Annotated in this window: 41 protein-coding genes, 1 tRNA gene and 3 pseudogenes (1 of these 45 running past the window's edge); 16 read left to right on the forward strand and 29 right to left on the reverse strand. The window is 66.4% G+C overall.

Translation table 11 applies throughout. The features are described 5' to 3' along the window. Nucleotides 1–31 carry the beginning of a polysaccharide deacetylase family protein gene (locus tag FVQ98_RS10200; RefSeq protein ID WP_147913329.1) on the reverse strand. It extends 776 nt beyond the left edge of the window, so only the first 31 of its 807 coding nucleotides appear in the window; its start codon is at nt 29–31; the stop codon falls past the left edge of the window. Between the two features lie 22 nt (nt 32–53). Continuing rightward, nucleotides 54–1,004: a YVTN family beta-propeller repeat protein gene (locus tag FVQ98_RS10205; RefSeq protein WP_255507735.1), complete on the reverse strand. Its 951-nt coding sequence runs from the start codon at nt 1,002–1,004 to the stop codon at nt 54–56. 232 nt (nt 1,005–1,236) lie between these two features. Here FVQ98_RS10205 and FVQ98_RS10210 point away from each other — a divergent pair, with 232 nt between their 5' ends. Beyond that, the gene (locus FVQ98_RS10210; protein WP_147913330.1) at nt 1,237–2,058 is read left to right on the forward strand and encodes an alpha/beta fold hydrolase; all 822 of its coding nucleotides are present in this window, start codon (nt 1,237–1,239) and stop codon (nt 2,056–2,058) included. Nucleotides 2,059–2,134: 76 nt separating this feature from the next. Here FVQ98_RS10210 and FVQ98_RS10215 read toward each other — a convergent pair whose 3' ends face one another. The 3 genes from FVQ98_RS10215 to FVQ98_RS10225 form a co-directional block, all read right to left on the reverse strand. After that, entirely contained in the window at nt 2,135–2,752 is a 618-nt protein-coding gene (locus FVQ98_RS10215) for a ParA family protein (RefSeq protein WP_147913331.1), read from the reverse strand. A 172-nt stretch (nt 2,753–2,924) separates the two neighbouring features. Continuing rightward, complete coding sequence (locus FVQ98_RS10220; protein ID WP_147913332.1) at nt 2,925–3,686, reverse strand: sulfite exporter TauE/SafE family protein; 762 nt, start codon at nt 3,684–3,686, stop codon at nt 2,925–2,927. An 88-nt stretch (nt 3,687–3,774) separates the two neighbouring features. Beyond that, nucleotides 3,775–4,362, reverse strand: coding sequence for a malonic semialdehyde reductase (locus FVQ98_RS10225; RefSeq protein ID WP_147913376.1), 588 nt, complete (start codon nt 4,360–4,362; stop codon nt 3,775–3,777). Between the two features lie 88 nt (nt 4,363–4,450). On the opposite strand from FVQ98_RS10225, the gene FVQ98_RS10230 reads away from it, so the two are divergent. Next, on the forward strand, nt 4,451–5,101 hold the full coding sequence (locus tag FVQ98_RS10230) for a trimeric intracellular cation channel family protein (protein ID WP_147913333.1): 651 nt from the start codon (nt 4,451–4,453) through the stop codon (nt 5,099–5,101). Between the two features lie 34 nt (nt 5,102–5,135). Here FVQ98_RS10230 and FVQ98_RS10235 read toward each other — a convergent pair whose 3' ends face one another. Further along, nucleotides 5,136–6,089, reverse strand: a complete 954-nt coding sequence (locus tag FVQ98_RS10235; protein WP_222707594.1) for a LysR family transcriptional regulator — start codon at nt 6,087–6,089, stop codon at nt 5,136–5,138. A 103-nt stretch (nt 6,090–6,192) separates the two neighbouring features. On the opposite strand from FVQ98_RS10235, the gene FVQ98_RS10240 reads away from it, so the two are divergent. Next, entirely contained in the window at nt 6,193–6,837 is a 645-nt protein-coding gene (locus tag FVQ98_RS10240; RefSeq protein WP_147913334.1) for an FMN-dependent NADH-azoreductase, read from the forward strand. Between the two features lie 51 nt (nt 6,838–6,888). Here FVQ98_RS10240 and pcaF read toward each other — a convergent pair whose 3' ends face one another. Genes pcaF through FVQ98_RS10255 form a run of 3 tightly spaced genes read right to left on the reverse strand, consistent with a single transcriptional unit; the run spans nt 6,889 to nt 9,513 of the window. Continuing rightward, entirely contained in the window at nt 6,889–8,091 is a 1,203-nt protein-coding gene (gene pcaF, locus FVQ98_RS10245; RefSeq protein WP_147913335.1) for a 3-oxoadipyl-CoA thiolase, read from the reverse strand. Nucleotides 8,092–8,120: 29 nt separating this feature from the next. Further along, nucleotides 8,121–8,768 (reverse strand): 3-oxoacid CoA-transferase subunit B, encoded by a 648-nt coding sequence (locus FVQ98_RS10250; protein ID WP_147913336.1) that lies wholly within the window; start codon nt 8,766–8,768, stop codon nt 8,121–8,123. A gap of 28 nt (nt 8,769–8,796) precedes the next feature. Continuing rightward, entirely contained in the window at nt 8,797–9,513 is a 717-nt protein-coding gene (locus FVQ98_RS10255) for a 3-oxoacid CoA-transferase subunit A (RefSeq protein ID WP_147913337.1), read from the reverse strand. Between the two features lie 245 nt (nt 9,514–9,758). Here FVQ98_RS10255 and FVQ98_RS10260 point away from each other — a divergent pair, with 245 nt between their 5' ends. Further along, on the forward strand, nt 9,759–10,589 hold the full coding sequence (locus tag FVQ98_RS10260) for an IclR family transcriptional regulator domain-containing protein (protein WP_147913338.1): 831 nt from the start codon (nt 9,759–9,761) through the stop codon (nt 10,587–10,589). Nucleotides 10,590–10,682: 93 nt separating this feature from the next. Then, entirely contained in the window at nt 10,683–11,117 is a 435-nt protein-coding gene (locus FVQ98_RS10265; protein WP_147913339.1) for a DUF1841 family protein, read from the forward strand. A gap of 185 nt (nt 11,118–11,302) precedes the next feature. On the opposite strand, the gene FVQ98_RS10270 is transcribed toward FVQ98_RS10265, so the two are convergent. Then, nucleotides 11,303–11,971: a c-type cytochrome gene (locus FVQ98_RS10270; protein WP_147913340.1), complete on the reverse strand. Its 669-nt coding sequence runs from the start codon at nt 11,969–11,971 to the stop codon at nt 11,303–11,305. 107 nt (nt 11,972–12,078) lie between these two features. Between FVQ98_RS10270 and FVQ98_RS10275 the strand changes: the two genes are divergently transcribed. From FVQ98_RS10275 to FVQ98_RS10285, 3 genes are read left to right on the forward strand one after another with little or no spacing between them, the layout of a single operon-like run. Further along, entirely contained in the window at nt 12,079–12,921 is an 843-nt protein-coding gene (locus FVQ98_RS10275; protein WP_147913341.1) for an AAA family ATPase, read from the forward strand. A gap of 7 nt (nt 12,922–12,928) precedes the next feature. Further along, nucleotides 12,929–13,156, forward strand: a complete 228-nt coding sequence (locus FVQ98_RS10280) for a hypothetical protein (protein WP_147913342.1) — start codon at nt 12,929–12,931, stop codon at nt 13,154–13,156. A gap of 14 nt (nt 13,157–13,170) precedes the next feature. Beyond that, nucleotides 13,171–13,764, forward strand: a complete 594-nt coding sequence (locus FVQ98_RS10285) for a GNAT family N-acetyltransferase (RefSeq protein WP_147913343.1) — start codon at nt 13,171–13,173, stop codon at nt 13,762–13,764. Nucleotides 13,765–13,882: 118 nt separating this feature from the next. On the opposite strand, the gene cls is transcribed toward FVQ98_RS10285, so the two are convergent. Then, complete coding sequence (gene cls, locus FVQ98_RS10290; RefSeq protein ID WP_147913344.1) at nt 13,883–15,367, reverse strand: cardiolipin synthase; 1,485 nt, start codon at nt 15,365–15,367, stop codon at nt 13,883–13,885. A gap of 158 nt (nt 15,368–15,525) precedes the next feature. Here cls and FVQ98_RS10295 point away from each other — a divergent pair, with 158 nt between their 5' ends. From FVQ98_RS10295 to FVQ98_RS10305, 3 genes are all read left to right on the forward strand, one after another. Beyond that, the gene (locus FVQ98_RS10295) at nt 15,526–16,713 is read left to right on the forward strand and encodes a vWA domain-containing protein (RefSeq protein ID WP_147913345.1); all 1,188 of its coding nucleotides are present in this window, start codon (nt 15,526–15,528) and stop codon (nt 16,711–16,713) included. 212 nt (nt 16,714–16,925) lie between these two features. Beyond that, nucleotides 16,926–18,203 carry an HNH endonuclease signature motif containing protein gene (locus FVQ98_RS10300; RefSeq protein WP_147913346.1) on the forward strand — a complete coding sequence of 426 codons (1,278 nt, stop codon included), beginning with the start codon at nt 16,926–16,928 and terminating at the stop codon, nt 18,201–18,203. 27 nt (nt 18,204–18,230) lie between these two features. Beyond that, nucleotides 18,231–18,710 carry an SMI1/KNR4 family protein gene (locus FVQ98_RS10305; RefSeq protein WP_147913347.1) on the forward strand — a complete coding sequence of 160 codons (480 nt, stop codon included), beginning with the start codon at nt 18,231–18,233 and terminating at the stop codon, nt 18,708–18,710. 146 nt (nt 18,711–18,856) lie between these two features. Here FVQ98_RS10305 and FVQ98_RS10310 read toward each other — a convergent pair whose 3' ends face one another. Beyond that, on the reverse strand, nt 18,857–19,405 hold the full coding sequence (locus FVQ98_RS10310) for a hemerythrin domain-containing protein (protein ID WP_147913348.1): 549 nt from the start codon (nt 19,403–19,405) through the stop codon (nt 18,857–18,859). Nucleotides 19,406–19,555: 150 nt separating this feature from the next. Here FVQ98_RS10310 and FVQ98_RS10315 point away from each other — a divergent pair, with 150 nt between their 5' ends. Continuing rightward, a complete protein-coding gene (locus FVQ98_RS10315; RefSeq protein ID WP_147913349.1) occupies nt 19,556–21,472 on the forward strand; it encodes an autotransporter assembly complex protein TamA in 1,917 nt (638 codons plus the stop codon). Then, nucleotides 21,472–25,758, forward strand: coding sequence for a translocation/assembly module TamB domain-containing protein (locus tag FVQ98_RS10320; RefSeq protein WP_147913350.1), 4,287 nt, complete (start codon nt 21,472–21,474; stop codon nt 25,756–25,758). The genes FVQ98_RS10315 and FVQ98_RS10320 overlap by 1 nt, the downstream gene beginning before the upstream one ends. 81 nt (nt 25,759–25,839) lie before the next feature. Here FVQ98_RS10320 and FVQ98_RS10325 read toward each other — a convergent pair. From FVQ98_RS10325 to aceA, 14 genes and pseudogenes are all read right to left on the reverse strand, one after another. After that, a pseudogene (locus FVQ98_RS10325) lies at nt 25,840–26,905 on the reverse strand (IS3 family transposase); the annotation flags it as partial. After that, nucleotides 26,899–27,080, reverse strand: a pseudogene (locus FVQ98_RS20405) (IS3 family transposase); the annotation flags it as partial. The pseudogenes FVQ98_RS20405 and FVQ98_RS10325, both read right to left, overlap by 7 nt. A 53-nt stretch (nt 27,081–27,133) precedes the next feature. Further along, nucleotides 27,134–27,277 (reverse strand): annotated as a pseudogene (locus FVQ98_RS10330) (Arm DNA-binding domain-containing protein); the annotation flags it as partial. Nucleotides 27,278–27,440: 163 nt separating this feature from the next. Then, a tRNA-Pro gene (locus tag FVQ98_RS10335) sits at nt 27,441–27,517 on the reverse strand. 12 nt (nt 27,518–27,529) lie between these two features. Beyond that, nucleotides 27,530–28,006: a MerR family transcriptional regulator gene (locus FVQ98_RS10340; RefSeq protein WP_147913351.1), complete on the reverse strand. Its 477-nt coding sequence runs from the start codon at nt 28,004–28,006 to the stop codon at nt 27,530–27,532. 127 nt (nt 28,007–28,133) lie between these two features. Then, nucleotides 28,134–28,478 (reverse strand): integration host factor subunit alpha, encoded by a 345-nt coding sequence (locus tag FVQ98_RS10345; RefSeq protein ID WP_255507729.1) that lies wholly within the window; start codon nt 28,476–28,478, stop codon nt 28,134–28,136. Nucleotides 28,479–28,504: 26 nt separating this feature from the next. After that, nucleotides 28,505–30,952: a phenylalanine--tRNA ligase subunit beta gene (pheT, locus tag FVQ98_RS10350; protein WP_147913352.1), complete on the reverse strand. Its 2,448-nt coding sequence runs from the start codon at nt 30,950–30,952 to the stop codon at nt 28,505–28,507. A 135-nt stretch (nt 30,953–31,087) separates the two neighbouring features. Continuing rightward, entirely contained in the window at nt 31,088–32,161 is a 1,074-nt protein-coding gene (pheS, locus tag FVQ98_RS10355) for a phenylalanine--tRNA ligase subunit alpha (RefSeq protein ID WP_147913353.1), read from the reverse strand. Nucleotides 32,162–32,282: 121 nt separating this feature from the next. Further along, on the reverse strand, nt 32,283–32,639 hold the full coding sequence (gene rplT, locus FVQ98_RS10360) for a 50S ribosomal protein L20 (RefSeq protein ID WP_147913354.1): 357 nt from the start codon (nt 32,637–32,639) through the stop codon (nt 32,283–32,285). Nucleotides 32,640–32,665: 26 nt separating this feature from the next. Beyond that, entirely contained in the window at nt 32,666–32,869 is a 204-nt protein-coding gene (gene rpmI, locus FVQ98_RS10365; RefSeq protein WP_144734192.1) for a 50S ribosomal protein L35, read from the reverse strand. Between the two features lie 157 nt (nt 32,870–33,026). Further along, nucleotides 33,027–33,644, reverse strand: coding sequence for a translation initiation factor IF-3 (infC, locus tag FVQ98_RS10370; RefSeq protein WP_147913355.1), 618 nt, complete (start codon nt 33,642–33,644; stop codon nt 33,027–33,029). A 78-nt stretch (nt 33,645–33,722) separates the two neighbouring features. Next, nucleotides 33,723–35,630 carry a threonine--tRNA ligase gene (gene thrS, locus FVQ98_RS10375; RefSeq protein WP_147913356.1) on the reverse strand — a complete coding sequence of 636 codons (1,908 nt, stop codon included), beginning with the start codon at nt 35,628–35,630 and terminating at the stop codon, nt 33,723–33,725. 347 nt (nt 35,631–35,977) lie between these two features. Continuing rightward, the gene (locus FVQ98_RS10380) at nt 35,978–36,292 is read right to left on the reverse strand and encodes a YdhR family protein (RefSeq protein ID WP_147913357.1); all 315 of its coding nucleotides are present in this window, start codon (nt 36,290–36,292) and stop codon (nt 35,978–35,980) included. 274 nt (nt 36,293–36,566) lie between these two features. Continuing rightward, nucleotides 36,567–37,895 (reverse strand): isocitrate lyase, encoded by a 1,329-nt coding sequence (gene aceA, locus FVQ98_RS10385; protein WP_147913358.1) that lies wholly within the window; start codon nt 37,893–37,895, stop codon nt 36,567–36,569. Between the two features lie 536 nt (nt 37,896–38,431). On the opposite strand from aceA, the gene FVQ98_RS10390 reads away from it, so the two are divergent. After that, the gene (locus FVQ98_RS10390) at nt 38,432–39,379 is read left to right on the forward strand and encodes a DMT family transporter (protein ID WP_147913359.1); all 948 of its coding nucleotides are present in this window, start codon (nt 38,432–38,434) and stop codon (nt 39,377–39,379) included. Between the two features lie 166 nt (nt 39,380–39,545). Here FVQ98_RS10390 and rraA read toward each other — a convergent pair whose 3' ends face one another. Continuing rightward, nucleotides 39,546–40,046 (reverse strand): ribonuclease E activity regulator RraA, encoded by a 501-nt coding sequence (gene rraA / locus FVQ98_RS10395; RefSeq protein ID WP_255507730.1) that lies wholly within the window; start codon nt 40,044–40,046, stop codon nt 39,546–39,548. Nucleotides 40,047–40,395: 349 nt separating this feature from the next. Here rraA and FVQ98_RS10400 point away from each other — a divergent pair, with 349 nt between their 5' ends. Continuing rightward, complete coding sequence (locus FVQ98_RS10400) at nt 40,396–40,692, forward strand: SWIB/MDM2 domain-containing protein (protein ID WP_147913361.1); 297 nt, start codon at nt 40,396–40,398, stop codon at nt 40,690–40,692. Between the two features lie 113 nt (nt 40,693–40,805). Here FVQ98_RS10400 and FVQ98_RS10405 read toward each other — a convergent pair whose 3' ends face one another. Together FVQ98_RS10405 and FVQ98_RS10410 are read right to left on the reverse strand one after the other, a co-directional pair. Continuing rightward, the gene (locus FVQ98_RS10405) at nt 40,806–42,503 is read right to left on the reverse strand and encodes a thiamine pyrophosphate-binding protein (protein WP_147913362.1); all 1,698 of its coding nucleotides are present in this window, start codon (nt 42,501–42,503) and stop codon (nt 40,806–40,808) included. Between the two features lie 36 nt (nt 42,504–42,539). After that, complete coding sequence (locus FVQ98_RS10410) at nt 42,540–43,817, reverse strand: MFS transporter (RefSeq protein ID WP_147913363.1); 1,278 nt, start codon at nt 43,815–43,817, stop codon at nt 42,540–42,542. 181 nt (nt 43,818–43,998) lie between these two features. On the opposite strand from FVQ98_RS10410, the gene FVQ98_RS10415 reads away from it, so the two are divergent. Further along, nucleotides 43,999–44,823, forward strand: a complete 825-nt coding sequence (locus FVQ98_RS10415; protein WP_147913364.1) for an AraC family transcriptional regulator — start codon at nt 43,999–44,001, stop codon at nt 44,821–44,823. The last annotated feature ends 136 nt before the right edge of the window (nt 44,824–44,959 follow it).

Genomic DNA, 44,959 nt, shown 5'->3' on the forward strand with positions numbered 1-44,959 from the left:
CTATCAACAAAATAGCAATCAGCGGTCGCATGGCAACGCGGCGCGGTGGGCGCTCAGAACCGCCCGGCGTGGTCCAGCGTCCACACGCCGTGCGGCGACTTGCCGACCTTGACCTGGTGCACCACCTGGCGCTTGGCCACGTCGATCAGCGTCAGCTTGCCGGCCCAGCGCGAGCCGACCATGATCAGCGTGCCGTCGGCCGACACATCCATGCAGTCCGGGCCCGACGGGGCAGGCATGTTGGCCACCACCTGCATCTGCGTGTAGTCGATCTTGCTGATGGTGTTGGCCACGCGGTTGCTGACGTACACGTGGCGCCGGTCGCCCGCCGCGCGGAAGGCATGTGCGCCCTTGCCCGTGGGGATCTTGCCGACCAGCTCGGGCGCCTTGCCGCCGGCCACGTCGTACACCTCGACCCCGGTGCCGCCGGTCAGGCCCAGCAGCAGACGCTGCCCGTCGGGCGTGCCGAACACGTCGGCCGGCAGCGAGCCGGTCTTGACGCGGTGCGTCAGCGTCTGGCTGGCCAGGTCGACGGCCACCAGTTCGTCGCTGTCCTGCATGCTGGCCCACACCGTGGTGCTGTGCGGATCGATCCACAAATGGCTGGGCGTGCGGCCGGTGGCGATGCGCTTGACGAGCGTGGGGTCGCTGCCGTCCCAGCGGTAGATGTCGATGTGGTTCAGCCGGTTGGCGGCGGTGACGAACCACTTCATGTCCGGCGAAAAACGCAGGTGGTAGGGGTCCAGGATGCCGCGCACCACGCGCTGCACTTCGGCGGTGCGCGGGTCGATGAAGGTCAGTGAATCGCTGCCCGCGTTGGCCACGATGACCGAGCGCTCGTCCGGCGTGAGGTACAGGTGGTGCGGCTCCTTACCGGTGGGAATGCGCTTGATCTCGACCCAGCGCTGCGAATCGATCACGCTGACGTTGCCATCGAGGGAATTGAGCACGAACACCGGCGCGCCGTGGCGCGGCGCGGGCGGCGTGATGGCGCCGGGGGCGATGGGGGTACGCGCGGGCACCGGAGCCTGCGCGACAGCGTGCTGCGTGAGCGCCCCCACGCCCGCCCCCAGACCGACCGAACCGGCCCATCCCAGCAAGCCACGGCGCGAAGGGTTGCCGGCGTCAGGTCGCGCCGAAGCGATTCGAGGGGTCACAAGAGCACCGCAGAAGCTGGATCAACGAGAAAGTGTAGCCGTGGGCAGCGCCGCCGGGCTCTGTCTTAACATCCATCGCATGGAAATGGTGGACATCGACGGCGTTTTTCTCGAAGTGCAACCCATCGCCGCCCCGCCCGGCAGCGATCCGGCGCTGGCGCCGCTGGTGTTCCTGCACGAAGGCCTGGGCTCGGTCGCCATGTGGCGCGACTGGCCGGCCAGCCTCTGCGCAGCCACTGGGCGCGCGGGTTGGCTGTATTCGCGGCGCGGCTACGGCCAGTCCAGCCCGGTGCCGGACGTGCGTGGGCCATCGCGCGAAGGCGCGGACGGCCGCCGCAGCGGGCGGCTCTTGCCCGACTACATGCACCGCGAGGCGCTGAACGTGCTGCCCCAGTTGCTGGCGCACCTGGGCTTGGCGCGGCCGGTGTTGATCGGCCATTCGGACGGCGCCACCATCGCCCTCATCCACGCCGCGCACCACCCCGTGGCCGCGTGTGTGGTGCAGGCACCGCACGTGATGGTGGAAGGCGTCTCGGTCCAATCCATCGCCGAAGCGCGCGACGCCTTCAGCACCACGCCGCTGCGCGAGCGCCTGGGCCGCTACCACGCCGACGTGGACGGCGCCTTCTGGCAATGGAACGACGTGTGGCTGAGCGAGGCCTTTCGCGCCTTCGACATCCGCGATGAGATCCGCGGCATCCGCGCACCGCTGCTGGCGATCCAGGGCCTGGATGACCAGTACGGCACGCTGGCGCAGATCCACGACATCGGCCGGGCTGTGCCGCAGGCCGAGCTGCTGGAAGTGCCTGACTGCGGGCATTCGCCGTTCAAGGACCAGCCTGAGGTGGTGAACGCGGCGATCGCCGACTTTCTGCGCCGCAGAGTCCCGGCCGGCGTCTGAGCCGCCGTATCCCGGCCAGCGTCTGGACCGCCAGCGGCCCTCCGGCGTCAGCGTCGGCGCCGCGCGCTGCCTCCGCCTACTGGTCCAGCCAGTCGCAGATGCCGCGCCACTGCGCCAGGTCGCGCGCCACGCGGCCGGGGGCGATGTCGAACAGGGTCAGACCGCGCGCGGCCAGGTGCACGTAGTTCTGCGTCGGGCGCAGCATGCCGAGCACCGGCAGGTGCAGGCCCTCGACGAACTGGCGCAGCTGGTCGGCCGACAGGGTGCGCTCATCCACGCGCATGCCGACGATGCCGATGTCGCGCGGCTCGCCGCTGCGCAGCTCGGCCACCTTGTCCAGGAATTCGCGCGTGGCGTAGATGTCGAAGATGCTGGGCTGCACGGGCACCAGCACCTTGTCGGCCAGGCGCATCACCTCGCGCAGGCGCGTGCCGTGCAGGCCGGCGGCGGTGTCCAGCACCACGTGCGTCGTGCCCTTGGGCGGGCGCACGATGAAGTCGCGCTGCACGTCCCACGCGGCAATCGGCTTGGCAGCTTCGGGCCGCAGGCCCAGCCACAGGCGGGATGACTGCTGCCGGTCCACGTCGCCCAGCATCACCGAATGGCCCTGGTTGGCAAAGTAGCCGGCCACGTTGGTGGCCAGGGTGGATTTGCCCACCCCACCCTTGGGGTTGGCGATCACGACGATCGGCACGGCTACTTCCTTCTGAGTTGGTGTGTGGTCGGCGCCCCAGACGCCCAGCCACGTATGTTAGCGGTTGTACAGGGCCCACCAGCCGCTGCGCGCCCACGGATGGGCCACATGGCCGCTTTTGAATGATTTGTGCCGTCAGCCCCACAACCACCAGCACTGGAAGCTCCTCGATTTATAGCAAACTGGCCGCCACCGCGTCCCACACCAGCTTCACGCCCGTCAGCAACATGCCGAGGTAGATGAAGCGGTAAAACAGCTTTTGGTCGATGCGCCGTGCGATGCGCACGCCCAGCCACACGCCCACCGGCGCCAGCGGCAGCAGCACCAGCGAGGTGCCCAGGTTGCGACCGTCCAGCAGGCCCAGCCAGGCGTAGGGCACCCATTTGGCCAGGTTGATGACGAAGAAGAAGTACGCCATCGTGCCCGTGAAGACGATCGGCGACAGCTTCAGCGGGATGACGTAAGCGTTGACCGGCGGTCCGCCCGCGTGGGCCACGAAGCTGGTGAAGCCCGACGTCGCCGTCAGCACCGCGCCCCACCAGCGCGGCGGCGGCGCACTGTCGGCGCGTGGCGGAAACAGCAGGCGCTGCGCCAGAAACGCCAGCGTGAACACGCCCACGATGCCGGCCACCCATTCCACCCGCATCAGCCGAAAAGACAGCGTGCCGATCACGATTCCGACCAGCCCCCAGGGCAGCAGGAACGTCAACAGGCGCCGGTCAAAGTCCTTGCGGAAGGCGGCGATGCCCAGCAAGTCCATCACCAGCAGCACCGGCATCAGGATCGCAGCAGCCTGCGGCACCGTCACCGACAGCGCCATCAGCGGCACCGCCAGCGAACCGAAACCTGCGCCGAAGCCGCTCTTGCTGATGCCCAGCAGAAGCACCGCCGGGATGGCGACGACGTAAAAGCCCCAATCGGTGATGACGGTCATGGTGGGGCGTCGCTGGCGTATGTTTGGGCTGGCAGCGCAAACTGATTGCTATACCAACGATAGCTGGCTGCGCTGATGGCTCTAAGGCTTAGAGCAATTCGCAGGCCTGATCGAATGGCAGACGTGGGTTGCGCGCGAACAACTTGCTGTCGTCGCCGTGGCCCAGGTTGACGAGGAAGTTGGCCTTGAAGCGGCTATCGGGGAAGAAGGCGGCGTTCACTTTCTCGATGTCGAAACCGCTCATCGGCCCGCAGTCCAGCCCCAGCGCGCGCGCGGCGATGATCAGGTAGGCGCCGCCCAGCGTGCCGTTGCGCAGTGCCGTGGCCTGCGCCAGCGCCGGGTTGCCGGCGAACATCTCGCGCGCGCCTTCGCCGTGCCAGACCTGCGGCATGTGCTCGAAGAACTGCGTGTCGGTGGCGACGATGGCGGTCACCGGCGCCGTCATCGTCTTGTCCACGTTGCCGGGCGACAGGCAGTCCTTCAGGCGCGCCTTGCCTTCGGGCGTGCGCACGAAGACGTAGCGCGCGGGCTGGGTATTCATTGAGGTGGGGCCGAGTGCCGCCAGCTCGTACACCTGGCGCAGCAGTTCGTCAGGCACGGGCTGAGGGGTGAAGCCGTTGGCGGTGCGCGCCTGGCGGAACAAGGTGTCGAGGGCAGCGGAATCGATGGCCGACATGGAAATGCTCGGGTGGGGAAGAAGAAACAAGGGCGCCACTGTAGCCCCTTGCGCAGGGCCCTGCGCCGCGCTTGCACAATAGCCGCCCATGGACCTGATCACCTCGCTGCCCGCTTCCTGGGGGCATACCTTGCGCGTGACAGTGGAAGTCATCGGCACGGTGGCGTTTGCACTGTCCGGCATTCTGGCGGGCATGCGCAAACGCATGGATGTGTTCGGCATCACCGTACTGGGGTTCCTCGCGGCGTTCGGCGGTGGCACCTTGCGCGACATCCTGCTGGATCGCCGCCCCTTTGTCTGGGTGTCCGAGACGGCCCTGCTCTGGCTGGTACTGGGCCTGTGCGCCTCGTCGATGGTGCTGCTGCGCGGCGGCAGGCGGCGCATCAGCGACCAGGCCATTCAGGTGGCCGACGCGTTGGGGCTGGGGCTGTTTGCCGCCTCTGGCGTGCAGTATGCGCTGGTGGCGCAGTTGCCCGCGCTGGTGGCCGTGCTGATGGGCGTCGTCACCGGTGTCTTTGGCGGCGTGATGCGCGACATTGCCTGCAACGAGACGCCCACCGCGTTTTCAGACCACCGTCCCTACGCCGTGTGCGCCTTCTTCGGCGGCTGGCTGTACGTCGCGGCCCAATGGCTGGGCTGGTCCGCCTGGGCCAGCTTGCTGGCCAGCGCGGTTTTCCCCACCGGCCTGCGCCTGCTTGCCGTGCGGCTGGACTGGCGCCTGCCCGGCTGGCCAGAGTAGCCCGCCGCCCCAACGCTTGACGGCGAGGCCAAACCTACGCCGTCAGACGCGCTTTGAGAAAGTCGATGACCGCTCGAACCCGGCGCGGCACGTAGGCGCGCGACGGATACAGCAGCCAGGCAGCGGTGCCGAAGTCGGGGGCGGCCAGTTGGTAGGCCGGAAACAGATTCACCAGCCGCCCGGCTGCGATGTCGGCGTCTACCAGCCAGTGCCCAAGCATCGCGACGCCCAATCCGTCCAGCGCTGCACGACGCAGGGCCATGGCCGAGGACACGACCAACCACCCGTGCACATCGACCACGTCCACGTGGCCCTCTGGGTCCTGAAAAGCCCACTGCGTCCGAAACCCCGGCTTGGGAAAGCGCAGACAGGTGTGGTCGGCCAATGCCTGCGGCGCGGCGGGCTGGCCATGCCGTTGCAGGTAGTCCGGGCTGGCGCACACCCGGTAATGCAGCGGCGCCAGTCGGGCACCGATCAACGATGTGTCCGCCGGTGGGCCCAGCCGGATCGCGAGGTCGATTCGCTCGGCCACCAGATCCACCACGTGGTCCGCCAGATGCAACTCCAGCTCCAGCGCCGGGTGCAGCGAGTGCAGTTCGCCCAACAGCGGCACGACCAGGGCCTGTCCAAATGCTACGGTGGCCGTCAATCGCACAACGCCTTGCACCTCACCACTGGCCGAGCGTGCCTGGTCGGCGGCCCGCTCCAGCGCTTCCAACACCAGCACCACCTGCTCGTAGTAGGCAGCGCCCGCGTCGCTGAGCGACACGCGATGGGTGTTGCGTTGCAGCAAGCGCGCCCCAAGCGACGCCTCCAGTGCAGCTACCGCACGCGACACCGCAGACGGCGCCATATCCAGGCGGCGGGCGGCTTCGGCAAAGCTGCCGTGGTGGGCCACTTCCACGAAGGTTTTCAGCTGCTGCACGTTCATGGCCCAGCACTGTAGGGCAGCCGACGCGACGGGCGCGCCTTGGGTGTGATCGCTCATCGGCGCTGGCCGTGCGCATTGCGCAATAGCGCATTGCGCTCGCCATGGTGGTATCCGGCGTGCGGCGCGGCGACAGTGACACATCACCCACCGAAAGGCCACCATGACCGCTTCACCTTATCGACCGATGCTGCTCCGCCTGGACAGCAGCGCACGCACCGAAGGCTCGCACAGCCGCCAGCTGGCCGACCAAATTGAAGCCCACTGGCGGGCACGGCACCCCGACGGGCGTGTGCAGCGGCGCGACCTGGCGACCGAAGCGCCGCCACACATCGACGCGCAGACCATTGCCGGCTTTTACACACCGCCCGAGCAACTCAGCCCGGCGCTGCGCGCCGCCACGGCCCGGTCGGACGCCTCGATCGCCGAGCTGAAAGTGGCCACCACCCTGCTGATCGCATCGCCGATGTACAACTTTTCGGTGCCGTCACCCCTGAAGGCCTGGATCGACCAAGTGGTCCGGGCCGGCCACACCTTCACCCTCGAAGGCGGCCGCCCGCGTGGCTTGGTCGAGCGTCCCAGCGCGGTGCTGGCGCTGACCTACGGGCTGCCAGGCTACGGCGACCAACTGGCCACGCTGGACCATTTGCGGCCTTACCTGCAGTCCGTGCTCAACTTCATTGGTATCAGGGATATTCAGGTCGTTTCGACCGAGGGCACCGCCGCTGATCCGGCCCAGCTGGCAGGTATCCCGGCGGCCGTGAAAGAGCGCATCGACAGTCTGTTCAGCGAGCCGGTGACAACGTGACGACAGCACGCTCCCCGTCGCCACCGGCAAGCCCCACCGCCTGACCTGCCATCAAACCCGCTCAAGAATCAGCGCAATGCCCTGCCCCACGCCGATGCACATGGTGCACAGCGCGTACTTGCCGCCGGTGGCGTGCAGGCGGTTGACGGCGGTGGTGGCCAGGCGCGCGCCGGACGCCCCCAGCGGGTGACCCAGGGCGATGGCGCCGCCCCAGGCGTTGACGCGCTCGTCGTCGTCCTTCAGCCCCAGCATGCGCAGCACGGCCAGGCCTTGGGCGGCGAAGGCTTCGTTCAGCTCGATCACGTCCAGGTCGGCCAGCTTCAGGCCCGTGAGGGCCAGCACCTTTTCAGTGGCGGGCGCGGGGCCAATGCCCATCACGCGCGGCGCGACGCCGGCGGTGGCCATGCCGACCACGCGGGCCTTGGGCGTCAGGCCGTATTTGCCGGCCGTGGCCTCGTCGGCCAGCAGCAGGGCGCAAGCACCGTCGTTCACGCCGCTGGCGTTGCCGGCGGTGACGGTGCCGTCGGGCTTGACCACGCCTTTCAGAGACGCCAGCTTTTCCAGGCTGGTTTCACGCGGGTGTTCGTCGGTGTCAACGACCACGGCGTCGCCCTTTTTCTGTGGGATGGTGACGGGCGTGATTTCGCGCGCCAGGTGGCCGGCCTTTTGCGCGGCGACGGCGCGCAGCTGGCTGTTCATGGCCATCTTGTCCTGCGCTTCGCGCTCGATCTTGTAGTCGGTGGCGACGTTCTCGGCCGTCTCGGGCATGGAGTCGACGCCGTACTGCGCCTTCATCAGCTTGTTGATGAAGCGCCAGCCGATGGTGGTGTCGTACACCGCATTGGCGCGGCTGAAGGCGGATTCGGCCTTGGGCATGACGAAGGGCGCGCGGCTCATGCTTTCGACGCCGCCCGCTATCATCAATGTAGCTTCCTGCGCTTTAATGGCGCGGGCTGCGGTGCCCACGGCATCCAGACCCGAGCCACACAGGCGGTTGATGGTGGCGCCCGGCACGTCGATCGGCAGGCCGGCCAGCAGGCTGCTCATGTGGGCGACGTTGCGGTTGTCTTCACCGGCCTGGTTGGCGCAGCCGTAGATCACGTCGGTGACGGCGGCCCAGTCCACGTTGGGGTTGCGTTCCATCAGCGCCTTGAGCGGGATGGCGCCCAGGTCGTCGGTGCGCACGCTCGACAGCGCGCCGCCGTAGCGGCCGAAGGGGGTGCGGATGGCGTCAACGATAAAGGCTTGGTTCATGGTGTCTCCAGATCAATGAATGTGCGCGGTCAGGCCGCGGCCAGGGGCAATTGGATCAAATCCTGCAGGGCTTCGCGCGTCAGGCCGTCGACCAGGTCGATCACGCGCAGGCCGTCGGGCCCGCATTCGAGTGTCGCCAGGTCGGTGTAGATGCGTTTGACGCAGCCGATGCCGGTCAGCGGGTAGCTGCATTGGGCGACGATTTTGCTTTCGCCCTTCTTGGTCAGCAGGTCCATCATGACCCAGGTCTGCTTGGCGCCCACGGCCAGGTCCATGGCGCCGCCCACGGCGGGGATGCTGCCGGCCTCGCCGGTGCTCCAGTTGGCCAGGTCGCCGGCCGCCGACACCTGGAAGGCGCCCAGCACGCAGACGTCGAGGTGGCCGCCGCGCATCATGCCGAAGCTGTCGGCGTGGTGAAAGTAGGCGCCACCGGGCAGCAGGGTGACGGGCTGCTTGCCGGCGTTGATCAGGTCGTAGTCTTCAGCGCCCGCGGCCGGCGCCGGGCCCATGCCGAGGATGCCGTTTTCGCTGTGCAGGATGACCTCGCGCCCGGCCGGGATGTGGTTGGCCACCAGGGTCGGCTGGCCGATGCCCAGGTTGACGTAGGCGCCGTCGGGGATGTCCTGCGCCACGCGTCGGGCGAGTTCGTCTTTGCTTCGTTTTTGGTAGCTGCTCACGCTGATTCTCCTAGGGCCAAAGGCCGATTCAGGCCGCAGCCTTGAAGCCACCCGCCTGCGTGGCGACATGCGCCACCTGCACGATGCGGCTGACGTGGATGCCGGGGGTGACGATGGCTTCCGGGTCCAGCTGGCCCAGCGGCACGATCTCGTGCACCGTGGCGACGGTGAACTTGGCGGCCGTGGCCATCACCGGCCCGAAGTTGCGCGCCGCCTTGCGGTAGGTCAGGTTGCCCCAGCGGTCGCCGCGCTCGGCCTTGATCAGCGCCACGTCGCCATAGATCGGGTATTCCAGCACGTAGTCGCGCCCGTTGATCTGCCGCGTTTCCTTGGCGCTGCCGTCGGCGTTCTTGGCCAGTTCGGTGCCGAAGCCCGTGGGCGTGAAGAAGGCGCCCACGCCGGCGCCGGCGGCGCGCAGGCGCTCGGCCAGGTTGCCCTGGGGCACCAGCTCCAGCTCGAGCTTGCCGGCGCGGTACAGGCCGTCAAACACGTAGCTGTCGGCCTGGCGCGGGAAGCTGCAGATGACCTTGCGCACGCGCCCGGCCGCCAGCAGCGCCGCCAGGCCGGTGTCGCCATTGCCGGCGTTGTTGTTGACGATGGTCAGCTCTTTCGCGCCCTGCGCGACCAGGCCGTCGATCAGCTCGGTGGGAATGCCGGCGGTGCCAAAGCCGCCGATCAGCACGGTGGCGCCATCCTGCACGCCCGCCAGCGCATCGGCCACAGAGGGCGCAATCTTGTCGATCATGGGTGTCTGTCTCCGGTCATGGGCACGCCACCGGATGGCTGGCGCGCCTGGTTGGGCCCGATGGGTGCGCGGACGCGGCACCGTGGCGCCGTGCTGTCGCGCCCCGCGGGGCGTTCCGTGTCGCATTGCGCCCCAGCTCCAGCCCATCGAACGCCAGAGAAAGTTCGCAATACGAACACTTGTTCGTATAATGAATGAATTGTAGCGTCCGCCGGACGTGCTGTGAAGCCTTGTTGGAGAAAGCCATGCCATCGCCCCCCAACCCGCCCGAGCCCGACGACACGCCAACCGCCCCGGCGGGCGAGCTGCCCCCGCGCCCAGGCGACAGCTACGTGCAGTCCTTCGCGCGCGGGCTGGAGGTAATTCGCTCGTTCAGTGCCAAGGCGCCGCAGCAAACGCTGTCCGAGGTCGCCGCGCGCACCGGCCTCACGCGCGCCGGGGCGCGCCGCATCCTGCTGACATTGCAGACGCTGGGCTATGTCGACAGCGACGGGCGCTGGTTCCGGCTGACGCCGCGCATTCTGGACCTGGGCTTTGCCTACCTGTCGTCCCTGCCGATCTGGAACCTGGCCGAGCCGGTGATGGAGCAGCTGGCCGAGCAGTTGGGCGAATCGGTGTCGGCCGCGGTGCTGGACGGCACCGATGTGGTCTACGTGCTGCGCGTGTCCACGCGCAAGATCATGCGCATCAGCCTGGCCGCCGGCTCGCGCCTACCGGCGTACTGCGCGTCGCTCGGGCGCGTGCTGCTGGCCGGACTGCCCGACGACGCAGCGCGCGCCGTGCTGGAGCGCAGCGACCGCATCGCGTTCACCCGCCGCACGCTGACCGAGGTCGACGCGCTGATGGACGAAGTGCAGCGCGCGCGCAGCCAGGGCTGGGCGCTGGTGGACCAGGAGCTGGAGGAAGGCCTGATTTCAATGGCCGCCCCTATCCTGGGCCGCAACGGCCAGGTGCTGGCCGCCATCAACGTCTCGGGGCAGGCCAACCGCACCAGCGCGCGCCAGATGCAGCAGGCCATGCTGGCCCCCTTGCGCGAAGCGGCCGAGCAGATCGGGCGGCTGCTGGCGGCGCGCTGAGCGCCGAACACCTCCACCAGCGCGGCCTGGCGGCGTCGGGCCGCTATCGTGCCAGCGCGTCCAGCGCGCCCGCCGCGTGTTAGCCTTGCCGCCATGTTCGCCCCCAGCCAAGCCGACGTCCGCCGCTTCTTCTGCGACGCCTGGGCCAAGTCGCACACCGACCAGCCGCTCGAAGCCATCGAACAGCTGGCGGCCGGCTGGGTCGCCGAGCACCCGGAATGGCACGCCGATTTCGCCGACGCCGAAGCCGCCATCGCGCGCGACTACGGTGACGGTGCGGTCGGCGGCAACCCGTTTCTGCATTTGTCGATGCACCTGTCGATCAGCGAACAGTGCAGCATCGACCAGCCGCGCGGCATCCGCCAGGCGGTCGAGCTGCTGGCCGCGCGCCTGGGCGATCTGCACGAAGCGCACCACGAAGCCATGGAATGCCTGGGCCAGATGCTGGCCGACGCGCAAAGCAGCGGCCGCGCGCCCGATGGCGAGGCCTACGTCGCCTGCGTGCAGCGACGCGCCACGCGCGGCTGAGGGACGCGCGCGACCCGGCAGCAGCGCAGCACAGGGGGCGCCCCATAGCGCACGCGAAATACTATCTATTTGATAGCTTATCGCGTAGGTGGTTGTAGGGCCAGAGGCCGATTTCTCTTGGAAACCGTGTTCCAGACAGCAAAAAGCCCGCGCAAGGCGGGCTCTTTCGTGCGGGGCTGAGCGCTTCAGCGGAAGCGGCCCTGCGGCACGGTCTTCAGCTCGCCCTGCAGACTGCCGATGTACTTGGACATCGCCTTGAGTTCGGCGTTGGAAAACTGTTTGGCCATGCCGGCCATGACCGGGTTGGAGCGGCCCCACAGCTGGTGCGTGTTGTCGCGGTAGGCCTTGAGCGAGACGAACATGTAGTCCGGGTACTGGCCAGCGATCTTCGGGTAGGTCGGATCGATCGGCTTGGAGAAGTTGTCGCCGTGGCAGGACACGCAAGCGCCCTTTTGCAGCAGCGCACCGACCTGGGCGCTGGGGGCCGGCGGTGCGGGTGGCTCGGCCGCGCCTTCAACCTTGCCCAGCTGCGCGTAGTAGGCGCCCAAGTCGGCCATGTCCTGCTCGGTCAGCGAGATCGCGATGCCGCGCATCGTCGGGTGTTTACGGTCGCCCTTTTTGTAGGCTTCCAGGGCCGCGACGATGTACTTGTCGTTCTGGCCAGCGATCTTCGGGACCTTGTACACCTCGGGGAAAGTCGACTGGTAACCCTGGATGCCGTGGCAACCAATGCACATGGCGGCCTTGCTGTGGCCGGCTTTAACGTCACCCGTCACGCCCTGGGCTTGAACGGGAAGCGCCGCCGTCAGCGAGAGGGCCAGGGCCGCGAACATGGGAGACAAGGTCATTTTCATTTTGCGCGCACAATCCACGTGGTTTGATCCAGATCAGTCGCGGATTGTAATCAAGCTGCAACCGCACAAGCCACCTGGGTATCCTTGCTGTCCCATTCCACTCCGACATGAAATTTCAAGGCTCCGACAACTACGTCGCCACGCAAGACCTGATGCTGGCCGTCAACGCCAGTATCACCCTCAAGCGCCCGCTGCTCGTGAAGGGCGAACCCGGCACCGGCAAGACCATGCTGGCCGAGGAAGTGGCCGAGGCGCTGAAGCTGCCCCTGCTGCAGTGGCACATCAAGTCCACCACCAAGGCGCAGCAAGGCCTGTACGAGTACGACGCCGTGAGCCGCCTGCGCGACAGCCAGCTGGGCGACGACCGCGTCAAGGACATCCACAACTACATCGTCAAGGGCGTGCTGTGGCAGGCCTTCACCGCCGACGAACCCGTGGCGCTGCTGATCGACGAGATCGACAAGGCCGACATCGAATTCCCGAACGACTTGCTGCGCGAGCTCGACCGCATGGAATTCCACTGCTACGAGACGCGCGAAACTATCCGCGCCAAGCACCGGCCGGTGGTGTTCATCACATCGAACAACGAAAAAGAGCTGCCTGACGCCTTCCTGCGCCGCTGCTTCTTCCACTACATCAAGTTCCCCGAGCCCGAGACGATGAAACAGATCGTCGACGTGCACTTTCCCAACCTGAAGAAAGAGCTGCTCGCCGCCGCGATGAAGGTCTTCTACGACGTGCGCAGTCTGCCGGGTCTGAAGAAAAAGCCATCGACCAGCGAGCTGCTGGACTGGCTCAAGCTGCTGGTGGCAGAAGACATCCCGCTGGAGGCCCTCCAGTCGGCCGACAGCAAGGTCAGCGTGCCGCCGCTGGTGGGCGCCCTGCTGAAGAACGAGCAGGACGTGTCGTTGTTCGAGAAGCTGGTTTTCATGAACCAGCGCAACCGCTGAAGCGCGCATGTCACCCTTGCTGCTGGAAGGCCTGACCGATGCCGCCGGCTTTGTGCTGGGCGGGCTGGTCGGTTTTGGCGTGGCGCGCCTGCTGGGCTTTGACCTCTTCGAGCCCGGCTATGGCAACGGCAGCATGTTTGCCATCTTGGCCGTGGGTCTGGGCGCCGGCGGTGGCCGCGCCCTGGCGCGGCGCTGGCGTCTGCGCCGCCAGGCAGAGCGCCAGTCCAAGTCCTGAAAGGCCTCACCGCCATGACTTTTGTCGAACCCGTGGTGCTGCGCGAGCGCGGCGTGCGGCTGGAACCCCTGACGCTGGACCATGAAGCTGGTCTGCGCGCCGCCGCCGCCGATGGCGAGCTCTGGCGCCTGCGTGTGACCAGCGTGCCTGAGCCCGAGCAGACCCGCGCCTACATCGAAGCTGCCTTGCAGATGCGAGCGGAAGGCCACCGCTTTCCCTTCGTCGCGGTGGACGACGATTCCGGCACCGTGCTGGGCAGCACCAGCTACCACGACATCGTGCCGGCGATCCAGCGGGTGGAGATCGGCTGGACCTGGTACCGACGCAGCGTGCAGCGCAGCCACGTCAACACCGTGTGCAAGCTGATGCTGATGCGCCACGCCTTTGAAACCCTGGGCTGCCCGGTGGTCGGCTGGCGCACCGACAACTACAACTTCGCGTCGCAAAAAGCCATTGAACGCTTGGGCGCGCGCAAGGACGGCGTGATCCGCCACCATGCCCTGCGCCGCGACGGCACGGTGCGCGACACCGTCATGTACAGCATGACCGCCGGCGAATGGCCGGAAGCCAAGGCACAGCTGCTGTACCTGCTGGACCGGCCGCGCTGAAGTCGCCCATGCCTGTCGTGGCGGGCATCTGCGCGAACCCCTCGCGCAGGCCAATCGCTGCAAGTCGGTAGCGAACAAAGCTGCTCTGCCTGCCACAGCGCGCTGCGCGGTGTCGCCCTCACAGCACCGGCGCCATCATCCCGACCGTGTTCTGCACCAGCCGACGCCACAGCGACCAATGCTGCACCTCGTCGGCGGCCAGCAGCCGCGACACCGACAGGTAGCCCATCTGCCGCTCACGCACGCTGGCGGTGACGGCGGGGTCGACGATCAGCAGGTTGTTTTCGAAGTTCAGCTCGAGGCTGCGGCGGTCCATGTTGGCCGACCCGACCAGCGCCGTGTGGCCGTCCAGCGTCAAGGTTTTGGAGTGCAGCAGGCCGAGCGGGTACAGATGCACCTCCACGCCGCAGGCCAGCAGATCGGCCCAGTTTCCGCTGCTGGCGTTGCCGACCAGCCAGGAATCGTTGCGCTCCGGGAAGATGATCGTGGTCTTCACACCCCGCCTTGGCGCCGCGCACAGCGCGCGCAGCATGGCCTCGTCCGGCACGAAGTACGGGGTGGTGATGATCAGCTCAGACCGCGCGGCGTACATGCAGGCCACGAACATGTCGGACATGGCGTTGTGGCGCGTCACCGGCCCGGTTTCGAACACCTGCGCGATGCCGCCATCGGCAAAGCGCTCGACCGGCTCGGCGCTGGTCAGAGCTTCCAGCCCCGGCTCGCCATGTTCAGGAATCCAGCCGCTCAGAAACAGTGCTTGCAGTTGCCGCACCACCGGGCCTTCGCAGCGCAGCAGCACGTCCACCCACGGCGCGAACTTGGCCTTGACGCGGAACTCCGGGTCGGCGCAGTTTTGGCTGCCGCAGTAGCCGATGCGGTTGTCGATCACCACCAGCTTGCGGTGATCGCGCAAATCGACCCGGCTGAACGGCAGGTGCCAGATGCGGTTGACATCGTCCAGCGTGGCCAGCAGCTGCACACCCGCGGCAGCCATCTGGCGCCACAAGGGGCAGCCGTGAAAGGCACGCGAGCCCAGTGCGTCCACCATCACCCGGCAGGTCACGCCGCGCTTGGCCGCGGCCGCGACCGCCTGGGCCACCCGCGTGCCGGTACCGTCCTGGAGCCAGATGTAGAACGCGATGTGCACGTGCTCGCGCGCCGCCTCGATGTCGGCGATCAGCACGTCCATCGCTGCCTTGGGGTCGCGCATGGGCTCGCCAGGTGAGGCCAGCGGGTCGCCCAGCAAACGGATGCGGTTGCCGCTCACGGCGGGCAGACCGTTGATGGAGCGCGCCATGTCCACCAGGGGCGCAGCATCCGGGGGCACGGACACCACCGGCTCCGAGGACATGCGCAATGCGGCAACGGTCTCGCGCAAGCGCTCGAAGCGCCCGCGCCCGATATTGGTTTCGCCCAGCAGAAAGTAGGCGATCACGCCACCCACCGGCAGCAGCAGGATCGTCGCCACCCAGGCCACACGCGATGCGGGCGTGCGGTTGGCGCGGGTCAGCGCGCGAACCACCGTGACCAGGTGCAGGACAAACAGCACACCCGCCCAAAGCAGCGGCATCCAGGCGTTCGGGCCGTTCGGCATCAGAGACATGGGGTGTCCTTCAGTTGCGGTGCGGGCGATGCTAGCGCAGCGCCGCTGCGCGGCATGCCACGGCGGCACTGCGGTCAAGCCCGGGCTGCCTGCGTCCTGTCGGCGACGCGGTCACAATGGCCCGAACCCGATAATTGCCGGTGAAAGAAGGCCGTGCCATGCTGATCGATTTTTTCTACACCTTGCGCGCCGCGAAACTACCGGTGTCCGTCAAGGAATTCCTCACCCTGCTGGAAGCGCTGCAGGCCGACGTGGTCGGCCCGCGCCAGCCCGAAGCCTGCTCGATCGACGACTTCTACTACCTGGCCCGCACCGCGCTGGTCAAGGACGAGAAGCACTTCGACAAGTTCGACCGCGCCTTTGCCGCCTACTTCAAGGGCGTCGAGCAGATCGCCGACTTCCGCAAGGAAGTGCCGGCCGAATGGCTGCGCCAGCTGCTCGAAAAAGAGCTGACGCCCGAGCAGAAAGCCGCGATCGAGAAGATGGGCTGGGACGAGCTGATGGAGACGCTCAAGAAGCGCCTCGAAGAACAGAAAGAGCGCCACGAGGGCGGCAACAAGTGGATCGGCACCGGCGGCACCAGCCCGTTCGGCCACGGCGGCTACAACCCGCAGGGCATCCGCATCGGTGGCAAGGGCGGCAACAAGAGTGCCGTGAAGGTGTGGGACCAGCGCGCCTACAAGGACTACGACGATTCGCAAGAGCTCGGCACGCGCAATATCAAGGTCGCGCTGCGCCGCCTGCGCAAGTTCGCGCGCACCGGCAGCAACTTCGAGCTGGACTTGCCCGACACCATCCGCAGCACCGCCGCCAACGCCGGCTGGCTGGACATCAAGATGGTGCCCGAGCGCCACAACGCCGTGAAGGTGCTGCTGCTCATGGACGTGGGCGGCACCATGGACGAACACATCCAGCGCGTCGAAGAACTGTTTTCAGCCGTGAAGGCCGAGCTCAAGCACCTGGAGTTCTATTACTTCCACAACTGCGTCTACGACTTCATGTGGAAGAACAACCGCCGCCGCTTTGCCGAGAAATTCCCCACGTGGGACATCATCCGCAAGTACAACAAGGACTACAAACTCATCTTCGTGGGCGACGCGACGATGAGCCCCTACGAGATCCTTCAGCCCGGCGGCAGCGTCGAATACAACAACGAGGAACCCGGCGCTGAATGGCTGCAACGCCTGACGCACGCCTTCCCCAAGTTCGTGTGGATCAACCCCGAACCGCAAGGGGTCTGGCAATACCGCCAGAGCATCGCCATCGTCCAGCAATTGATGGGCAACCGCATGTTTCCGCTGACCCTCAAGGGGCTGGAAGATGCCATACGAATGCTATCTAAGTAATAGCTTCCTGCGCAATACTGGCCTGCGGTGCAGACCATTTATTTCGTTTTTTTGACACTTTCGTTTCAGCGCATTGCTAGTAGTTTTCCCAGTGCGACGCAGGCCGCGCTGGGAACGATCCCAGCTGTTGCTGCGCCGATCACCCTGCTCCAATCCCCCTGAAGGGCCCGCCGGTTCGGCGGCGTCCACTTCACCGAGTGAAGGAGCAAACGATGGGATTCAACATCGGTCAGGTCGTGAACACCGGGCGCCAGTGGCTGGGCGATGCCGTGGACAAGGTGGACGAGGTCAAGAACCAGGTTGGTTCGGCGATCGACGGCGCAGTGCATGAGGGTGAAAAGCAGCTGGACCAGTTTCGCCACGGCATGGTGGACTTTGGTCAGCAGCACGGTGGTGTCGTCGGCGGCGCGCTGGCTCAGCTGGTCTCCAATCAGATCGGCCAGTCGGAAGGCGCCCTGCTGGCGGTCTACGACATGGGCAAAGGCGTGGTCCAACTGGCGGACGGTGTCAACAAGGTCACCAGCCCGCTGGAATGGGCAGTGCATGGCGACCGCAACCTGAAACGCCTGGAAACCGCCGCCGCCGCCGGCACGGCACTGAACAACCTGGGCAATCCCGCCATCTGGATCACCAACCCGCAGGCCAACCTGAACACCGGAAAGGCGCTGTGGGACGGCGTGACGCAGGGCTACCAGGACGCGGCGAAGGACGGTGACTATTCCAAGTTCGCCGGTCGCCTGGTGGTGGACGTGGGCAGCATGTTCATCGGCGTGGGCGAGGCCAACGCCGGGATCAAGGGCGCGCAGGGCGCGGGCGCCGTCGCCAAGCTGGGCGAAGGAACGAGTGTCATCGCCAAGGCGGGCGAAGGCGCCAGCACGGTCGCCAAACTGGGTGAAGGCGCAGGGGCGGTGGCCAAGACCGGTGAAGCCGCCACCGCGGCGAAGGCCGCCGACGGCGTTGCCGACGCCGGCAAGGTCGCAGACGGCGCTGCATCCACCAAAGCTGCCGAAGGCGCGGCGACCGCGAAAGGCATTGCGAGCGGCCCGCTGCGCCATGCCGACGGTACGCTGAATCTCGACAACGCTGCCGCGCGCTATGCCGAGGTCATCCAGACCAACAAACCCTGGAAATGGCGCGAGGAGTTTCCGGGCAAGTTCACCAACGCCGAGCGGGCGCAGATCAAGGCCGAGGCCGTCAAGCAAGGGCTGATCCCCGAAGTGCCGATGAAGCCGAACACCCCGTTCGCCGACTTCGAAAAGGCCGGCGTGGTGCAGAAGGTAGATCACCTGCCTGAAGAACTGTGGCTGGGCACCGACCGCGCCCAGTTCGAGTGGCTGGACGCCCGCATCCCAGGTGGACGCCCTGCCGGTACCACCTGGCACCACACCGAGATTGACGGACGCATGGAGCTGGTGCCCTTCGGCATCCATAATGCGACCAACCACAAGGGCGGCCGCTCGCCCGGCATGTGGGCCCACGCACCGCGCTGATGCCGCGCCACCCAGGAAAGACCCGCCATGATTGACTGCGTTGCGGACAGCGCGCTGCCGCCCCCTTCCGAAGCCCATGTGGCAGAGGTGCAGGCGTACTACGAAGTGAAGTTCCCCGCCGACTACCTGCGCCTGCTGGCGCAGTCCAATGGCTGCGAACCCACGCGCAAGTACTTCGATTTGGACGGGAACGAGCGCGTGGTGGAGCGGTTTCTGCCGATGATCGAAGACGCCAAGGCGGATGAGCACAACGGCTGGGCCGATGTCGAGGTGGTGGCTTCCCAGCTCGACGTTCGGCTGGCCACCGACCCGGATGCGCAGAACATCGACCTGATCCCCATCGCGGCGTTGTTCGCGGGCGATTTCGTGGTGCTGGACTACCGCGCCAACCGCGCCATCCCTACTGTGGGCGTCTGGAACCACGAGGCATCAACCGACTTCGCCCCGGTGGTGCAGACCGTCGCCCCGACGGTGACCGAATTCCTCGGCATGCTGCGCGCCGATTGACGGCATGACGACTACCTTTCGGTCGGCGTCTCAACATACTGGCGTGACCTGCGGGGGCGTCGAAGCCTGACACCAAAAGCGCGCCACCGCCCGGCATCGTTTGCCGACGCTCGGCTTTAGCTATAAAAAGAGAAGCTTCCCGCGCTTTACCCGCGCCGCCGATCCGCCATTTCATGGCCCATGGCGCGCTGATCCGGTGCGTCGAGCAGCGCCCGCGCGGCCGGATAAACCACCTCTTCTTCCAGGGGAATGTGGCGTTCGTAGGCCCGCACGAATTCGGCGGCCACCGTGCGCTCCTCATCGGTGAATGGCGCTGCGTCGGTGCCATCCCGCCAGCGCAGCAGGGCCGGGCGTAGGCGCTCCCACATCGCGTGCATCAGCACGTGGTCGGCCTGCAGCGTGCTGACCGCCTCGCGCACGCGCGCGTCTGGGTGGTCGCGCAAGGCGGGGAAAACGTGGCGCTCTTCGTCCTCGTGATGGTGCGGGCCAGCCAGATCGAAGTAGCGCAGCACGTCGGTGGCGGCGCTGCGGGCGTCGGCGTCGCAGCCATGCTGGTCGACGTGCTGGATCAGGCGCTGCAGCAGGTCCAGACTGCGCTGGACGCGCTCATGGCACGCTTCCAGCATCTCGAAAGGCTCATCAAACCCCACGCCGGGCGAAGCAAAGCCCGGAAAGGCAACCGTTGTCTCGTTCATCTGCGAATTGTGTCGTCGTCGGGGGATCGCCGCCCCGTCAACTGCGCAAAGGTTTAACCAGATCAAGCTTTTGGCTGTAACAAAAGGTCGCCGCTCGGAGGCGTGTGGGGCTCGGTTTCGACAAACTCACCCACTACACTTGGCCGGGTGATGAAGTCTGGACACGCGTTACGGCGGTTTCGCAACCCGGTGCCCTGGATGCTGGCGCTGGTGCTCGCACTGCCGGGCTGCGCCCTGTTGCGCGATGAGTCGGCCGCCGAGAAAGCTGCGGAGGCACCCAACAGCACGCCTGGCGCCGTGACCGAAAGCGGCGTGGTGGGCGCGGCCGGTGATACCCCGGCCGTGACCGCGTTCGACATCCGCGTCGAGACCGATGACGAAGACCTGAAAAAGCTGGTCGAGCGCCACAACGAACTGCAGCGCTACCGCGCCGTGCCCGATCTGGACGAAGCGGAGTTCGCGCGCCTGATGGCGGTGACCGAAAGCGACGTGCGCAACCTGCTGGGCACCGAGGGTTACTTCAACCCGCAGATCAAGGTGCGCCGCGAAGACAAGCCTGGCGCCAAGCCGGTGGTGGTGATCGCCATCACCCCCGGCGAAGCGGCCACGGTCCAGCGCGTCAACATCGAGTTCGAGGGGGACATCGCCCAGTCCACCGACGCGGACGCCGTCCACCAGCGCGAGACCATCCTGGACGAGTGGGGCCTGCCTGAAGGCCGGCGCTTCACGCAAAGCCGCTGGTCCAGTGCCAAGACGGGCGCGCTGCGCCACCTCGTCGAGCGGCGCTACCCGCGCGGGCGCATCAGCTACAGCCTGGCCGACGTCAGCGCGGCCGAGTCGCAGGCCAAGCTCGGCGTGCGGCTGGACTCGGGCCCGCTGTTCCGCCTGGGGCCCGCCACCGTGCGCGGCGCCAAGCGCTACCCGCCCGAGCTGGCCGAGCGCCTGTCCTGGCTCAAGCCCGGCGACATCTACGACCAGAAGAAGCTGGTCGACGCGCAGCAGCGGCTGGCCGGCAGCGGCTACTACGACTCGGCCTACATCAGCATCGACCCCGAAGGCGAGCCCGGTGCGGTGCCCGTCACCTACTCCGTGCGCGAAGCCAAGCGCCACAAGATTCAGTTGGGCGTGGGCTACAGCACCGACGCCGGCCCGCGCGTGACGCTGGAGCACCGCGACAACCAGGCGCTGGGCACCAGCTGGCGCGCCGACACCAAGCTCAACCTGAACCTCAAGACCCCGCTGATCCAGACCGAATGGACCTCGCTGCCGCGCGCCAGCGGCTGGCGCTGGGCGGCGCTGGCGCGCTACATGCGGCAGGACGATGGCGCGCTCAACACCACCTCGCAGACGCTGCGCGTGGGCACGGTGAAGACCGAGGAGAAGTACGACCGCAACTTCTACCTGCAGTTTGACCACGCCAGCGTGACCGGCTCGGGCAGCCGCGTGATTCCCGCCGCGCTGCTGGGCGACGGCGCAGCCGTCAGCGCCAATTACGCCTGGACCGGCCGCTATTTCGACACCCTGCCCGTGCCGTCCAGCGGCTATGGCCTGTCGGGCGAAGTGGGTGCGGGCGTCACCACCGCCGGACAGCACAAGCCGTTCATGCGCCTGTACGGGCGCTGGCTGGGCATCCGCCCGCTCGGCAACGGCAGCAGCCGCCTCGTGCTGCGCACCGAAGCCGGCGCGGTGCTGGCATCCAAGCAGGCGCGCCTGCCCTCCACCTACCTGTTTCGCACCGGGGGCGACACCACGGTGCGCGGCTACGGCTACCGGCGCATCGGCATCGACTACGGCGACGACCTGATCGGCCCGGGCCGCTACATGGCCGTGGGCAGCGTCGAGTGGCAGCGCCCGATCCTGCAGGACCGCTTTCCCGGTCTGCTGGAGCACACGCTGTTCATCGATGTGGGCAGCGTCGCCAACGAGACGCGCAATCTGAAGGCGCACTGGGGCGTGGGCACCGGCATTCGCCTGATCACACCCGTCGGCCCGATGGAGCTGGACCTGGCCTATGGCCTGAAGACCAAGTCGATCCGCCTGCACATGACGGTGGGGTTCGTCTTCTGATGACCGAGGGCACGCCTGCCGAGGCGACGTCGGCGACCACAGACGCTATCAATTCAGAAGCTGCCTGCGCTGATGGCTCTAGGGCTGCAGGCCAAAATCATTCAAAAGCACCGCCGCCACGCCGCCGCGGGCCGCTGCGCTGGCTGCTGTGGGCCGCGCTGGCGCTGCTCTTGCTGCTGGCACTGGCACTGGGCGGCGTGTGGATCTGGGCGGGCAGTGAAGGCTCGCTGGCCACCGCGCTGCGCCTGGCCGGCGCGCAACAACCCCTGGTCACCGACGAAGTCACCGGCACGGTGCGCGGCGGCGGCAAGGTGCGCCGCCTGGTGTGGGACAAGGCCGGTTTGCGCGTCGAAGTGCACGACGCCGAACTGCTGTGGACGCCCGCCGCGCTGCTGCGCCGCACGCTGCAGATCGACCAGCTGTCGGCCAGCCGCATCGTCGTGGACGACCAGCGGCCCAAAGGCGAGCCCTCGGCGGGGCCGCCCGCGTCGCTGGCGCTGCCGCTGAACATCGAGGTCAAGGCCTTGCGCGCGGGCGAGTTGCGCTGGGCCGGGCCGCCGCCCTACGCGCTGTCCGACATCGCCGGCCGCTTTGCCTACGACGGCAAGGCGCACGCGCTGGACCTGGACAGCGCCCACATCGAAGGCGGGCAGTACCGCGCCCGCGCCCGCATCACCGCCCACGCGCCGGTCTCGCTCGACGTGGCCCTGGCCGGCGCGCTGACGGCCCCCGTTCCCGGCGCCGAAGCGCCCGTGCCGCTGACGCTGCAGGCCACGCTGGCCGGTCCGCTGACCGAGATGCGCGCGCAAGCCGACCTGCAGGCCGCGCCCGCGGCGCCGGGCGCCTCGGCCCCCGCCATCCCGGCATTGCCAGCGCCCGCCGGGTCAGCCACTTCGAGCGCCAGCGCGCCCGCTCCGGCCGCGTCGGCGCCCGCCGCACCGCCTGCTGGCGCGGCGTCGGGCGCCAGCCCCAGCGAAATCCCTGAAGCCCACGCCACCGCGCGCCTCACGCCCTGGGGCGCGCAGCCGCTGCCGGAGGCCCACGCGCGCGTCCGTGCGCTCGACCTTGGCGCCATCTGGGCGCAGGCACCACAAACCCACCTGACCGGCACCGTCGACGTGCGCCCGATCGACGGCGCGGCCAAGGACGCGGCCGGCTGGGTGGTCGACGCCGACCTGGTCAACCGTGGCGCCGGGCCGTGGGACCAGCGCCGCCTGCCGCTCGACCGCCTGCTGGCCGACCTCAGCTGGCAGGGCGGCGTGGCCACCGTGCGCTCGCTCAAGGCCGAGCTGGGCGGCGGCACGGTCGAATCCACCGGCCGTTGGGCGCAGCCGCCGGCCACACCGGCCAGTGCCGCGGCCGCCCCCTCTTCCGGCGCTTCGGCCACCCCGGCGCCCGGTGCCAGCGCACCCGCCAGCACCGCTTCGGTCCCCGCCACCACGACAGCAGCCGCCGGTCGCTGGTCGCTCGACACACGCATCCAGGGCGTCAACCCGGCCGCGCTGCACAGCCAGCTGGCGGCCTTCCCCATCGACGGCACGGCCACCGTGGCCGGCGAAGGTGAGGCGGTCGACTTCGACATTGCGCTGCAGGCGCGCCCCGCGCGCGCCACCGCCCCGTCGCGGCGCGGCGAATCGGCGTCCGAAGCGCTGGCGCGCGATTTGCGCGCTGTGCGCCTGCGCGACGCCCAGGCCAAGGGCCGCTGGGTCGACGGCCTGCTGGCGCTCAGCCAGCTGCGGGTGCGCACCGACGATGCCGAACTGGCCGGCAGCGCGCAGGTGCGCCCCGGCGCGGTCGACCAATTGGGCGGCCAGGCCGACCTGCGCCTGACCGCGCCCGGCGCCGCGGTGCAGGTCAAGGGCGAACTGCAACCCACCAGCGGCGCCGGCACGCTGCAGGCGCAACTGCAGGACGCCGCCCGCGCGCTGGCCTGGGCGCAGAAACTGCCCGGCGCCAACCAGGCGCTGGCCGGCGCGCACGCCAAGGGCAGCGCCCGGCTGGACGGCAGTTGGCGCGGCGGCTGGCGCGACCCAACGGTGCAGGCGCAGCTGACCGCACCGTCGCTCGACTGGACGCCGCCCTCGACGAAATCCGCTGCAACGGCCACGCCGATCCAGCTACGCGCGGTCGACGCGCAACTCAAGGGCAAGCTCGCGCAGGCCGATCTGACGCTGCAAGGCCAGGTGATGCAGGGCGAACGCCAGCTGGACCTGCGCCTGGCGGCCAGCGGCGGGCGCACCACGCCCAACGCCAGCCTGGCCGCGTCCAGCTGGCGCTCGCAGGTGTCGCGCCTGCAGGCCAGCGTGCGCGACCCTGCGTTGGGCGAAGGCGCCTGGCAGGCCGCCACGACCGCGCCCGTGCCACTCAGCTGGTCACCCGCGCAGGGTGGCCAGTTCGAAGCGGGTGCGGGCGAACTCACCCTGACCTCGCCCGCGCCCGCATCGCAGGCGCGCGTCGCGTGGGGCCCGGCGCGCTGGCGCGGCGGCGAGCTGACCACGACCGGCCGCATCACGGGCCTGCCCTTGCAGTGGGTCGAACGCTTCGCCGGCAGCGAGATGCAGGCCGCGGGCGTGACCGGCAACGTCATCTTCAATGGCGACTGGGACGCCGCCTTGGGCCGCACGCTGCGCGTCACCGCCAACCTGGCGCGCGCCAGCGGCGACATCAGCATCCTGACCACCGACGGCGCCACCGGCGTGCAATCGCGCGTGGCCGCCGGCCTGCGCGACGCACGCCTGACGCTCACCAGCCAGGGGCAAGCACTGCAGTTGCGCCTGCTGTGGGACAGCGAACGCGCGGGCACCGTCAACGGCCAAGTGCGCACCGAGCTGTCGACGCAGCGCGGCGCCGAAGGTCAGACGCAGTGGTCGTGGCCCGAATCGGCGCCGCTGCAGGGCGAGTTGAAGGCGCGCCTGCCGCAGATCTCGGCCTGGTCGGTGCTGGCGCCGCCCGGCTGGCGCCTGCGCGGCGCGCTGGCGGCGGATGCGCGCATCGGCGGCACCCGCGGCAACCCGCTGGTCAATGGCACGCTGAACGCCGACGACGTCGCGCTGCGTTCGGTCGTCGATGGCCTGCAGTTTGAAGGCGGTCGCCTGCGCGCGCGGCTGGACGGCACGCGCCTGGTGATCGACGAATTCCTGCTGCGCGGCGCGGGCGAGCAAGGCAGCGGCGGCCTGCTGCGCGCCACGGGTCAGGCGGGCCTGGTCGATGGGCGGCCGCAGGCCAGCCTGCGCGCCACGCTGGAAAAGCTGCGCGCCAGCATCCGCGCCGACCGGCAGGTCACCGTCTCGGGCAACGTGCAGGCTGCGCTGGACGGCAAGGCCATCAGCGCCGATGGCCAGTTGCGCGTGGACCAGGCGCGCATCGTGCTGCCCGACGAGAACCGGCCGTCGCTGGGCGACGACGTCATCGTGCGCGGCGCCGACGGCAAGGTGATGTACGGCAAGGAAGCGCCCGGCGCCGTGGCGCGGCCCACCAGCGCCGCAGGGCAGCAGGTGGCCCAGCGCCAGGCCCGCAGCGACGCGGCGCGCCAACGCAGCGAGGCCAAGGCGGCCGAAGGCAGCACCGAACCGCTGACGGCCAAGGTCAACGTGCAGATCGACCTGGGCGACGACTTCAGCCTGAAGGGCATGGGCATCGACACCCGGCTGGCTGGCCGGCTGACGCTGGCCGCCAATGGCCCGTTGACGCAAATGCCCACGCTGAACGGCCGCGTGCGCACCGTGGGCGGTACCTTCCGCGCCTACGGCCAGTTCCTGACGATCCAGCGCGGCTTCGTGGTCTTCAGCGGCCAGATCGACAACCCGACGCTGGACATCGTCGCTCTGCGGCCCAACTACACCAGCGACCAGCGCGTGGGCGTGCAGGTCATGGGCAGCGCGCTGCTGCCGCGCGTGCGCCTGTATTCCGAACCCGCTTTGCCCGACAACCAAACGCTGGCCTGGCTGCTGCTGGGCCGCGCCGCGCCGAATTCGGGTGCGGAAGCCGCCATGCTGCAATCGGCCGCGCTGGCGCTGCTGGGCGGGCGCGAAGGACGGGGTCTGGCCGCCAACTTCGGCCTCGACGAGCTGAGCTTCTCGGGCGGCGGAGACGGTGCCATCGACAGCGCCAGCGTGACGCTGGGCAAGCGCCTCTCCGACAAGCTGTACGCCGCGTACGAGCACAGCCTGGCCGGTGCCAGCGGCACGCTGATGATCTTCTACGAGCTGTCGCGCCGCTGGACGCTGCGCGGGCAGGCCGGGGAGAACTCGGCGGTCGACCTGATCTACCGGCTGAGCTTCGACTGAGCGGCGCGGGGTCCGTTCGGAGGTGGCCCGCAACCTACGATTAAAGCAAGGTGGACTGCTGCCGGTTTCGTGGACACCGGCCTAAGCTTTTAGAGCTTTCTCGAACTCTATCGGACTGACGTAGCCGAGCGTCGAATGGCGACGCGTCGAGTTGTAGAACCGTTCGATGTAGTCGAACACGTCAGCACGAGCCTGCTGCCTGGAGCGATACACCTTTCTGGCCGTGCGCTCGATCTTCAATGAACTGAAGAAGCTCTCCATCGCCGAGTTGTCCCAGACCTCGCCCGCGCGGCTCATGCTGCAGGTGATGCCTTGCTCCTTGAGCAGTTGCTGGAAGTGCTCGCTGGTGTACTGGCTGCCCTGGTCCGAGTGATGCAGCAACGCCACCGGCTTGCCCCGGCGCCACACGGCCATCATCAACGCATCGGCCACGAGTTGCGAGGTCATGCTGTCCTGCATCGACCAGCCAACGATGCGACGCGAGTGCAGATCCAGCACCGCAGCGGCATACAACCAGCCCTCGGCCGTCCAGATGTAGGTGAGTCGGCCACCCACTTCTGGTTGGGCGCGTCGGCCTGGAACTGACGGTCCAACACGTTGTCGGCGATGGCGCTGCGCTGGCCTCGGTCCTGCGGCAAGCCTCGACGTCGTGGCCTCGCGCGCAGGGCCTGTTCTCGCATGAGCCGTTCAATGCGATGCAATCCGCATCGTTGACCCAGTGCCAGCACGTCATGCCACACGCGCCGGGGGCCATAGGTGCGGTCACTGCCCAGAAAGCTCTGACGCACCTGGCTGCCAAGCACCTCGTCTTGCAGGCTGCGTTGGCTTTGAGGCCTGCTGAGCCACGCATAAAAGCCACTTCGCGAGACACCGAGCGCCTCGCAAATCAAATTGACCGGCCAGGCCCCTCGGTGTTTCGCCACGAAGCCGAACTTCACATCGACTCCTTGGCAAAGTAGGCCGCAGCTTTCTTCAAGATGTCGCGCTCCATCTTGAGCTTAACGACTTCCTTGCGCAGCCGGGCTATTTCAGCGTCCTGGACCGCCTGCTTGCCATGGCCCGGGAAGGCCAACTGAGGCGCCTCACGCAACTCGCGAACCCACTTGCGCAACACGTTCTCGTGCACGTCCAGGTCCTTGCACGCACGCCGCTGTCGACCTCGACACGCTTGACCCATTCATGCAGCGTTTGCGGCACGCAGCCAATCTTGGGGGCAATGGATTCAATGGCGGCCCACAACGATGGGTACTCATCACGGTGCTCCTGCACCATCCTCACGCCCGCTCACGGACCTCGGGCGAGAACTTGTTCGACTTGCTCATGGCTCAATCCTCTCAGAGTGTTGAGCCTCCGCGAATCCCGGGGCGATTCAGTTTTCTCGGCCAGCCCAGCGATACTTGAGCCGCCACCACTTTCCGCCTGACGGTGCGACCTCCAGATAAAGACCCTCGCCGTCGAACAGCTTGCGAGCCTTCTCGCTGGGCTTGGCGGCGCGAATTGCGGTATCCGTGAGGGGCATGGGGGCAACTCCGAGGGGTTCGGGGGCAACAGGCAGGAATGTTGCCCCCATTATTGCCCGGTTGCCCCCGCTCTTTGGCGGACGCTGGCGACCGCAAAAACGCGGTTTCCCCAAGAGAAATCCGCCAGACCCGGTTGACTACGGATGCTGGCGGATGAAGTAATGGTCGGCGTGGCGGGATTCGAACTCGCGACCCCTTGCACCCCATGCAAGTGCGCTACCAGGCTGCGCTACACGCCGACAAGCCTTGCATTATAGCGTGACAGAATGCCCCGTTTCGGGCGCAGTCAGCATTTCTCGAATCTCAAGCAGTTCTCGCACCACGAGGTCCAATCGGGCTGCTGGAGCGGCGTTCGCGTCATTTGACGAGGATTCGTCGAGTTGTGGCTCACCGTCCACCGAGAACGGATCTACCGGCGTCGTCGCACCTGCCGGCTCGCCCGTCGGCACGCCTGGCCGGCCGCGCAGGGCGGCATCCAACTCTTGCAGTCTCGTACGCGCGCCGCTGATGGTGAATCCCTGGTCGTAGAGCAATTCTCGGATCCGCCGGATCATCAGCACTTCGTGGTGCTGGTAGTAGCGCCGGTTACCGCGCCGCTTCATGGGGCGCAGTTGGGTGAACTCCTGTTCCCAGTACCGCAGGACGTGAGGTTTCACGCCGCACAGATCACCCACCTCACCAATGGTGAAGTAGCGCTTGGCAGGGATGGGAGGCAGTGAGGATTCCATGAACCGGGTTCGGCGCGAGCAGCGGTGGAGATTAGCCGATGTTGCCCTGATCAGCTACATAGCAATCCACATGCGCTGGCGCGGCAACAACCGACAGCAGTTGCCGGCAATGCGTCACACGCTGTGATCAGGACGCGTCGTCCTGCAGCATTTCCTTGAGCTTCTGGCTGGGATGAAAGGTCACGACGCGCCGCGCAGCAATCGGAATGAGCTCACCGGTGCGCGGATTGCGGCCCGGCCGGGGGGCTTTCACGCGCATCTGAAAGTTGCCGAAGCCCGACAGTTTGACGTCGTCACCAGCCACCAGGCACGCGCCGATCAGATCATAGAATGCGTCCACCATGTCCTTGGATTCGCGCTTGTTCAAGCCGATCTGTTCGTAGAGCATGTCGGCCAATTGCGCCTTGGTCAGCGCCGTCGTCTCCAGGCTGTCCACCGCCAGTGCCAGCATGTCGTCTGCGTTTTCTGCCATCGCTCTCTCCTCTCACGCCGTCAGCATCAGGTCCGCAAGCGGGCACCGACATCTGACTGCAGTTGGCCCAGTACCTCCTGAACCGCAGCGTCAATGCGCTCATCGGTCAACGACTCCTGACCACCGTCCAGTATCAGCCGAACGGCCAGCGATTTCTCGTCCGCAGCGACCGCCCCGCCCGCATCGGTACCCGCCTTTGGACGGTAGATATCGAACAGCGTCGCACTGCGCAGCATGGCCGCAGACGGCGCAGCGTGAATCGAACGCATCAACTGCGCATGCGTGACCGATTCTTTGACCACGACGGCGATGTCGCGCTCCACGGCTTGCTGACGCGGTAGGACGGCCGCCACTGGGAGCGCGTGGTCAAGCACCTCGTCGAGCGCCAGTTCAAACAGCACGGGCGCATGTGACAACTCCCATTGCTGCCGCCAGCGGGGATGCAATTCGCCCACATGCCCGATGACCTGCCCGTTCACCAGCACGCGTGCGCAACGCCCAGGGTGCATGGTGGGGTGGGTGTCTGCCTCGAACTGCGGCTTTCGCGGGCTCAGCAAGGCTTCGACGTCACCCTTGACGTCGTAGAAATCTGCAGGTGGCTGCTTGCCTGCCCAGCCCTGCTGCGTTGCTGGGCCGTACACCGCCCCCGCGATCCGCATGGGCTGCGCTACGCCGGCCACATCGTCCGCGCCGGTACGGGTGCCCGCATCGCGCCGGAAAACGCGGCCCACTTCAAACACGCGCAGGCGATCTGCACGGCGGTCCGTGTTGCGCTTGATGACTTGGAGCAAGGATGCCAGCAGGCTCGAGCGCATCACGTTCAGCTGGCTGGCGATGGGGTTCAGCAGGCGCACTGGGTCGGTGTTGCCAGCCAGGTCGCGCTCCCACGCTTCGTCCACAAAGCTGAAGTTGATCGTCTCCAGATAGCCGAGCTTGGCCATCGCGTGGCGCACTTCAAAGCGGCCATGGCGCGCTTCGGAGCGCACGCGCGGCGTGATCGGCGCCAACGGCGCGGTTTCCGGCAGGTTCTGATAACCGATCAGGCGCGCCACCTCTTCGATCAGGTCCTCTTCGATCTTCAGATCGAACCGGTACGGTGGCGGCGTAACCGTCAGCGTGCCCTGGCCTTCGGTGAAGGGCAGTTGCAGGCGCTGCATCACTTCGGCGCACTGCGCCTGCGACAGCGGCATGCCGATCACCTTGGCGGCGCGCGCCACGCGCAGGGTGACGGGCTGAGGCACCACGGTGTTGGGCGCCTGGTCGTCGACCGGGCCAAACGAAGTTTCGGGCGTGCCGCAGATATCCAGAATCAAGCGGCTGAGATGCTCGATGTGCGCGACCGTCAGCTCGGGGTCCACACCGCGCTCGAAGCGGTGGCCCGCGTCGGTGGCAAAGTTGAAGCGGCGCGAACGGCCAGCCACCGCGTCGGGCCACCAGAAGGCGGCTTCGACATATACGTTGCGCGTGTCGTCCGACACGGCGGTGGCGTCGCCGCCCATGATGCCGGCCAGCGATTCCACCTCGCGGTCGTCGGCGATCACGCCCACCGATTCGTCCAGGGTGACAGTGTTGCCGTTCAGCAGCTTGAGCTGCTCGCCCGGGCGGCCCCAGCGCACGTCCAGGCCGCCGTGGATCTTGTCCAGATCGAAGATGTGGCTGGGCCGGCCGTACTCGAACATCACGTAGTTGGAGATGTCGACCAGCGGCGCCACGCTGCGCTGGCCGCAGCGCGCCAGCCGGTCCACCATCCACGCAGGCGTTCTTGCTTGTGTGTTGACGTTGCGGATCACGCGACCGGAGAAGCGCCCGCACAGGTCGGTGGCGCTGATCTTCACGGGCAGCAAGTCGGCGTTGCCCACGGCGACGGGCGGGAAGCTTGGCGTCTTCAGCGGCGCACCAGTGAGCGCCGACAGCTCGCGCGCCACACCGTACACGCTCAGCGCGTGACCCAGGTTGGGCGTCAGCTTGAGCGTGAAGACCGCGTCGTCCAGCTTCATCGCCTCGCGGATGTTCTGGCCCAGCGGTAGGTCGGCCGGCAGCTCCAGCAGGCCACCGTGATCGTCAGACAGATGCAGCTCGCTCGCCGAGCACAGCATGCCCTGGCTTTCCACGCCGCGCAGCTTGCCCAGCTGGATCTTGAACGGCTTACCGTGGGATTTTTCGTCGTTTGCGGGCGGCAACTCGGCCCCGACCATCGCGCACGGCACCTTGATGCCGACGCGCGCGTTGGGCGCGCCGCACACGATGTTCAGCAGCTCGGGCTGGCCCACGTCGACCTGGCACACGCGCAGGCGATCGGCGTTGGGGTGCTGCTCGGCGGCCTTGATCTCACCCACCACCACGCCGGTGAAAGGCGGGGCCACGGGGCGGATCTCTTCGACCTCGAAGCCGCCCATGGTCAGCACGTCGGCGAGTTGTTCGGTGTTCAGCGCGGGGTTGCAGAACTCGCGCAGCCAGGATTCAGGAAATTGCATGGCAGATCAGGAACGGCGGTGATCAAATATCATTTTGATAGCTGGTTGCGCTTGTTGTTGGCCGATTTCAGACACTTTCGCCTTGAATCTCTTGCCAAATCAGCGCGGCCAGCTATGCTTTTTGAGAAGGATGTCTCAGCGAAACTGCGACAGGAATCGCACATCGCCATCGAAGAACTGGCGCAGGTCGTTCACCCCGTAGCGCAACATGGCCAGGCGGTCGATGCCCGAGCCGAAGGCAAAGCCGATGAATCGCTCGGGATCCAGCCCCATGTTGCGCACCACCTGCGGGTGTACCTGGCCAGAGCCGGACACTTCCAGCCACTTGCCGGCCAGCGGGCCGCTTTGGAACTGGATGTCGATCTCGGCGCTGGGCTCGGTGAACGGGAAGTAGCTCGGGCGAAAGCGCAGGATCAGGTCGTCCGTCTCAAAGAACGCCTTGCAGAAATTGAGGTACGTGACCTTCAGGTCCTTGAAGCTCACGTTTTCGCCCAGCCACAGGCCTTCAACCTGGTGGAACATGGGCGAGTGCGTGGCGTCGTTGTCCACGCGGTACGTGCGGCCCGGCACGATCACGCGCACTTCGGGCATGTCGCCGCGCATCAGCGCCGCCGCGTGCTTCTTGGCGTGCGCGGTGGCGTAGCGGATCTGCATCGGGCTCGTGTGCGTGCGCAGGCAGTAGGGCTGGCCGTCCTCGTCGGTCATGTCGACGTAGAAGGTGTCCTGCATCGATCGCGCCGGGTGGTTGGGCGGGTTATTCAACGCGGTGAAGTTGAACCAGTCGTTTTCGATCTCGGGACCGTCGCCCACGTCGAAACCCATGCTGGTGAAGATCTGTTCGATGCGCTCCCACGCACGGCTGATCGGGTGCAGGCCGCCCTGCCCGCGCTGGCGGCCCGGCAGGGTGACGTCGAGCGCCTCGGCCTGCAGCTGGCGGTCCAGCTCGGCGTCGGCCAGGGCCTGGCGGCGCGCGGTCAGCGCGGCTTCGATCGCCTGTTTGACCTGGTTGATGGCGGCGCCGCGTGTCTTTTTCTCGTCGACGCTGAGTTGGGCCATGCCCTTCATCAGTTCGGTCACGCGGCCCGACTTGCCCAGAAACTGCGCCTTGGCGTTCTCGAGATCGGCGGGGGCGTGCGCGCGGGCAAACGCCTCGGCGGCGCTTTGGACCAGTTCGTCCAGGTCGGGGGCGGCGACAGTCGGGGCGTTCATCGGCGGCAACTCTTGAAAATCTGAAAATGAAAAAGGGATTGAAGCCAAATCGGCCTCAACCCCTAGAACCACCGGCGCAGGCAGCTACTGAATCAATAGTATCTGCGCGGCGGCAACGGCATCAGGCCAGTTGGGCCTTGGCCTGTGCAACGATGCTGGCGAAAGCCGCCTTGTCGTGCACGGCGATATCGGCCAGGACCTTGCGGTCCAGCGTGATGCCAGCTTTGTTCATACCGTTGATGAACTGGCTGTAGGTCAGGCCCAGTTCACGCGTAGCGGCGTTGATACGGGCGATCCACAGACGGCGGAACACGCGCTTCTTGTTGCGGCGGTCACGGTAGGCGTATTGGCCCGCCTTCATCACCGCCTGCTTGGCAACACGGTAGACGTTCTTGCGGCGGCCGCGGAAACCCTTGGCGAGGGCCAGTACCTTCTTGTGACGAGCGCGAGCGGTCACACCACGTTTGACGCGAGGCATAGTAGTTCTCCTTGTCCGTCAGTTGATCAAAGGCCAGCGAAGGGCAGCATTTGTGCCATGTGACCGAGGTTGGTCTCATGCACATTCACCGCACCGCGCAGGTGGCGCTTGTTCTTGGTGGTCTTCTTGGTCAGGATGTGACGCTTGAAGGCTTGACCGCGCTTGACGGTGCCACCGGGACGGACGCGAAAACGCTTCTTCGCGCTGCTCTTGGTCTTCATTTTGGGCATTTGCATGCTCCTTTTCGTTGTGCTCGCGAGGCGTGCGCTGCAACTTGCCGCGCCCTTGGAGGCCCCGAGCCACTTCTTGTGGCAGGCCTTCCAGCCTGCCCGTTCGCCTGCCGGGGCCACAGCCCCGCCAAACCAATCTTGTTCTGTCCGCCGCGCTTCAGTCGGTCGTTTGCGCCGCCTCGGCCGGTGCCGCAGCAGGCTTGCCGCCACCGCCACCCGGCTTCTTGCGCGCGGGCGCCAGCATCATGATCATCTGGCGGCCTTCCAGCTTCGGGAACTGCTCGACCGACACAATGTCGACCAGTTCGTCCCGAATGCGGTTCAGCAGCGCCAGGCCGAGTTCCTGGTGCGTGATTTCGCGACCGCGGAAGCGCAGCGTGACCTTGACTTTGTCGCCATCCGCCAGAAAACGGCGGATATTGCGCATCTTGATGTTGAAATCGCCGTCGTCGGTGCCAGGGCGGAACTTGACTTCCTTGATCTCGATGACCGTTTGCTTGGCCTTCGCTTCGGCGGCTTTCTTCTGCTCGAGGTACTTGAACTTGCCGTAATCCATCAACCGGCAAACCGGCGGATTGGCCGTGGCCACGACTTCGACCAAGTCCACGTCGTACTCACCCGCAAGGCGCAAGGCCTCCTGGATGGGCACCACGCCCAGTGGCTCGTTCTCGGGCCCGTTCAGGCGGACCTCGGGGGCCATGATTTCTCGATTCAGACGGTGCGCGCGCTCCTCACGATGGCGGCGGTCACGGAAATTCGTAGCGATGGTGTCGATTCCTCAAGTCAAGATGCTATGCTCTGCATAGCGGATACCGCCCGTACGACGCGGACCAAAGCTGGTTTTGAATAAAAATCAAGCTTTAGCAGTAATGTCCGATGCGATGCGGTCCATGAACGCTTGCAAGGGCATCACACCGAGGTCCTGGTTGCCCCGGGCGCGCACTGCGACGGCGCCAGCTTCCCGCTCCTTGTCGCCGACGACCAGGATATAAGGCAGCTTTTGCAGTGAATGCTCCCGTATTTTATACGTAATCTTCTCGTTACGCAGATCGGTCTCCACCCGCAAGCCCTTGTCGCGCAGCGTTTTTGCCACGCTTTGCACGTAATCGGACTGGGCATCGGTGATGCCGGTGACCACCACCTGCACCGGTGACAGCCACACCGGGAGCGCTCCGGCGTAGTGCTCGATCAGCATGCCTATGAAACGCTCCAGGCTGCCGACGATGGCGCGGTGCAGCATGATGGGTCGGTGGCGGGCACCGTCCTCGCCGACGTATTCAGCGTCCAGGCGCTCGGGCATGTTCGGGTCGACCTGCATGGTGCCGCACTGCCATTCCCGGCCCAGGGCATCCTTCAGCGTGTACTCGATCTTCGGGCCGTAGAACGCGCCCTCGCCCGGGCTGATCTGGAATTCGCAGCCCGAGGCGCGCAGACCTTCCATCAGCGCCTGCTCGGCCTGGTCCCAGCTTTCTTCCGAGCCGATGCGCTGCTCCGGCCGCGTGGCGACCTTGTAGATGATGTCCGTGAAGCCAAAGTCCTTGTAGACCTTTTGCAGCAAGGTCGTGTAGGCCGTGCATTCGGCCTGGATCTGGTCGGGTGTGCAGAAGATGTGCCCATCGTCCTGCGTGAAGCCGCGCACGCGCATGATGCCGTGCAGCCCGCCGCTGGGCTCGTTGCGGTGGCAGTTGCCGAACTCGCCGTAGCGCAGCGGCAGGTCGCGGTAGCTTTTCACGCCCTGCTTGAAGATGAGGATGTGGCCGGGGCAGTTCATCGGCTTGAGCGCGTAATCGCGCTTTTCGCTCTCGGTGACGAACATGTTCTCGCGGTACTTGTCCCAGTGGCCGGTCTTCTCCCACAGCGACTTGTCCAGGATCTGCGGCCCCTTGACCTCCTGGTACCCGTTGTCGTTGTAGACGTGGCGCATGTACTGCTCCACCTGCTGCCACAGCGTCCAGCCTTTCGGGTGCCAGAACACCGTGCCGGGCGAATGCTCGTCGATGTGGAACAGGTCCAGTTCCTTGCCCAGCTTGCGGTGGTCGCGCTTCTCGGCCTCTTCCAGCATGTGCAGGTAATTCTGCAACTCGTCCTTGCTCGACCACGCCGTGCCGTAGATGCGCTGCAGCATCTCGTTACGGTGATCGCCGCGCCAGTAGGCACCCGCCACCTTCATCAGTTTGAAGTGTTTGAGCTTGCCCGTGCTCGGCACGTGCGGACCGCGGCACAGGTCTTCAAAAGCGCCTTCGCGGTACAGCGAAACGTCTTCGTTGGTCGGAATGCTGGCGATGATCTCGGCCTTGTAGGCCTCCCCCAGGCCTTTGAAGTACGCCACCGCTTCGTCACGCGGCAGCACGCGGCGCACCACGGGCTCGTCCTTGGCGGCCAGTTCGGCCATCTTCTTCTCGATGGCGATCAGGTCTTCCGGCGTGAAGGGGCGCTTGTAGCTGAAGTCGTAGAAGAAGCCGTTGTCGATGACCGGGCCGATGGTGACCTGCGCTTCCGGGAACAGCTCCTTGACGGCATAGGCCAGCAAGTGGGCGGTGGAGTGGCGGATCATCTCCAGCCCATCCGGGTCCTTGGCCGTGACGATCGACAGCTTCGCGTCCTGCGCGATCGGGTAGCTGGTGTCGACCAGCTTGCCGTCCACCTTGCCGCCCAGGGCGGCCTTGGCCAGGCCGGCGCCGATCGACTGGGCGACCTCGGCCACGGTCACCGGGCCGGGGAATTCGCGTTGCGAACCGTCGGGAAGCGTGATTTGAACCATGAGAAACCTTCAGAAATCGTTCGGGAAACGTCGCCAAAAACAGGCAACGGGCAACAAAAAAGCGCGGCCTTAAGCCGCGCTTGGTTCATTTTTCATAGCACCCTGCGCTTGCTGGGCACCATCAAAACCGCTAACGTGGCTTAGATCAGGCTCCTTGCCGAGGTAGTTCGCGGTGTCATAACCAAGCTGCCTTTCTCGCCCTTATCCAGTGGATGTTGGTGCGCTGCCTCACTTGCGCGAGGAGCGAAACCTGCAGATTTTAACCGCTGCTCGCCAGTTGTGCAGCGGGCGGCTTCTTGCGTGGCCGGGCAGCCAGTTGTTCGGCGTCGGCAGCGCATCTTGCCGCGCTACTCGGCGTGCACGATCTCGCCGCTCGCGTTGTCGACCAGCACCGGCGTTTCAAAGTAGGTCAGCCGTGGCTCGGTGCCGTATTTTTCCTTGACGAAGGCGCGCCACGCGCCGTCGTACACGCGCTCGGCGGCGGCGCGCGACGCCCACAGGTACACGCCGCCGGCGGTCTGGCCATCTTCCGACAGCACGTAGTACTTGCGGATCAGCCCGTCCATGCCCAAGTAGCGCGGTGCGGTGCTGGCGAAGATGGCTTTGGCCTGCGCCACGGTGATGGGTTGGGGCAGGCTGAATTGAACCAGGGCGGTGATCATCGGGGCGTGTCTCCACAAAAGGCCCGTCCCTGCGACGCTGCGCGCCGCGGCAGGGCCGTGCCACGCAGCCTAGCACGCGACACGCATCGGCAGATGGCGCAAGCGATTTACTATGAATTCAGTAGCTGCCTGCGCAGGTTTATCTAGAGACAGCGCCTGATTTGATTGGAAATTCGACCACACGGCGTCTGAAAAGAGAAAAGCCACGGCAGGCCGTGGCTTTCTTGTCTCCTCCGGGTCCGGCGCGCCGCTGGGCAGCGCGCGGGCAGGAAGATCAGTGGAACTGCTCTTCTTCGGTCGAACCGGCCAGCGCCTTGACGCTGGAAGAGCCGCCCTGGATCACGGTGGTCACGTCGTCGAAGTAACCGGCGCCCACTTCCTGCTGGTGCGACACGAAGGTGTAACCCTTGTCGCGCGCGGCGAATTCGGGTTCCTGGATCATTTCCACGTAGTGCTTCATGCCCTCGCCCTGCGCGTACTCGTGGGCGAACTTGAAGGTGTTGTACCAGTTGCTGTGGATACCGGCCAGCGTGATGAACTGGAACTTGTAGCCGAGCGCCGACAGGTCTTCCTGGAACGAGGCGATCTGCTTGTCGTTCAGGTTCTTCTTCCAGTTGAAGGACGGCGAGCAGTTGTAGCTCAGCAGCTTGCCCGGGCACTCTTTCAGCACGGCCTGGGCGAATTCGCGGGCAAAGCCGATGTCCGGCGTGCCGGTTTCGCACCACACCAGGTCGGCGTAAGGGGCGTAGGCGATGCCGCGGCTGATGGCCTGCTCCAGACCGTTCTTGACGCGGTAGAAGCCTTCTTGCGTGCGCTCGCCGGTCAGGAAGGCCTGGTCGTTGGCGTCGTGGTTGCTGGTGATCAGGTTGGCAGCTTCGGCGTCGGTGCGGGCCAGCACGATGGTGGGCACGCCCATCACGTCGGCGGCAAAGCGCGCGGCGATCAGCTTTTCAACGGCTTCACGCGTCGGCACCAGCACCTTGCCACCCATGTGGCCGCACTTCTTGACGGCGGCCAGCTGGTCTTCAAAGTGCACGCCGGCAGCGCCTGCCTGGATCATGTTCTTCATCAGCTCGAACGCGTTCAGCACGCCACCGAAACCGGCTTCGGCATCGGCCACGATCGGTAGGAAGTAGTCGATGAAGTCCTTATCGCCGGGGTTGGTGCCACGCGACCACTGGATCTCGTCAGCGCGGGTGAAGGTGTTGTTGATGCGGCGCACCATGGTCGGCACCGAGTCGTAGGCGTACAGCGACTGGTCGGGGTACATGGTTTCGCTGGTGTTGCCGTCGGCGGCGACTTGCCAGCCCGACAGGTACACGGCTTCCAGGCCTGCCTTGGCCTGCTGCATGGCCTGGCCGGCGGAGATGGCGCCGAAGGCGTTCACGTAGCCCTTCTTGGCATCGCCGTTGATCTTTTCCCACAGCTTCTCGGCGCCGCGCTGAGCCAGCGTGTATTCAGGGCGCAGGCTGCCGCGCAGACGCACCACGTCGGCGGCTGAATAGCCGCGCTTGACGCCTTTCCAGCGCGGGTTGTTGGCCCAGTCTTTTTCCAGGGCGGCGACTTGCTGTTCGCGGCTGAGTTGTTGGTTCGAGTTCGGCATGTGGGTGCTCCAGAAATGAAAGAGGAAACTGAAAGCGGCGGGTGGGAACCGGTGGCTGTTGCCGGGCGATTCGGTGGCGTCGTGGGGCAATCATAACTCTTGTATAAGACCTGATCGGATTCTTATGTCTTATACAAGACTTATTTTTCATTCATACAAATCAATCACTTAAAGTTTATTTATCTCATTGTGAAAATTCATCTCCCATATTGAGAAAAAATGCTGCGGCGCCGCAATAGAATTTTTTGCAATGCAGCAATTAGATTTCTTGATGTGAAATCTAATTCAGTGCAACTTGCGCGCTTCGGCGGAAGCTGACCGGCCACGAAGACCGGAGTGCCGGCGCAACCCAACCCCACGCAGCAAGCCCTTTCAGCTTGCGCAGGTCTCATGGCAGGCGGCCTACGGGCGTGGTTCGTTAAGCGCGGCCCCATTCAAGCCTCACCAGCGCCTGTCTCACCGCCCATGCGCAGCATCAGGGCGGGCTGCTGCTCACGTATATTCGCGCTCACCTCCGCCCGAGACTGCCACCCAAGATGTCCAACGCCCGACCGCTCGCCTACCTGGCCCTGGGCACGTCCATGGCGCTGGTGGGCACCTATGTGGCCCTGTCCAAGCCGCTGGCGGCGGCGTTTCCCGTGATGCTGCTGGCGTGGTTGCGCTTTGGCATGGGCGGCATCGCGATGCTGCCGTGGCTGAAGAAGCCCGCCGACGAACCGCCGATGACGGCGCAGACGCGGCGCCTGCTGTTTCTGGAATCGTTCCTGGGCAATTTCCTGTTCACGCTGTGCATGATCAGCGGCGTCAAGCTGACCACAGCGGTATCCGCCAGTGTGATCATGGCCGCGATTCCGGCGGCGGTGGCGCTGCTGTCCTGGATCTTCCTGCGCGAGCGCGTCGCACCCCGCGTGTGGGCGGGCGTGGCCTGCGCGGTGCTCGGCATCGGCCTGCTGTCGCTATCAAAAACGCAGCTGTCTGCGCACGCTGGTGCAGCGCCGGACGCCAATAACGCTCACAACCTGGTATGGCTGGGCAACCTGCTGCTGATCGCCGCTGTGTTCTGCGAAGCCAGCTATGCGGTGATCGGCAAGAAGTTGACGGGCAGTTTGACGCCGCGGCGCATCAGCGCGCTGATCAACCTGTGGGGCTTTGTGCTAAGCACGCCCATGGGTTTGTGGCTGGCGTTCGGATTTGACTTTGGCGCCGTCACGGCGAGCACCTGGGTGCTGTTGGTCTTTTATTCGCTGGCGGCCTGCATGTGGTCGGTATGGCTGTGGATGACCGGGCTGAAGCACGTGCCCGCCGCGCAGGCCGGCGTCTTCACGGTGCTGCTGCCGATCAGTGCAGCGGTGGTCGGCGTGCTGGCCTTGGGTGAAAAGATGGACGGCACGCAGTTGATCGCCTTCGGCCTCGCCCTGGCCGGCGTGGTGCTGGCCACCCTGCCCTCACGCGTGGCGCTGCGGGTGCGGCCACGCAAGGACTGAAGATCACTGTGGATGGGTCACAGCGGCGGCCGCTCAAGGACCATGCGCAGCTTTCGTCCGCGCATTCTCGCTACCTTACTGATAGCTGCTTGCGCTGATCCATGTAGGGCTGCAAGCCGATTTCATATAAAAATTACGCGAACTCGCCCGGCGCCGAACATCACGCTCAGAGCAGCGCGCGATCCGCCACCACGATGCCGTCTTCATCGGCGTAAAGCCAATCGCCCGGGCGCACCCACACGCCTTGCAACTGCACCGGCACGTCGGCCTGACCTTCTCCGCGCTTGTCGGTGCGCAGCGGGTTGAGCGCCAGCGCACGGATCGGCACGCCGGCGGCGCGCAACTCGGCCACGTCGCGCACGCAGCCATCGACCACGATGCCGGCCCAGCCGTTCTTGGCCGCCGCCACCGCCAGATTGCCGCCGACCAGCGCGCGCCGCAGCGAAGCGCCACCGTCGACCACCAGCACGCGGCCTTCGCCTGGCAGGTTCACCGCTTCGCGCACCCGCGAGTTGTCTTCCGGGCAGCGCAGCGTATACACACGGCCGCTGAAGGGCTGCAACGCGCCGAAGTCGCGAAACACCGGCGGCAGCACGCGAAACGCGCCCGAGGTGTCGCCCTCATGGGCATCGCACAGGTCACAGGTGGCAAAGGCAAGAGTGCTCAAAGGAGGTCTCCAGAATTCAAAGAGTTCTTCAGATGCAGAAAGCATACCGAAGCCAGATGCGACCGAACTCCGTCTGAACGCGCTTCATTCGCGCGGCTTCCAAGCACCGGCCCACACGCTGCCAACCGTCACCAAAAGTCACAGTTCGCCCTCGGAAACCTCCCATGTGCGCGAAAAGTTCGCGAACGCGGTGCCAGCGGGAGGAAAAAGCAACATCCAACTGCGAAAAACCCCAATTTCCCCTTGGAACGGTGCTACTTATCCAGTAGCATCCGTCTCAGCCAAGCAGGGTGCAAACACCCGAGACAAGGCGAGGAAGTTCAGAACCCGATAAAGAGGATCAACAAACATGGCAACTGCAAAGAAAGCTCCGGCCAAGACGGCTGCACCGGCCAAGCGCGCCCCCAGCGCCGCCTTCATGAAGCCGATGACGCCCAGCCCGGCGCTGGCCGCGGTGATCGGCAATAAGCCGATGCCCCGCACCGAAGTCACCAAGAAGGTGTGGGAATACATCAAGGCCCACAACCTGCAAGACGCTGCCAACAAGCGCAACATCAACGCCGACGCCAAGCTGAAGGAAATTTTCAAGAAGCCGCAGGTCACGATGTTCGAGATGACCAAGCTGATCAGCGCACACCTGTCCTGATCAACGCAAGGCGTCTCGCCCAATAAAAAACCGGCCCCAGGGCCGGTTTTTTTGTGCGCGCCAACCAGATGAATCGACGCAGCGCGGTCCGCCCCGCGCGGCAGCGTCGCTGCTTACGCCGACTTGGCGGCCGCGGCCTTTTCCTCGATGGTGTCGAGCGTGACGCGCGTTGTGATGACCTGATCGCTCAGGATCACCTCGATCACCGTCCCTTCGGCGCGCGCCAGGGCAGCGCGCAAGGCAGGCTCGAATTCTTCGGTGCGCGTCACCCGTTCGGCGGCGTAGCCGTAGCTTTTCGCCAGTTGCACGAAGTCCGGGTTGACCAGTTCGGTCCCGGCACGGCGGTGCGGGTACTCGCGCGCCTGGTGCATGCGGATGGTGCCGAACACGCCGTTGTTGAGGATCACGATGATGGTCTTGCCACCGTACTGCACGGCCGTCGCCAGCTCCTGCCCGTTCATCATGAAGTCACCGTCGCCCGCCATCGTCAGCACCGTGCGGCCGGTGGTGATGGCGCAGGCAATGCCAGCCGGCACGCCATAGCCCATGGCGCCGCTGGTGGGCGCCAGCTGCGTCTTCACGCCCTGCGCCAGACCGGGATAGGCGAAATAGCGGTGCACCCAGCTGGCGAAGTTGCCGGCGCCGTTGGTGACCGCCGCATCCGCAGGTAAGGCGGCCTGAATCACCTGCATCACCGTGTGCATGTCGACCGGGCCAGGCAGCGCCTGCGGCTGCTGGTTGGCCAGGTAATCGGCGTGAGCGGCTTCGGCCCAGGCTTTCCAGCGTGCGGCATCCGTCGGTACCAGCGCCGCCAGCGCAGACGCGATCGCTGGCATCGTCGCGCACAACGCCAGTTCGGGCTGGTACACGCGCCCCAGCTCTTCAGCACTGCTGTGCACGTGCACCAGCTTCTGTTTGGGTTGTGGCGCGACAAGCAACGTGTAGCCGCTGGTCGTCATCTCGCCCAAGCGCGGACCAATGGCCAGCACCAGGTCGGCATCCTCGATGCGCTGGGCTAGGCGCGGATTGATGGCGATACCCACGTCGCCGGCGTACAGCGGGTGTCGGTTGTCGAACACATCCTGAAAGCGCATGGCGGTGGCCACGGGCAAGTGCCAACGCTCGGCAAACTGCTGCAGCGCCTGCGCGCTGCGCGGCGTCCAGCCGCCGCCACCGGCGATCACGATGGGCCGTTCGGCCGCGACCAGCAGTGCCTGCAGCTGCTCCATCGCGGCCAGGTCCGGCGCGTACATGGGCGGCTCCCAGCGCGGCAGCGGCTGCAGCGATGCCGGCACCGGCTCGACCAACATGTCCTCAGGCAAAACCAGCACGACGGGGCCCGGGCGGCCGTTCATCGCTGTCGCAAACGCGCGCGCCACGTATTCCGGCAGACGCGCAGCGCTGTCGATGCGCTCCACCCGCTTAGCCATGCCGAAGGCACCGAAGAAGGCGCTGTAGTCCACTTCCTGAAACGCCTCACGGTCGCGCTGGTGGCTGGCCACGTCACCGACAAACAGCACCATCGGCGTTGAGTCCTGCGACGCCGTGTGCACGCCAATGCTCGCGTTGGTGGCGCCCGGCCCGCGCGTCACGAAGCAGACACCGGGCCGGCCGGTGAGCTTGCCGTGCGCCTCGGCCATGAAACTGGCGCCGCCTTCCTGGCGGCAAATCACAAACCGGATCGCGTCGCGGTGCTCATGAAAACCGTCGAGTGCGGCGAGGTAACTTTCGCCCGGCACGCCAAACGCATGGGTAACGCCCTGGGCCAGAAGGCATTCGACAAGAAGGTGGCCTGCGATTCGCTGAGTCATGGCCCATTGTGCACAAGCCGCGCCGGCGGCCGCCGATCAAGCCGCAGCGGTGGCCGCGCGTTCATTGGCGCGGGTACGCAGCCCCACGCCCAGTGCCGCACCAACGGCCAGCAACAAGGTCAGCGCGCCGCCCAGCAGCGTTGCGCGGTACCAGCCGTGGTCCATCATCACCCCGAAGATCAGCGGGGCGACTGCAAAACCCGAATCCAGGCCCGAATACACGATGCCGTACACCCGGCCGGTGGCGCCCTTGGGTGTGGCGCGCTTGATCATCATGTCGCGGCTGGGGCCACCGACGCCGATGGCGAAGCCGGTGGCGGCCAGCGCGACCATGGTGCCTGCCGCGCCCATCAAGCCCGAAGCGCACACAGCCATCAGCACTGCGCCTGCCGCCATGCACCATGCCACCACGCGATCGCTGTTGCGCGGCATGCGCGCGGCAACGAAGCCGCCAATCAACATGCCCAGCGCGCTGGCCAGCATGTAGGCCGTCACGGTCATGGCCGCGGCTTCAAAGCTGACGTTGAACAAGGCTTTGAGAATGGGCGATGCGTAGTTCTGCACCACAGCCAGCGTCATCGTGGACAGAAAGAAGAACGAGAAGCACCACCAAACGACTGGCAGCTTCATAAAGCTCAAAGCGCTGGTGCCGCCGCTGGCCGACGGCGTGGCCTGGTGCACCACAACCTCGGTGCGCAGATGCGCCCGGCCCAGGTACAGGATGACGATGACCACGCCGTAGAGACCCGCCGCCACAAGGTAGGCGCGGTGCCAGTCTGAGAAGGCCACCATCAGGGCAAAGAAAGCCGGCGCCAGGCCCCAGCCCAGGCTGCCGCTCAAACCGTGCGCACTGAACCCGTAGCCGAGTCGCGCGCTGGAAACGCGTTGGTTGAGAATCGAGAAATCCACCGGATGGAACGGCGCGTTGCCCAAGCCAGCGAACACCGACACCAGCATCAGCCCCGCGTAGCTGGTGGCCATCGACCCCGCCAAGCAGGCCGCGATGAAACAGCCGATGGCGGCAAACAGCACGGGCCGGGCGCCCACCTTGTCCACCAGAAAGCCGGACATCGCCTGGCCAACGCCGGAGATGACGAAGAACACCGTCATCAGAAAACCCAGCTGCGAGAAAGTCAGACCAAATTCCGCCGCGAAGATCGGAAACAGCGGCGGCAGCAACAGGTGCGAGAAGTGCGAACTGGCATGCGCCAGACCGACCAGGCCGATCACGGTCGCGTCGTCGCGCAAGGGCGGGGTAGTTACGGGAGCGGCAGCGGCAGCGGCAGCGTCGGCCGTCTGGGTGGCGGGGTTCATGGGCGGTTGTCCTGGCGTGAAGCGGCCACCGACATCGCCCTGGGGCGGTGGCCAGCGGTGGCCAATGCCAGGATGGTAGGCGCAAGCGCTGCATGACAGCACTTGCAGAAAAGCGCGTATTTGACAACAATCGTCGAAAATCCGCCAAACCGGCAGATACTTCACCCAGTCTCACTTCGCCATGCCGTTGCACCGCCCCGCCTCCAGCGCCCTGGCAGTCGACCAAGGTCGTTACCAACCGTCGCCCGAGCGCCCGGTGCGCGGCAAGCGCGCGCGCGAAGTCACCACCGACACCCATTTCGACCCGCACCACCACCCCTGGGCGCAAATCGCCTATTGCGCCAGCGGCACCTTGCACGTGAGCGTGCAAGACCTGTCTGCGGGGCACGACACGCGCTACGTCGTGCCCTCATCGCGCGCCGTCTGGATCGCACCACGCAGCCGGCACACCGTGGCGGTGCTGAGCACGGCCGAGTTGCACACGCTGTACCTGGACCCGGGCGTCGCGCCCGCAGGCTGGCAGACCAGCCGCATGTTCGCCGTCTCGTCGTTGCTGCGCGAGCTGTTCCTGGCGCTCGAACATGCCGAGCCCGGCGCGCGCGAAGCGCACATGACGGCGCTGATGCTGCTGGAATTGGTCCGCGCCGAAACCGCGCCGCTCGGCATCCCACTGCCGCGCGCCGAGGGCGGCGACAAGCGCCTGCGCGCGTTGTGCGAGGCCGTGCTGCATGCGCCGGCCGAGCGCGCCACCCTGGCTGAATGGGCACACCGCGTCGGCGCGAGCGAGCGCACGGCGGCCAGGCTGTTCCGCGACGAGCTCGGCACGTCCTACCCGCACTGGCGCCGCCAGGTGGTGCTGGCCCACGCGCTGCCCTTGCTGGCGCGCGGCACACCCGTCGGCCAGGTCGCCACCGCCTGCGGCTACGCCAGCGAAAGCGCGTTCGGCGCCATGGTCAAGGCGCAGTTGGGGCAGTCGCCCAGCGCTTTTCAAATGAAAACAGGCTGATGCCCTACAACCACCTGCGCGGGCAGCTACTCTATTAATAGCTATGCGCAGTCGTCAGTACTTGGCGGATTCAATTCCAAGTGCAACGTTGATTCAATGCGCGGAGTCATCACGCTGGGTCAATTGGTGCAGGTGC

This window comes from Ottowia flava (genome assembly GCF_008017535.1).
GTDB lineage: Bacteria > Pseudomonadota > Gammaproteobacteria > Burkholderiales > Burkholderiaceae_C > Ottowia > Ottowia flava.

Excerpts from the sequence above, each read along its gene's own strand:
- FVQ98_RS10210 (WP_147913330.1), top strand. The coding sequence starts at position 1,237 with ATGGAAATGGTGGACATCGACGGCGTTTTTCTCGAAGTGCAACCCATC.
- FVQ98_RS10220 (WP_147913332.1), bottom strand. The coding sequence starts at position 3,686 with ATGACCGTCATCACCGATTGGGGCTTTTACGTCGTCGCCATCCCGGCG.
- FVQ98_RS10225 (WP_147913376.1), bottom strand. The coding sequence starts at position 4,362 with ATGTCGGCCATCGATTCCGCTGCCCTCGACACCTTGTTCCGCCAGGCG.
- FVQ98_RS10230 (WP_147913333.1), top strand. The coding sequence starts at position 4,451 with ATGGACCTGATCACCTCGCTGCCCGCTTCCTGGGGGCATACCTTGCGC.
- FVQ98_RS10235 (WP_222707594.1), bottom strand. The coding sequence starts at position 6,089 with ATGAGCGATCACACCCAAGGCGCGCCCGTCGCGTCGGCTGCCCTACAG.
- FVQ98_RS10240 (WP_147913334.1), top strand. The coding sequence starts at position 6,193 with ATGACCGCTTCACCTTATCGACCGATGCTGCTCCGCCTGGACAGCAGC.
- pcaF (WP_147913335.1), bottom strand. The coding sequence starts at position 8,091 with ATGAACCAAGCCTTTATCGTTGACGCCATCCGCACCCCCTTCGGCCGC.
- FVQ98_RS10255 (WP_147913337.1), bottom strand. The coding sequence starts at position 9,513 with ATGATCGACAAGATTGCGCCCTCTGTGGCCGATGCGCTGGCGGGCGTG.
- FVQ98_RS10260 (WP_147913338.1), top strand. The coding sequence starts at position 9,759 with ATGCCATCGCCCCCCAACCCGCCCGAGCCCGACGACACGCCAACCGCC.
- FVQ98_RS10265 (WP_147913339.1), top strand. The coding sequence starts at position 10,683 with ATGTTCGCCCCCAGCCAAGCCGACGTCCGCCGCTTCTTCTGCGACGCC.
- FVQ98_RS10270 (WP_147913340.1), bottom strand. The coding sequence starts at position 11,971 with ATGAAAATGACCTTGTCTCCCATGTTCGCGGCCCTGGCCCTCTCGCTG.
- FVQ98_RS10275 (WP_147913341.1), top strand. The coding sequence starts at position 12,079 with ATGAAATTTCAAGGCTCCGACAACTACGTCGCCACGCAAGACCTGATG.
- FVQ98_RS10280 (WP_147913342.1), top strand. The coding sequence starts at position 12,929 with ATGTCACCCTTGCTGCTGGAAGGCCTGACCGATGCCGCCGGCTTTGTG.
- FVQ98_RS10285 (WP_147913343.1), top strand. The coding sequence starts at position 13,171 with ATGACTTTTGTCGAACCCGTGGTGCTGCGCGAGCGCGGCGTGCGGCTG.
- cls (WP_147913344.1), bottom strand. The coding sequence starts at position 15,367 with ATGTCTCTGATGCCGAACGGCCCGAACGCCTGGATGCCGCTGCTTTGG.
- FVQ98_RS10295 (WP_147913345.1), top strand. The coding sequence starts at position 15,526 with ATGCTGATCGATTTTTTCTACACCTTGCGCGCCGCGAAACTACCGGTG.
- FVQ98_RS10300 (WP_147913346.1), top strand. The coding sequence starts at position 16,926 with ATGGGATTCAACATCGGTCAGGTCGTGAACACCGGGCGCCAGTGGCTG.
- FVQ98_RS10305 (WP_147913347.1), top strand. The coding sequence starts at position 18,231 with ATGATTGACTGCGTTGCGGACAGCGCGCTGCCGCCCCCTTCCGAAGCC.
- FVQ98_RS10310 (WP_147913348.1), bottom strand. The coding sequence starts at position 19,405 with ATGAACGAGACAACGGTTGCCTTTCCGGGCTTTGCTTCGCCCGGCGTG.
- FVQ98_RS10315 (WP_147913349.1), top strand. The coding sequence starts at position 19,556 with ATGAAGTCTGGACACGCGTTACGGCGGTTTCGCAACCCGGTGCCCTGG.
- FVQ98_RS10320 (WP_147913350.1), top strand. The coding sequence starts at position 21,472 with ATGACCGAGGGCACGCCTGCCGAGGCGACGTCGGCGACCACAGACGCT.
- FVQ98_RS10340 (WP_147913351.1), bottom strand. The coding sequence starts at position 28,006 with ATGGAATCCTCACTGCCTCCCATCCCTGCCAAGCGCTACTTCACCATT.
- FVQ98_RS10345 (WP_255507729.1), bottom strand. The coding sequence starts at position 28,478 with ATGGCAGAAAACGCAGACGACATGCTGGCACTGGCGGTGGACAGCCTG.
- pheT (WP_147913352.1), bottom strand. The coding sequence starts at position 30,952 with ATGCAATTTCCTGAATCCTGGCTGCGCGAGTTCTGCAACCCCGCGCTG.
- pheS (WP_147913353.1), bottom strand. The coding sequence starts at position 32,161 with ATGAACGCCCCGACTGTCGCCGCCCCCGACCTGGACGAACTGGTCCAA.
- rplT (WP_147913354.1), bottom strand. The coding sequence starts at position 32,639 with ATGCCTCGCGTCAAACGTGGTGTGACCGCTCGCGCTCGTCACAAGAAG.
- rpmI (WP_144734192.1), bottom strand. The coding sequence starts at position 32,869 with ATGCCCAAAATGAAGACCAAGAGCAGCGCGAAGAAGCGTTTTCGCGTC.
- thrS (WP_147913356.1), bottom strand. The coding sequence starts at position 35,630 with ATGGTTCAAATCACGCTTCCCGACGGTTCGCAACGCGAATTCCCCGGC.
- FVQ98_RS10380 (WP_147913357.1), bottom strand. The coding sequence starts at position 36,292 with ATGATCACCGCCCTGGTTCAATTCAGCCTGCCCCAACCCATCACCGTG.
- aceA (WP_147913358.1), bottom strand. The coding sequence starts at position 37,895 with ATGCCGAACTCGAACCAACAACTCAGCCGCGAACAGCAAGTCGCCGCC.
- FVQ98_RS10390 (WP_147913359.1), top strand. The coding sequence starts at position 38,432 with ATGTCCAACGCCCGACCGCTCGCCTACCTGGCCCTGGGCACGTCCATG.
- FVQ98_RS10400 (WP_147913361.1), top strand. The coding sequence starts at position 40,396 with ATGGCAACTGCAAAGAAAGCTCCGGCCAAGACGGCTGCACCGGCCAAG.
- FVQ98_RS10405 (WP_147913362.1), bottom strand. The coding sequence starts at position 42,503 with ATGACTCAGCGAATCGCAGGCCACCTTCTTGTCGAATGCCTTCTGGCC.
- FVQ98_RS10410 (WP_147913363.1), bottom strand. The coding sequence starts at position 43,817 with ATGAACCCCGCCACCCAGACGGCCGACGCTGCCGCTGCCGCTGCCGCT.
- FVQ98_RS10415 (WP_147913364.1), top strand. The coding sequence starts at position 43,999 with ATGCCGTTGCACCGCCCCGCCTCCAGCGCCCTGGCAGTCGACCAAGGT.